We start from the raw sequence: 57087 nt of genomic DNA, 5'->3' as shown, positions 1-57087 counted from the left end.
CGCCGGTCACCTTGATGAAGCCCTCCCCCTGCGCCAGCGCCCAGTTGAGCACCTGCAGCGCCTCCTCGTGCGGGGGCAACCCGTAATAGAAACCGGTGTTGGGGGTGAGGCCGAAGGGAGCCTCCTGCAAACCGAAGTGGTTCAGGTACATGGACAATCCCCTGCCCTCTCTGCCAGGGAGCCCGTGATGGCCCCTGGCACGTGATCAAACCGGTCCAGGATCATGACTCAGCCCTTGGGCGGATACCATTTGTCGAGCAGCTCGGAGGAGCGCTGCAGTTCGTTCTGCCAGGTGTCCTTCTCCACCACGGTCGGTTTAAGCAGGATCACCAGCTCCACCTTCTTGGTGCTTTCGCGGCGGTTGGTGAAGGCCTCGCCGACCCAGGGAATGTCCCCCAGCAGCGGCACCTTGCTGACGATCTCCTGCTTGTCGGTCTTCATCAGGCCACCGATGACGATGATGTCGCCATTGTTGGCCTGCACCACGGTATCGGACTCGCGGATCGAGCTCTTGGCCAGCGGCAGTTCAAGCTTGCCGCCTGTGGTGCCCATGTCGATCACCTTGTTCTGCTCTTCGGTGTCGATGACGGAGGGGTGGATATGCAGCAGCACCTTGCCCTCTTCGTCGATCTGCGGCGTCACGTCCAGCGCGATGCCGGAGAAGAAGGGGGTCAGCTCCACGTTGGGGGTCTTGTCGGACACCCCGGATGAGTTGGTGGTGATGGTGGTGGAGGCGTTGGTGACGAAATACTCGTCAGTCCCCACCTTGATCACCGCCTTCTGGTTGTTGGTCGCCGTCACCCGCGGGCTGGAGAGGGTATTCACGTCACCCTGGGTCTTGAGCAGGTTGACCGCCACGTTGAAGTTGCCGTCGGAAATCTTGAAGCCGGCCCCGCCGCCCAGCGCGCTGAAGATCTGGTTCGGGGTGGTGGGCAGTTGGGAAGGTGCTGCCGAACCACCGCCGGTGATGCCCTTGTTGCCATCCCAGCTGGCGGAGAGACCGCTCCAGTCCACCCCCTGCTCGTAACCCTCGTTGAGGGCCACCTCCAGGATCCGCGCCTCCAGCACCACCTGACGCTTCAAGTGGCTCTCTGACTGATTGAGGAACTCGCGCACCGCCTTGAGCTCCTTCGGATAGGCCCGGATGGTCACCAGGCCCGCCTGCGGGCTGGTGATGACGGCGCGGCCGTCACCGCTGCCGATCAGGGTCTGCAGGGTATCGCGCAGATCGGTCCAGTAGTCGCTGTTGGTGTCGGTCTCGATGCGGGTGCCGTTGCTGTCGCTGTTCGAGCTGCCGTTGGAGGAGCGGTTGCTGGTGCTGTTGTTATTGGTGCTGTTGTTGGCATTGTCGAAGCTGTTGCTGTTGCCATTGTTGTCGTTGGCCGTCACCCCGCCGGTGCTGACCGAGGTGCGGGAGAGACCGCGCCGGGACATCATCAGGTAGTTGACCGGAATGGTCTCGGTGCGCAGCCCGGCCGGATAGACGTGGAACACGTTGCCCTTGCGCTGCACGTCGAAGCCGTACATGTCGCCCACCACCGCCAGCACTTCGGTCAGGGTCACGTCCTTGAGCTCGACCGAGATCTGGCCGGCCACCCCGGGGTGCACCGCCACACTGTAGCGGGAACCCTTGAACAGGGAGCCGAAAAACTCCACCGCATCCACGTCGTGGGCGGCAATGCGCAGCCGCGGTTCCGGCATGCTGATGGCCTGGGGCGGACGATTGAGCTGCAGCAGTTCGCTCTGTACCGACTTGGGTACGCTGGTCAGCGCCCCGCCCTTGTTCTGCTCGGTCATGGCATGCCTGAGTGCGTCCTTGGCCTGCACGGGTTCGGGGTGCCGGTAGCTGGTACAGCCTGCCGTCAACACGGCGGCGGAGATCAGGCAGAGATGATGTTTTTTCATGTAATAAGTGCACCCTGACTTGCAATTAAACTCGACAAACCTGGCTCCGCCCATCCCGGGTGGAGCGCGTTCAGATCCGGACCTTGCTGGCAAACAGGGTCAGCGACTGGCGCTTGCTCCCCTTCTCCAGCACCACGGCATCTGCACCTATGGCCACCACGCGATAACCGTCGACCAGCTGGCCGACCCGATAACTGCTGCCGTTGAGTACCGCCAGTGCCGGGCCGTTGCCCAGCATGATGCTCTGCAACCTGGGCAGACCGGCCTCGCGCTGGCCGGTTGCACTGGCGCCGCTGGTCGCGCCACTCAAAGGGGCGGTGGGATCCTGCAACAGCTCGGGCTGCGCCTGGGCCAGCAGACTGAACAGACACGCCCACAGGGGAAACCATCTAGCCACGAATAAACTCCTTGCTGGTACTGAGGGTGTAGATCTCCATCTCCACCACCGCCTTGGGATACTCCTGCACCTGGTAGTCAAACTGCTTCCAGTAGAAGTGGCGCGGCAGCCCCTCCAGCGCCTTGAGATACTGATACACATCGAAATAGCCGCCTTCCAGCTTGAGCCGGATGCCGTGCTTGAACAGGTTGATGCGCTGCTCGCCCGCCATCAGCGGCTCCGGCGTCAGCGACGTGAGTGCCACCATGTGCAGATTGGCGGAACGCGACAGCAGGGCCTCCAGCACGGCCGGCATCTCGTGGGCCTGGATCAGATCCACCGTCTGGGCCTTCAGTTCGGCGTCCAGCTTGCCCAGCTCGCCATCCAGCTGTGCCAGCTGGGTACGTACGTGCAGATCCGGATCCCGCGCCAGTTTGGCCTGCTTGCCCTGGTTCTCGAGATCCATGATCTCCAGATCCCGCTGGGCAGTGCTCAGCGCCAACCGCTCCTGCTCCAACCGCACCGCGGCCCCATCCAGCCAGCCATAGATGGCAACGGCGCCGACCACGACCACCCCGGTCAGCAGGATCAGGACTCGCTCGCGCTGGCTGAGGGCGGCGATCTTGTCGGCCCATGCCTGCCACTGCTCTTTCAGGCTCATCAGGGCTTCTCCCGCTCGATGCCGCTGAGCTGGAAGGCCAGCCGGCCCTCCTTGTCACGGCTTAACGTCAGCTCACCAAACTGCTTGCCCGTCAGCGACGGGGTCTGCTTGAAACGGTTGACCCAGGCCGGCACATCCTGGCTGCGCCCGGCGAAGCCGGACAGGTTGACGTAGCCGTCGGCGATCTCGATCCGCTGCAAGGAGAGCTGCGGATCGCGGATGCGGGACAAATCGGCCATCAGCCCGGCATAGCCCTGGGATTTTTGCAGCGCCAGGCTGCCCAGCTGCCGCATCAGGCCCTGCTTGGCGGTCAGCTCCTCCTGCTTGGTGACAAGCTGCTGTTGCAGCAGGCCATCGGCCTGGTGACGGGCCAGCTCGGCATCCAGCCGCTGCGCCTCGCCACGCTTGATCTCCAGCGCCGCCCGCACCTGCACCAGCTCGCGCTCGACAGCGTGCTGCTGCCAGGCGATGACGCCGGAGGCACACAGCAGCAACAGCACGCTGCCGCCCCATACCAGCGCCATCTGGTTGAGGCTGGCCCACTGCCGTCTGGGCCGAAACTCGGCGCCGTAGAGGTTGATCTGGCGTTTCATCAGGCATCCTCCCCCAGGACAGTTTCATAGGCCGAGAGATATTCGATGCCAGACAGTAATTCGGACTTGCTGGCCTTGGCAGTCGACATGGCAAGCGCGCTCATTGCTCACCTCCCAGGGCGGCGGCATAAGCCGAGAGATATTCCACGCCGGACAGGATCGCCTTGTTGGCCATGGCGGAGACGGCAAAGCCGAAGGTCTGCTCCATGTGGCGCACCAGGGTACCGATGAAGGGCGAGGCGATGGCGAGCTGCATCTGGCCGAGTTCCGGCAGCTTGAGCTGGCCCACCAGATAATCGAGGGAGCGCTGGATCTCCAGCGCCAGCGAATCGAGCAGCATGGCGTCAGGCTCATGCTCGCCGGTGAGGGCGCCGAAACCGCGCAACTGGCGGGAGAAGCAGAGCCCTCCCTGATGGAACACCAGCAGCTGCAGATCCTGCCCCTTCGGCTGCCACAGCAGCATGCGCACCGTCTGATCAGGCTCGTAGAGCGCGGTCATTGCCAGCTCGTCGCTGACGATGGCGTCCAGGCTGGCGATGCCGTTGACCGCATCCGCCAGCTGCTGCACCCGCGCCTTGGGCACGCAGATCACGTTGATGCGCGGCCGGCCCGCCGGCGGGGTGGGCAGATCCACATAATCCATGGCGAGCTGCAGCACGGATTCACTGACGTAATCCTTGATCGCCCAGGGCAGGGCTCCGGCCATTTCGGCATCGGGGACGGCGGGCTTGTCGATCTGGACCTGTTGATAAAGGCTGGCCGCGAGGGCGACTCGCACCTTAGACTTGGCGAGGCCGTGGCGGCTGAACAGCTCGGCCATGGCCTGGGGCCACTCTTGCGGGCCATTGATGGCGCGGGTGGCGAAGATGGGCGGGTTGCCGAGCGAAGCCAGCATGATCCGATCGCTGGCCAGCAGGAGTCCTACCTGACGACTGGGGGTCGAACGTCTGAAAAATTGTTTCATTGAAACCCGCACCTGGCTGCCCAAAACGGATTAAACCTTAGCATAAACAGAGCATTAGCCTCCAGATAAATGACCGATTACTCATTGTCACCCCAATCGTCCCTGATGGCGCAGCCGACCCTGCAGCCCGCACTGTTGCCCTCGCCGCTGCAAGCTGTCTCGCACCCGCTGTTGAGCGCCTATGGAGTCCAGCTCTGGTGCAAACGGGACGATCTGATCCACCCCGCCATCTCGGGCAACAAATGGCGCAAGCTCAAGTACCACCTGCTGCACGCCAGGGAGCAGGGCAAACGCCGTCTGCTCTCGTTTGGCGGCGCCTACTCCAATCACATCCATGCCCTGGCGGCGGCGGGGTGCCAATCTGGCCTGCGCACTACCGGCATCATACGCGGGGAGCCGGAAGCCGTCAGCAACTGCACTCTGAGCGCTGCAAAAGGCTGGGGCATGGATCTCGTTTTTGTCGACCGTCAAAGCTACCGGCGGCGGCAGGATCCCGCCTGGCTGGCCCAATTCGAAAATGAAGAGACCCTGATAGTGCCGGAAGGGGGCAGCAGCCCGCTGGCTATTCCCGGGGTGGCCGAGCTGGTCGATGAAGTGCCCTTCTCGCCGGATCTCTGGGTGCTGCCCTGCGCCAGCGGCGGCACCCTGGCCGGGCTCATCGCCGGCAAGCGGGCACCACAGCAGATCCTCGCCATCGCGGTGCTCAAGGGGGGCAGCTTCATTGCCGACGAGGTGCGCCGACTCCATCCTGCCGCCGCCGACACGCCCGGTTGGCGGATCGCGCTGGATCACCACGACGGCGGCTATGCCAAATTCAGTCCGGCGCTCTGGCAGTGGGTGCAGGCCTTCAGCGCCGAGACGGGTCTGCCGCTGGAGCCCATCTACAGCGGCAAGGCGATGTGGGGGCTGTTTCGCGAGCTGGCGGCAGGCCGCATCCCGCGCGACAGCAAGATCGTCTTCATCCACACCGGCGGCATGCAGGGGCTGGCGGGGCTGAGAGAGCAGGGGCGCCTGTGACGGCGGGCCGGGCGCAACGCAAGCCATGAGCCACCACGCTGAACCACAAAAAGAGAGGGTCGCCCAGGCGACCCTCTCTTGCATTCATCAGGCGCCGGCCGGTTCCAGCACCAGCCGCTCCGGCTCGGCGAACCAGGGGCCCTGCCCGGCGTGCACCCCGAGGTGGCGCAGCATCTTCCACTCGTCGCCGCTCTCCACCCCCACGGCGATGACCCGGGTGCGGGTGTTGGCACAGCCCCCCACCAGGCTGCGCACCGCCATCTGATTGACCTGGCGGGTATGGATCTCGCGCACCAGGCTGGGGTGCAGCTTGAGGAAGTTGATCTCGAACTCCTTGATGTACTGGGTGCTCACCACATCCTGGCCAGCGTGATCGATGGCCAGCTGGCAGCCCAGCATGCGCAGCGCCCGCAACGGCCGCTTGAGCGCCTCGTAGTGGCGGGTGACCTGAGCCTCGGAGAGTTGCAGGATCAAGCGCTCGTTGGTGCTACGCGGCAGCTGGAACAGATCGAAGAACAGCCAGCGCTGGAACTCCCGGTGCAGCAGGCTCTGGGCGCAGAGGGTCAGGCTGATGGGACAGCTCTGCTCGGAGCGCTGACGCAACAGGGCGAGGGTCTGCTGTGCCACCAGCCGATCCAGCGGCAGCAGCAGCCCCGCCTTCTCCGCCATCGGCATGAAGACACCGGCCTGCAGCTCCCGCCCCTGCTCGTCGTGGATCCGGATCAGCAGATCCTGCTGCAGCACCACCTGATCCCGCTCCTGCTGCACCGGCTGCACGTAGAAGTCGATGCCGTGCTCTTCGATGCGCCGGCCGATCAGGGTGCGCCAGCGCACCGTGCCCTTACTGCTCTGCTCCTCGTCCAGCTGCTTCTCGTAGAGGAACCAGCCGGTGTGACCCTGCAGCTGTGCGCTCTTGAGCGCCAGCTCCGCTTCCTCCTGCACCTTGAGCAGGGAATCCTGCGCCTGATAGCAGACCGCCCCCAGATAGACGGCGGTGTCGGCATTGACCGCCTCGGGCCAGTGCAGTCGCTGCAGGCTCTTGTGCAGCTGGCCGGCGGCATCCACCATCTCGCTCTCCGACATGTTGGGCAGCAGCACCGCAAACACCTGGCCGGCATAGCGGGCTTGCAGGGCACCGTTGTGCTTGCGCACGAAGGCGGCGATGGAGGCGCTCGCCTCCATCAGCAGATCCTGGCTCTGGCGGCCGTTCAGCTCGGGATCCAGCTCCTCCAGCCCGGCCAGCTCGATCAGCAGCACGCCGCCGCTCATCACGCTCGCCTCCATGATGGCGCTCTCCAGCCGGTTGTCGAAGAACAGCCGGTTGCCGATGCCGGTCAGCTTGTCGACGAAGGCGTTGCTGCGGATGAAGTTGTCGAAGCGGCTGCGCTCCTTGCGGGCATCCGCCAGCTCGGCCAGCAGATAATCGAGGGCCTGGCTGGCGGACTGCGGCCACTCGTCGACCGGATCGTGGGCCAGCTTGGTCAGCTTGCCGTCCAGGATCAGCTGGGCCCGCTCCGCCAGCAGCTCGGCCCCTCTCAGTTGCAAGCGCAGCCAGCGGATGGAGTACCAGAGGCCGAATACCACGATGAAGATGCCGAGGGAGATGCCGGACATGGCCTTGATGGAGTACTCGAACTCCTTGAACGGCCGCTCCAGCTTGAAGTCGGCCTGCATGTCGGGTTGATGGGGAATGGCCTGGTGATAGGGGATCAGCAGGCTCTCGTCGGTCGGCTGCTGCACGTCGCGAAACCAGTAGATCCGCTGCTTGTTCTGGCGGATCTCCAGCTCAACCACGTGGGCCGAGCGCAGTAGGGTCGGCAGCCAGCGGGTGAGATCCTGATGATCGTCGGCGATCTCCAGCTGCTTGTCGATGATCTCCACCAGGGAGTTGACCTTCTTCTGCTGCAGCTCCATGCCCAGCTCGCGAAAGCTGAACACCCCGCCAAGCAGCACCATGGCCATGGCCGCGATGACGCACAGGGTAATAAACGAGACAAGCTGGGTGGTCAGTTTCATGTACCTTTCCGTATGCCCGACAACTTCCATGTGGCTTCATCGTATCAGCCAACCTTGAAGCGCGCCTATGGACGAAGATCCCGCTTCTGGAATTAAGCGGGCGAGCATACCCAAACAGGTGCGAGAACACCAAGCCCCGGACAGGGTGGCGGCCAAAAAAGGAGGATCAAGGAAGAGAAAGGGAGGCAGGGCTCAGGGCCATGGCCGAATGACAGGCAGAAAAATGGTCCCGCAGAGGGGACCAAAAGAAACACTCATATCAAAACTAACACTCTGTGCTACTGACAAAAAAACAGATACAGGAGTATTGAACACACGGTGAGTCAAACCGCACGGCTACTCTAGCCACTTCAGATAAGCTGGACAATTGTCATTTATGACAGGTCAGCGATTGAATCTTCAGCATCCGATTTTATAAAACCATTATTTATCAGCAGATTATAAATCTACGACACAAGTGTGATCGCCTCCGCTCAAATCGATGCAGCTAATGCACTATGATGATGCCACTCATATGCATCCTATTCGCCCATCAGGCAGGTGCCCCTTGCGAACCATCTCCCCACTCTGGCTCACTCTGTTGCTGTTCTGCCTGCCGCTGCTGGCCAGTCTTCCCCTCAGCCAACTGCTCGGCGGCACCCTGGCCCACCAGCTGCTGCAGAAGAAAAAAGAGGAGATCAAGGCCGCCCTGGTGGAGCGACATCAGGTACTGGACGAGAGCATTCGCAACCAGCTGGTGCAGTTCCATTTTGACTGCGGCGAGCAGGACATGGCGTTGCTGCGAGCCCCCCGTTTTTACAACGAACACATCCGCATTCAGGGGCTGCTGCTCGCCTCCGGTGGCGGCTGTTCCAGCCTGGGGATGGATCTGCCCTTCACCCTGGCCGAGCTGCCCCCCTACCCCAATAAGGATGCTTTCGGGATCGCGGCCACCCAGGCCCGCTTCAACACCGAACAGGAGATAGTCGCCTACTACCGCAGCGGCGGCAACATAGTCTACTGGGTGCTGAGCAACAGCTGGAGCCACGCCCTGCTGCAATATCCCTGCGCCAACTGCTTCTACCTCGAATTCAGCCAGCTGCAACCGGGGGGCTCCAGCCCGACCTTCCCCCGCGGCGACAGCGCCATCAAGGAGGAGGCAGGCAGTCAAAGCCTCAGCCTCAGTTTTCTCGATCCCCACGAGCAGATCCGGCAGACCCTGTGGGCGGGCCGGGCACTCGAGCAGTACGCCCTGCAGCAGGCCCGCTACTACGGGCTCTGGTGCGGCGCCGCCATCGGGGCCCTGCTGGTCGCGGCCTACTGGGGGCTGCGCAACTACCGGCGCTCTCTCAAGGGATTGTTGCAGGCCGGACTGGCGCGGCGGGAGTTCGTCCCCTTCTACCAACCCGTGGTGGACAGCCGCAGCCAGCAGGTGGTGGGGTTCGAGGCACTGCTGCGCTGGCAGCGGGGCGGCGGCCTGATCCCGCCAGGAGCCTTCATCGACTATGCGGAAGAGCAGGAGCTGATCCTGCCCATGACCAGCCAGCTGCTGGAAAAAGTCATCGCCGACCTGCCCAAGCTCATCCCCGGCCAGTGGGTCAGCGTCAACATAGTGGCCTCCCACCTGGAGCAACCGCACCTGCGCAACCTGCTGCTGCGCCACGGCTGGCCCTCTCCCGCCCAGCTCACCTTCGAGCTGACCGAGCGCAAGCCCATCACCGACATCGAGACGGCGAGCGCCGAGATCGGCGCCCTGCAGCAGCGGGGCTACCACTTCAAGCTGGATGACTTCGGTACCGGTTACGGCGGCTTCGCCTACCTGCAGCGACTCGGCATCCGCCAGATCAAGATCGACAAGATGTTCGTCGACACCATAGGCACAGACGATCTCAAACGCAGCGTGCTGGATGCCACCATCGCCTTTGGCCGCGAGTCGGGCATGGAGATGATCGCCGAGGGGGTCGAACGCCAGGATCAGGTGGACTATCTGGACCAGCACGGCGTGCACCTGATCCAGGGTTATGTCTATGCCCCGCCCATGGCCCTGACCAAGCTGAAGATCTGGCTGCTGGCCTGGTACCAGAACCACGGGGGCGAGCGCTGAGCCAGCCTCTGCCCCCTCGACCGCACAGGCGAGCACCACTCTGTGCTAGCAGCGGGTGAGGATGCGGCTCCCCTCATATCTTGCAACAAAATGTTTTTTCCTTGCGCGGACAACAGCCTTTATCATTGGCAGGGCCGTCACTGCGGTAACGTGCCATCCTGCTCCATACCCGTCGGCTCACGCCGCCCCGAGATGAGAACCACTGCCTATGAAGTCATTTATCCGGCAAGAGATTGCCCTGCCCGTCGGCCTGCTCACCCTGCTCTTCTTCAAGACGCTAGGTAGCGACCTGCTGACAGAGACGACTCCGCTCGGGATCTATCTTCCGGTGTCGGCTGTGCTGCTTGCCATCGTCACCTGGGCCATCTTCTCGGTGGTGCGCCACTCCGATGCCCTCGCCATCAAGCTGGGCGAACCCTTCGGCACCCTGATCCTGACCCTGTCGGTCATCTCGCTGGAGGTGGTGATGATCTCCTCCGTCATGCTGACCGGCGAACCCAATCCGGTGATGGCCCGCGACACCATGTTTGCGGTGGTGATGCTGGTGACCAACGGCCTGGTGGGCTTCACCCTGCTGTTTGGCGGCTGGCGCTACCACACCCAGAGCTTCAATCTGGACGGGGTCAAATCCTATCTGGTGGCCATCATTCCGCTGGCGCTGCTCTGCCTGGTACTGCCCAATTTCACCGAGGGGGGCAACATCGGCAGCATGTCGAGCGCCATGTCTTGGATGCTGATCATCATCTCTGTGCTGCTCTACGGCGTCTTCCTGCTGATCCAGACCCGCAGCCACAGCCACTTCTTCATCGACAGCGATCACGAGGATTACGAAGAGCACCACGGCCCGCTGCAGAGCAACGTCTACCACACCCTGTTGCTGCTCGCCTATCTGGTGGTGGTGATCCTGCTGGCCAAGACCCTCGCCATTCCCATCAACCACGGGGTCAAGGTGCTGGCGGCGCCGCCGGCGCTGGGGGGCTTCATCGTCGCCTGTATCGTGCTGGCTCCCGAGGCGGTCGGCGCCATCAAGGCGGCCTTCAACAACCAGCTGCAGCGGGCCATGAACCTCTACTTCGGCTCTGTGCTGGCCACCATCGCCCTCACAGTGCCCGCCGTGCTGTTCATCGGCGCCATGCTGGGGCAGGAGGTGCGTCTGGGCCTCTCCGCCGCCGACATGGTGCTGCTCATCACCACCCTTATGGTGTGCAAGGTAACCTTCAGCAGCGGCCGCACCAATGCGCTGCACGGGGCTACCCACCTGGTGTTGTTCGTGGTCTACCTGTTCCTGATGTTCGAGCACGAATAACCGCTGAATCATCGACCACAGCAACGAAAAGACCGCCCGATGGGCGGTCTTTTGTCATGGGCTGGATGGCCGCTTACAGGCTCGGCAGCACGCCGGCCGGGATCAGGTCGTTGTAGCTGGCCCGGCCCAGCAGGGCGGCGGCCGCCTCGATGTCCGGCGCGAAATACCTGTCCTTGTCGTAGAAGCTGACTTCTTCGCGCAGGCGGCCCTTGGCCAGTTCCACCAGCTCGGTGGAACGCAGCGGCGCGCGGAAATCCAGGCCCTGGGCAGCCGCCAGCAGTTCCACCGCCAGGATGCCGCGGGTGTTCTCGGCCATGTCCGCCAGCCGGCGACCGGCGAAAGTGGCCATGGAGACATGATCCTCCTGGTTGGCGGAGGTGGGCAGGCTGTCCACCGAGGCCGGGTGGGCCAGGGTCTTGTTTTCGGAGGCGAGCGCCGCCGAGGTGACCTGGGCGATCATGAAGCCGGAGTTCACGCCGCCGTTGTTGACCAGAAAAGCCGGCAGCCCGGACATGCGCGAGTCGATCAGCAGTGCCATGCGACGCTCTGAGAGCGAGCCGATCTCGGCGATCGCCAGCGCCAGGTTGTCGGCGGCAAAGGCCACGGGTTCTGCGTGGAAGTTGCCGCCGGAGAGGATGTCTTCGTCCTCGGCAAACACCAGCGGGTTGTCGGAGACCGCGTTGGCCTCGCACACCAGCACCTCGGCCGCCTGACGGATCTGGGTCAGGCAGGCGCCCATCACCTGCGGTTGGCAGCGCAGGGAGTAAGGATCCTGCACCTTCTCGCAGTTGTGGTGGGACATGCCGATCTCGCTGCCATCCACCAGCAGGTGGCGGTAGCAGGCAGCCGCGTCGATCTGGCCGCGCTGGCCGCGCACCGCGTGGATGCGGGCATCGAACGGACGGCGGCTGCCGAGGGCCGCCTCCACGCTCATGGCGCCTATGGTGATGGCGCCGGCGTAGAGATCCTCGGCGTGGAACAGCCCTTCCAGCGCGAAGGCGGTGCTCGCCTGGGTGCCGTTGAGCAGTGCCAGCCCCTCTTTCGGTGCCAGTGCGATGGACTCCAGGCCTGCAATCTTGAGGGCCGTGGTGGCGTCGATCAGCTCGCCCTTGTAGCGCGCCTTGCCTTCACCGATGAGCAGGCAGCTCATATGGGCCAGCGGCGCCAGATCGCCGGAGGCGCCGACGGAGCCCTTCTTCGGCACCACCGGATACACCTCGGCGTTGATGAGGCGCATCAGGGCCTCCAGCACCACCAACCGGATGCCGGAGAAGCCGCGGGCCAGGGAGTTGAGTTTGAGCACCATCATCAGCCGCACGGTGGCGTCATCCATGTACTCGCCGATACCGGCGGCATGGGAGAGCACGATAGAGCGCTGCAGCTCGTCCAGCTGCTCCACCGGAATGCGGGTGTTGGCCAGCAGGCCGAAGCCGGTGTTGATGCCATACACCACGCGATTCTGTTCGATCACCTTGGTGACCACGGCGGCGGAGGCGTGGATCCCCGCCAGAGCGGCGGGATCCAGCGAAACGTGTACCGGCTCGCGGCTGACGCGGCGCAGGGTGGCGAGATCCAGCTCGCCCGGGGTAATAGTCAATTCAAACATGGTGTTACACCTTTCCTTTGACACCGTTGGCGCCATCAATCATCGGCAGATCCAGTTTCGCCTCGTGGGCACAGTTGATGGCAATCTCGTAGCCGGCATCGGCGTGACGCATCACCCCGGTGGCCGGGTCGTTGCGCAGCACGCGGCCGACCCGCTTGGCGGCGTCGTCGGTGCCGTCACAGACGATCACCACGCCGGAGTGCTGGGAGAAGCCCATGCCGACCCCGCCACCGTGGTGCAGGGAGACCCAGGTCGCACCGCCGGCTGTGTTGAGGAGGGCGTTGAGCAGCGGCCAGTCGGAGACGGCGTCGGAGCCGTCCATCATGGACTCGGTCTCGCGGTTCGGGCTCGCCACGGAGCCGGAATCCAGGTGGTCGCGACCGATGACGACCGGGGCCTTCAGCTCGCCGTTCTTCACCATCTCGTTGAAGGCCAGGCCCAGGCGTACCCGATCCTTGACGCCGACCCAGCAGATCCGCGCCGGCAGGCCCTGGAAGGCGATGCGCTCGCGGGCCATGTCGAGCCAGTTGTGCAGGTGGGGATCGTCCGGGATCAGCTCCTTCACCTTCTGATCGGTCTTGTAGATGTCTTCCGGATCGCCGGAGAGCGCGACCCAGCGGAACGGACCTATCCCCTGGCAGAACAGCGGACGGATGTAGGCCGGGACGAAGCCGGGGAAGTCGAAGGCATTCTTGACGCCCTCTTCCAGCGCCATCTGGCGGATGTTGTTGCCGTAATCGAGCGTGGCAGCGCCGCGGGATTGCAGGGTCAGCATGGCTTCGACCTGGCGAGCCATGGAGCGGCGAGCCGCCACGTTGACCTCTTGCGGCGCGCTCTTCTGCAGGTCACGCCACTGGGTCACGCTCCAGCCCTGGGGCAGGTAGCCGTGGATGGGATCGTGGGCAGAGGTCTGGTCGGTCACCACGTCCGGCGTGATGCCGCGGGCCACCAGTTCGGCGAAGACGTCGGCGGCGTTGCCGAGCAGGCCGACGGAGACGGCGGTGCCGCTCTGCCTGGCTTCCTCGACCATGGCCAGCGCCTCATCCAGGCTGTAGGCCTTCTTGTCGACGTAGCGGGTCTTGAGGCGAAAATCGATGCGGGTCTCGTCACACTCCACGGCGATCATGGAGAAGCCGGCCATGGTGGCGGCCAGCGGCTGGGCGCCGCCCATGCCACCGAGCCCGCCGGTCAGGATCCAGCGCCCCTTGGGTTCGCCGTTGAAGTGCTGGTTCGCCACCGCGAAGAAGGTTTCGTAGGTGCCCTGCACGATCCCCTGAGTACCTATGTAGATCCAGGAGCCGGCGGTCATCTGGCCGTACATCATCAGGCCCTTCTTGTCGAGCTCGTTGAAGTGCTCCCAGTTGGCCCAGTGCGGCACCAGGTTGGAGTTGGCGATCAACACCCGCGGTGCGTCCTTGTGGGTCTGGAACACCCCGACCGGCTTGCCGGATTGCACCAGCAGGGTCTCGTTCTCCTCGAGGCGGGTCAGCACCTCGACGATCTTGTCGTAGCAGGCCCAGTTGCGGGCGGCGCGACCGATGCCGCCGTACACCACCAGGGATTGGGGATGCTCGGCCACTTCCGGATCCAGGTTGTTCATCAGCATCCGCAGGGGCGCCTCGGTGAGCCAGCTCTTGGCAGTCAGCTGGGTGCCGTGGGGAGCACGGATGATCCGGCTCGGATCGTGGCGGGGATCCTGGTGTTGTACAGACATAGACACTCCTTGTTTAGCGATACGGTCAGGCGGCGCGGTGCGCCGCTACTTGGTCAACTGGTGAACCAGGCGCGCGGCCACGCGGGCGCTGCGGTTGTCCTGATCCAGGTTCGGGTTGTACTCGGCCAGATCGGCGAGCCTGAGCTTGCCGCTGGCCCGGATATGGGCGATCAGCGGTTCGATGACCGCCAGCTCCACGCCGCGGGCGGCAGGGGCACTTACCCCCGGCATCACGGCGGCGGGCAGCACGTCCAGATCGATGGTCAGATAGAGGTGGTCACAGCGGGCGATAAAGGCATCCAGCCCGTTGAGCAAGACTGGCAGCTCGGTCGGCGTCATCGCCTCGTCCAGCACGTGCCACACCCCCAGCGCCTCGGCACGGGCAAACAGGGCCGCGGTGTTGGCGGTCTCGGCCACCCCGAGGCAGGCGTAGGTAAAAGGCGAGCCCTGGGCGACGCACTGCTCGGCAATCTGGAAGAAGGGGGTGCCGGAACTCGCCTGCTCCTGCTTCATGCGCAGGTCGAAGTGAGCGTCGAAGTTGATGATGCCCACCCTGCCACGGCCGCCCAGATGACGGTTGAGGCCGCTCCAGCTGCCGAAGGCCACCTCGTGGCCGCCCCCCAGCACCAGCGGGAACTGGCCCTGCTCGAGGGCAGCGGCCACCCGCTCGGCCAGCCGCTCGTGGGCGGCATCGAGATCGCCATCCTCACAGTGCACGTCGCCGCCATCATAGACCGGCTGGCCCAGATGCCAGGCCGTGTTGGCGAGCAGCTTGCGCACCGCCAGCGGCGCACCGGCCGCACCGACGCGCCCCTTGTTGCGGCGTACCCCTTCATCGCAGGCAAAGCCGAGCAGTACCACGCCGGGTTCACCGCGCCCCTGCCAGGGCCGCACCCTGTCATGCCAGCGCAGGGCCAGTTCACCGTCTTCCGGATCCTGACGCCCCTGCCAGACCGACATGTCGATCCCGTTGATCTTATCCATGCAGGGTCTCCTCCCCGTTGACCACTCGGCTCACCAGCTGATCGACGCCGATGAGGTAGCTGAGTTCGGCCGGATGGCCGCAGTTCCAGACCAGGAAATCCGCCAGCATGCCGACCCTGAGCTGTCCCAGCTGCTCCTGCTCGCCAAGTGCCCGGGCGGCGTGGCGGGTCACCCCGGCCATGGCCTCCACCGGGGTCAGGCCGAACAGGGTGCAGGCCATATTCATGGCCATCCGCAGGGAGACGATGGGGGCCGTGCCGGGGTTGATGTCGGAGGAGACCGCCATCGGCACCCCCGCCTTGCGCAGGGCGGCGACCGGCGGCAGCTTGGTCTCCTTGAGGAAATAGAAGGCGGTGGGCAGCAGGGTCGCGACCACACCGCGGTGAGCCAGCGCCTGGACCCCTTCCGGATCCAGATACTCCAGATGATCCACCGAGAGGGCACCGAAGTTGGCAGCCAACGTGCTGCCGCCCAGGTTGGAGAGCTGATCCATGTGCCCCTTCACCGCCAGGCCATATTGATCCGCCGCCAGATAGACCTGCTCGGTCTGGGCCAGCGAGAAGCCGATGTGTTCACAGAAGACGTCCACCGCATCGGCCAGACCCGCTTCGGCGGCGGCCGGGATGATCTCCTGACAGATGGTCTCGACCCAGGAGTCGGGATCGTCACGATACTCCGGCGGCACCGCATGGGCTGCCAGCAGGGTGGTCTTGACCCGGATCGGCAGCGCCTCTCCCAGTCGGCGGGCCACCCGCAGCATCTTGAGCTCGTCTGCCAGGGTGAGGCCGTAGCCGGACTTGATCTCCACCGTGGTGACCCCTTCCCGGATCAGCGACTTGATCCGTGGCAGCGCCAGCTCAAACAGCTGATCTTCGCTGGCGGCACGGGTGGCACGCACCGTGCTGATGATGCCGCCGCCTTTGCGGGCGATCTCGGCATAGGGCACCCCCTTCTGGCGCAGTTCGAACTCTTCGGCGCGGCTGCCGGCGAAGATGAGGTGGGTGTGGCAATCGATGAGGCCGGGGGTAACCAGCTTACCCTTCATGTCCTGCCAATGGGCGGGATAGGGGCCCTTGAGATCCTGCATGGGCACCAGGGCGTGGATCCTCCCCTCATGAACGCCGAGGGCATGGGGCTCCAGCAGACCGTAGTCAGCCAGATCGGAGCGCAGGGTGGCGGGTGTCACGTTGAGCCAGACCCGCTCGCAGTTCAACAGTTCCTTGTTCATACCGACCTCTAAATGTATATACATTAACTTATATCCGATCTATGACGGGAAAGAAAGGATCAAGTTCACATCTTGATAACAGCGTGTTCATTAGAGCTTAAACACAAAAAAGCCCGCCAGAGGCGGGCTTTGTCAAAAATGATATGTATATACAATTAGCTAAGGCTGGTCTTGGAGCTCAACTTGTAGCGGGAGCCCGGCGAGAGCAGACGGGCATAGGAGACCAGATAACCGTCGGACCAGGTACGCCGATGCAGCAGCAGGCAGGGGGTGTCGACCCGTACCTGCAGCAAGCCGGCCTCGCCGGCGCTCGGCAGCACCGCCTCCACCACGTGCTCCATCTCGGAGAGGGGGCAGACCTCCATCAGATAACGATTGGGGGTCTGGCTGGCAAAATCCTGCTCGCCATACTCCGGCAGCCGCTCCGCATCGACGAAGCGCTCCTCCAGCTGCAGCGGCTCACCGTCGGCCTGATGGACGATGAGGCTGTGAAAGATGGGCGCCCCGACCCGCAGCCCCAGTTGCACCGCCACCTTCTCGTCGGCGGCCTGGCGTTGCAGCCGGATCACCCGGCCGCTGTACTCGCTGCCCCGCTCGGCGATCTCGTCGGCGATGTTGCGAATGGCCAGCAGCGGCGACTCGGTGCGCCGGTCCGCCACGAAGCTGCCGGAGCCGGCGGTGCGCACCAGCCAGCCCTCGGCCACCAGTTCGCGCAGCGCCTTGTTGACCGTCATCCGGCTCACGGTGAACTGCTCGCACAGGGCGGCCTCGGTCGGGATCCGGTCGCCCGCCTGATAGTGGCGTTCGCGGATCCCGTCCAGGATGTGCTGCTTGATCTGCAGATAGAGAGCCGGTGCCAACGGAATGCTCCTCAGCGACGGCGATGGGGCGGACGCATGTCCGGCCAGGCGCGATAGACGTCCGGGATCTGCTCGGGCCCGCTGATGCAGAGATCGAGATCGTGCAGCAGACCGTCCTTGATGCCGTAGATCCAGCCGTGCACCGCCAGCTCCTGCCCCTTGCGCCAGGCGTTCTGGATGATGGTGGTGTGGCAGACGTTGGCCACCTGCTCGGCCACGTTCAGCTCGCACAGGTAGTCGAAGCGCTCGTGCTCATCCTCGATGGCATCCAGCTGCTCGCGATACTTGAAGTAGACATCCTTGATGTTGCGCAGCCAGTTGTCGATGAGCCCCAGCTCCTGGTTCTGCATCGCCGCCTTGACGCCGCCGCAGCCGTAATGGCCGCAGACGATGATGTGCTTCACCTTGAGCACCTCGACCGCGTATTGCAGCACCGAGAGGCAGTTGAAGTCGGTGTGTACCACCAGGTTGGCGACGTTGCGGTGGACGAACACGTCCCCCGGCAGCAGCCCCATCAGCTGGTTGGCGGGTACCCGGCTGTCGGAGCAGCCAATCCAGAGGTATTCGGGGGCCTGCTGGGCGGAGAGGGTAGCAAAGAATTCGGGATCCTCGGCCTTGATCCGTTCCGCCCACTCGCGGTTGTTGGTAAACAAGTCGTTCAAGAGTTTCACTATCTGCTCTCCCTACTGTGGCAGTGGCGGCAACATACCATACACAAGGGTAACCAAGGCAAGGCCGACCAGATCCCCGCCAAACAAAAACAGGGCCATCAGGCCCTGTTTTCATCAAGAGGCTCAGGCCTCCCTCGTATCTTTCAGCTGCTTGGGTGCGTGCTGCTCAAGCTGACGAACCCGCCCGGCGCACAGGATTACGCTTCCATCGCATCCTTCAGCTTCTTGAGGGCATTCTTCTCAAGCTGACGCACCCGCTCGGCGGAGACGCCGTAGGTATCGGCCAGCTCCTGCAGGGTGGTCTTGCTGTCGTCGTCCAGCCAGCGGGCACGGATGATGTGCTGGCTGCGCTCATCCAGGGTGGCCAGGGCCGAGCTCAGACGACGGGTCGCATGATCGTCCCAGTTGTCGTTCTCGATGGTGGCGGCCAGATCGGAGGATTTGTCCTCCAGATAGTGGACCGGCGCAAAACCGCCCTCTTCGTCCTCATCACCGACCAGATCGAACGCCTGATCGTAGTTGCTCATGCGCGCTTCCATCTCGGTGACGTCGGCGGCGGAGACGCCGAGGTCGGCAGCCACGGCCTGCACCTCTTCGTGGTTCAGCCAGCCGAGACGTTTCTTGGACTTGCGCAGGTTGAAGAAGAGCTTGCGCTGGGCCTTGGTGGTTGCCACCTTGACCATGCGCCAGTTGCGCAGCACGTATTCGTGGATTTCAGCCTTGATCCAGTGCACCGCGAAGGAGACCAGACGCACGCCGACGCTCGGGTCAAAGCGCTTGACCGCCTTCATCAGGCCGATGTTGCCTTCCTGCACCAGATCGGCCTGGGGCAGACCGTAACCGGCATAACTCTTGGCGACGTGAACGACAAAACGCAGGTGCGACATAACCAGCTGACGGGCAGCCTCGAGATCGCCTTCCTGCTGCAAACGCTCAGCCAGCTCACGCTCTTCCTCTGCGCTCAGCACCGGAATCGAGTTTACTGCCTGGATATAGCCTTCCAGACTACCTTGCGGAATCAGAGCCATAGTGCGCTGCAATGAAGTTCCCATGTTCTACCTCTTACTTTTCAATCGAATCAGTCTAACACCCTGAGAGGGCCTGTCTACTGACCGGACGCCATTCTGCGGCCTGCATCAAACATGACGGGCATGTCTGAACCGGAATCATCTTAGGCCGGCAGGATGAATCATGAATGAACAGTCAAAAAAAGGGGGTCACAATGAAGGACCCCCGAAAAGTAGCATGCTAAGTCCATTGTTGCGGAGCTCGCAACCTTCACATGCTTGCCAAGTCAGACGAGCAAGGCATAGGGGCCACACCCGTATAAATTCTTCGCAATTGTAGACTGCTTATAAATCAGAAGGTTCACAGGATCCAGAGAAGATCCTGAAGACTGGTGCTATCCAGATTACTCCCAGAACGGTGGCCGTGCCAGAAACGGCCACTCTTTTACTTGATCCAGGTCGCAAAATCCAGCGCTTTGAAACGCTGATAAATTAATCAGGACGGTTCGATGTCGCGAATGTGGCGATGGACCGAAAACCAGGAGGCGATCAGCCCCAGCAGGGCCCCAAGCAGGATCAGGTTGATCCCGTCCACCGCTCCCATGCCCACCAGCCGGAAGTTGCTGTTGTAGAGGCCCGCCAGCTCCTTCACCACCCCTTCGCTCCAGATCACCATCACCTCGGTCAGCCACCAGGCCAGCATGCCGCCGATGACCCCGAACCAGATGCCGGTATAAAGGAAGGGACGATGGATAAACGCATCGGTCGCCCCCACCAGCTTGAGCACTTCGATCTCGGAACGCTGGTTGAGGATATTCAGGCGCAGGGTGTTGCCGACGATCAGCAGTACCGCGGAGAGCAGCAGCACGGCGATGCCGGTGATGGTGTGGCGCAGCAGGTTCATGATCCCCTGCAACCGGGTCAGCCACTGCAGATCCAGCTTGCCCTGCTCGACCCCGTCTTCGTTGCTCAGTTTGTTGAGCAGCTCGGCCGCCCCTTCCGGGTTCTGCCAGCGCGGATCCGGGATCACGCTCAGCACCGGCGGCAGCGGGTTGCTGTCGAGGTAGTCGAGCGCATCGCCAAAGCCGGAGATCTCGCGAAACTCCTTGAGCGCCTCATCCCGGCTCATGTAGGTGACCGACTCCACCTCCGGGTAGAGCAGGATCCGCTGCTTCATGTCGAGGATGTTCTGCTCGGGCAGATCCTTGCGCAGGTAGAGGGAGATCTGGGAACTGGTCTGCCAGCTCCCCTCCACCACCTCGGCGTTTTTCAGCAGCACGTGGAAGCAGGAGGGCAGCGCCAGGCTGACCCCCAGCACCGCCAGCGTCATCAGCGAGGCGAGCGGATTGCGCCACAGCTCCCCCAGACTGGCAAAGGCCTGGCGGGCGTGGTCAACCCAGTACATCATGAAACGCCGCAGCGGCGGCTGTTTATGACGCGCACGAATGGCCATCAGAGCTCCTCCCCGGACGAATACATGCGACCCGCCTTGAGGGTCAGGGTGCGATAGCGCATGCGGGCGATCAGCCCCAGATCGTGGGTGGCAATCAGCACGGAGACGCCGAAGCGGTTGAACTCCTCGAACAGCCGCATGATATCCATGGAGAGCTGGGGATCCAGGTTGCCGGTCGGCTCATCCGCCAGCAGCAGCGGCGGCTTGTTGACGATGGCACGGGCGATGCCGACCCGCTGCTGTTCACCGCCGGAGAGCATGCGCGGCTGGTAGCGCTCCTTGCCGAGCAGCCCCACCTTGTCGAGCGCAGCGGCCACCCGCTTGTTGATGTCCCCATGGCTGTAGCCGTCGATCACCAGCGGCAACGCCACGTTGTCGAACACGGTTCTGTCCATCAGCAGGCGGTGATCCTGAAAGATCATGCCGATCTGGCGGCGCACATAGGGGATCTCCCCCCGCTTGATGTGGCTGACGTCGTCGCCATGAAAGAAGACACGGCCGTCGGTCGGCCGTTCCATTACGCTGATGAGTTTGAGGAGGGTACTCTTGCCTGCGCCCGAGTGCCCGGTCAGAAAGGCCATCTCCCCTTTGCGCAGATGAAAACTGACCTTCTGCAGCGCCTGATGGCCGCCGCTGTAAACCTTGCTGACCTTGTCAAAACGGATCATAACGGTTCCCTGACAGTGACAAGCCCCGGCCTGGGTCGGGGCAGGGGGCGCTCAACTCACAGCGCCCGAGCTTGCTCATCGCGAAGACACTCACTCCTCGCGACTGAAAAGCGCCTCGATGAAGTCGTTGGCGACGAACGGACGCAGATCGTCGATCCCCTCGCCCACCCCGATGTAGCGGATCGGGATCTGGAACTTGTCGGCCACCGCGAAGATGACGCCGCCCTTGGCGGTGCCATCCAGCTTGGTGAGGGTGATGCCGGTCAGCCCCACCGCCTCGCTGAACAGCTTGGCCTGGCTCAGGGCGTTCTGGCCGGTGCCTGCGTCCAGGGTCAGCATGATTTCGTGGGGCGCCGCATCGTCCAGCTTCTTCATCACCCGCACCACCTTCTTGAGCTCTTCCATCAGGTTGCTCTTGTTCTGCAGGCGGCCGGCGGTATCGGCGATCAGCACGTCGGCCCCGCGCGAGCGGGCAGCCTCGATGGCATCATAGATGACGGAGGCGGAGTCGGCGCCGGTGTGCTGGGCAATCACCGGAATGTTGTTGCGCTGACCCCACACCTGCAACTGCTCGACGGCGGCAGCGCGGAAGGTATCGCCAGCGGCCAGCATCACACTCTTGCCCTCGGCCTGGAACTGCTTGGCCAGCTTGCCGATGGTGGTGGTCTTGCCGACCCCGTTCACGCCCACCATCAGGATGACGTAAGGCTTCTTGTCGGTGTCGATCACCAGCGGCTGCTCGACCTTGGCCAGCATCTCGCCCATGTCCTGCTTGAGCAGGCCGTAGAGCGCCTCGGCATCCTTGAGCTGCTTGCGATCCGCGTGCTGCACCAGCCCCTCGATGATACGGGTGGTGGTGTCGACGCCGAGATCCGCAGTCAGCAGCTGGGTCTCCAGCTCCTCGAACAGCTCGTCGTCGATCTTCTTGCCTCGGAACAGGCTGAAGAAGCCGGAACCGATATTCTCCTTGGTGCGCACCAGACTACGCTTGAGGCGAGCGAAGAAGCCCTCCCGCTGCGGCTTGTCCTGGGTGTCGTCGTCCACCTTGGCTGCCAGTGGCAGTGCGGCCAGTGCGGCAGCCTCAGCCTCCATCTCGGCCACCAGGCGCAGATCTTCCGCCCGCTGGGCCTCTTTGGCGATCCGGGCTTCCTCGGCAGCCTGCGCTTCGGCGGCAATACGAGCCTCTTCTGCGGCACGGGCTTCGGCAGCAAGGCGAGCCTCTTCTGCGGCGCGGGCTTCGGCGGCGATACGGGCCTCTTCCACGGCACGGGCTTCGGCGGCAATGCGAGCCTCTTCTGCCGCACGGGCTTCGGCGGCAACGCGAGCCTCTTCTGCGGCGCGGGCTTCGGCGGCAATGCGAGCCTCTTCTGCGGCGCGGGCTTCGGCAGCAATGCGAGCCTCTTCGGCAGCGCGGGCTTCGGCAGCAATGCGAGCCTCTTCTGCGGCGCGGGCTTCGGCGGCAATACGGGCCTCTTGCGCGGCGCGGGCTTCGGCGGCAATACGGGCCTCTTGCGCGGCGCGGGCTTCGGCGGCAATGCGAGCCTCTTCTGCGGCGCGGACTTCGGCGGCAATACGAGCCTCTTCGGCAACCTGAGCGGCTGCGGCAAGGCGAGCTTCTTCCGCTGCCTTGAGATCGGCCGCAACCCGGGCAGCTTCGGCAGCTTGCGCCTCGGCAGCCGCGCGCTCCTCTTCGGCGATCAGGGCTTCATTGACGATCACCGGCTCCAGATCGGAGGCGCACTCCTCCACCACTAGCGGACCATGGTCGTCCAGCTCGGCAGGCGGGCAGCAATCATCGTGCAAAACGGAATTCTGTGCGCTGGCGGGCACTTCAGCAGCGACGGCCGGCGTACTATCGGAAACAGTCGTCTCGGAAACGGGAGCCGGGTGAGCCGTGATTTCGGGCTCAACGGTAGTCGGGGTGGCTTGCGGTGTCTGTGGTTGGACAGCCTCAGCCTCTTCTTTCTTGCGGCCGAAACCCAGCCAGGAAAACAAACCTTTTGCCATCTAAAAATACTCACATCAAAGGCTGACTGCTAAGATAGCCGTCCCTCGGCGGGTCGGCATAAAAATGAACCGCCTTATACTATCACTTTATTTTCTGACGACGAAACGCGATGCCCAGAGTGAAATCCAGCCGTAACGGCCCGAGCAAGAGCCCAACCCCGCAGGGGAAATCGGGTTTTGTAAGAATCATCAGCGGCCAGTGGCGAGGCCGCAAACTGCCGGTCAGGGATGTGGAAGGACTCAGACCCACCACGGATCGCGTCAAGGAGACCATCTTCAACTGGCTGGCTCCCCATGTGCGCGGCACCCGCTGCCTGGATCTGTTCGCCGGCAGCGGTGGCCTGGGGCTGGAGGCGCTGTCGCGTTACGCCGAGCAGGTCACCCTGATCGAGATGGACAGGGGCGCCGCCGAGCAGATCAAGAAGAACCTGACCACCCTCGGCAGCAGCCAGGGTCAGGTGATCCAGGCCGATGCCGTCAGCTGGCTGCAAGGGCCGGCCACGCCGTTCGACCTGGTGTTTCTCGATCCCCCCTTTCGCCGCGAGCTGCTGCCCCAAGTGTGCGAGCTGCTGGAGCAGCGCGGCTGGCTGGCGCCTGACGCCCTAATCTATCTGGAGCGGGAGAAGGAGATGGCCGATCTGCCGCTGCCGGCCAGCTGGCAACTGCTCAAGGACAAGCAAGCGGGTCAGGTCTGCTACCAGCTCTATCTGCGGGAGCTCAAGAATGACACCGCGGTTTAACAGCCGGGTGGCTGGGGAAGATGGGCACTAACCCCCGTCAATCTGGACAAAGGCTCAAAGACAAGCAGGTCGATCAAACCAGGTCTGCTACCAGCTCTATCTGCGGGAGATCCAGAATGACGCCGCGGTTTAACAACCGGATGGCAGGGGAAGATGGGCACGACCCCCTCCCCGTCAATCTGGACAACGACTCAAGGACAAACAGGCCGATCGAATCAGGTCTGCTATCAATGCTATGTGCGGGAGGTAAACGATGAAGCGGGTGTTTAATCTGTTGGCGATGGGTCTGATCCTGTTCTTCTGGTTCGGCGTGCTGGTCAGCCTGATCGCCCCGCTGCCGGGCAAGCTCAACGGCTTCCTGCCGGTGTGCGGCGTGATCGTGATCCTGATGCACTGGGTGCAGGCCAGCATGGTCAAGGCCGCCTGCAAGCCCTACTTCGCGGTGAGCCGGCTCGAGTTCACCCAGGTGCTGGTGTTCGGGGTGTTCGGCATGGTTGAGATCCGCGCCAGGCTGCAGGCCATCGTCGATGCCAAGCGGCGCGGCGAAGACAACAAAGCCGGGTGATCCCGGCTCTGTCATGGTGGTGATGGAAGGAGTGCTGGTCACTCCTTCTCTTTTTTCCCCACGCTGATACCGAGCTTGATGGAGAGCACAGCCAGCAGCAACAACATCATGATCAGCGAGAAGAAGTTGCTGCCAAGCTCTGGGTACTGCACCTTGACCAGCGCCGAATGGCCGAACACGCCGATGAAGAAGCTGAGCAGCATGCAGACCGGGGTGTTGCCCTCCAGCGAGACATGACGGTAGTGCTGGTAGAGCTGATAGGCGGCCAGCACGAAGGCGATCATCGGGAAGAAGGAGAAGGGCACCGCAGACTCTGACAAGACCGTCAGGGAGGCATCGCCACAGATGCCGATGAGCAGGGCCAGCAGCAGGGGTTTCTTCGGAATCGTGTTCTGGTCATGCATGGAGCTGTCCATCCTTTGACTTAAGAGAGAGGTTCACGGCGCTTCTGGTTCTGGACCTCGGCGCCCATGGCGATCATGCGCAGCTGACGGATGGTGCGATCGGACAGGGCCCGGCACTCCTCGCTGGTCATGTCGAGGGCGTCGGCACCGGCACTGAAGACGATGGTCACCATGGCCTCGGCCTGGATGTAGGCCTCTTCCCGCGGCGCCCCCGTGGTGGCTTCGAGGTAGTCGGTCAGCTCGGCGATGAAATGCTGGATCTCCCGCGCCACCGCCTGGCGAAATGCAGCAGAGGTGCCGGAGCGCTCGCGCAGCAGCAGCCGGAAGATGTTCGGGTTGTTCTCGACGAACTCCATGAACGTCTGTACCGAGGTGCTGATGACGCTGCCGCCACCCGCAATGCGCTGACGAGCCTGGCGCATCAACTGGCGCAAGGTCAGGCCGCCTTCATCCACCAGGGTCAGCCCCAGCTCCTCCATGTCGCGAAAATGACGATAGAAGGAGGTGGGCGCAATGCCGGCCTCCCGCGCCACTTCCCGCAGACTGAGGTTGGAAAAGCTGCGATTGGCGCACAGTTGGCTGAACGCCGCCTCGATCAGAGTACGCCGGGTTTTTTCTTTTTGTTGCGCGCGAATACCCACGAAAACAGTCACCTTCAGGTTATCGAGGCCAAATGATAACCCGAAGGCTGCGCCAGGATCAGGTTTGTCTCCTACTTTTTTACCATTGACCCCAATTCCGGCTGCATGGAAAATAGCGCACAGCTGTTCGCTGAAAGGAACCGAGTGAGATGGAACGCCCCCCGATCATCATGACCAACACCCTGCTGTTCGCCCTCTCCGGGCTGACCGCCCTGATCGCCGTGCCCTGGTACGGCATGACCCATGGCTATGACCTCTGGCAGTGGGGCAGCTTCCTGCTGCTGTTCTGCTATTGCGGCATCTCCATCACCGCCGGCTACCACCGGCTCTGGTCGCACAAGGCCTACAAGGCGCACCCGCTCCTGCAGTGGATCTTCGCCATCGGCGGGGCCCTCGCCCTGCAAAACTCGGCGCTGCACTGGTCTTCCGATCATCGTCGCCACCACCGCCATGTGGATGACAACCAGAAGGATCCTTACAGTGCGGGCCGCGGTTTCTGGTTCTCCCACATCGGCTGGATGCTGCGGGAATATCAGCGCGACATCTACCACGACTACAGCAACGTGCGGGATCTGCAGAACAACCCAGTGGTCGCCTTCCAGCACAAGCACTATCTGGCGCTGACCCTGGCCACCAACATAGGCATCCCGCTGCTGCTGGGGCTCGTCCACGGCGATCTGCTCGGCATGCTGCTGCTGGCCGGAGTGCTGCGCATGGTGATGACCCATCACACCACCTTCTTCATCAACTCGCTGGCCCACATCTGGGGCAGCCAGCCCTTCACCGACCGCAACAGCGCGCGGGACAACGGCATCCTGGCCTTCTTCACCTTCGGCGAGGGCTACCACAACTTCCACCACCTGTTCGAGAACGACTATCGCAACGGCATCCGCTGGTGGCAGTTCGATCCCACCAAGTGGCTGATCCGCAGTGCCGCCTGGTGCGGGCTGGCACGGGATCTGCGCGCCTGCCCGGAAGAGCGGATCGAGCAGGCCAGGCTGGAGATGCAGCTGAAACGGGCCCAGGCCAGGCTGCACAGACAAGACGACAGGGAACTGTGGCAGGCGCTGCTGCAGGAGGAGTACGACAAGCTGAGCCAGCAGCTGCAGCACTACTACGCCAGCCGCAAACGCCTGCTGGAGCAGCGCAAGCGCAAGGCGCTGGCCCGTTACGACCAGCTGAAACTGCAGCTGGAGTATCGCAGCCTGCACGATGCCTTCACCGTGGCCAAGCGTAACTGGAGCCGCCTGTTGGCAGGCATCGCCTGACCATAGACCGTCAGACTACACAAACAAAAAGACCGCCAATCGGCGGTCTTTTTGTTCAGCCCAGCCAGCAGGCCATAAAAAATGGGGTGACACTCGCATGTCACCCCCTCGCAAATAGCATGTTCCATATTGGAATCCGGTCCCGTCGGGTTCCTCTCCTGCTTCCTGAGTTTCCGCTACCCATCTGAAGCAGGCTCCGGCTGGAGCGATCCAGTCGGCCGATTCCCTTCACGACCCTCTTCCGCACGACGGCAAGCCGCCGTGTTGTCCTTGCAGTTGAAATATTACGCAGATAAATAAAATAAAAAACCGATATATTCGGCCATCTATGCAAGCATCTGCCGCTCATCCAACTTCAACTAGAAAACAATCTGATTAAAAACAATACGATAAATCACTCCATCGCCATTGGATGGCAAACGTTATCCTCGAAGGCGCACAAGGCTTTGCGAGATCTCGCACAAGCCGTGATCCACTCACAACCAGCGCTGCAACGGCAACCAGTCACTGACCCTGGCCAGCAGGCGGCGCAGGGTCGAGGGCGGGGCAGCCACCGAGTGGGATGAACGCTGCTGCCAGGTCGTCAGCCACTGCTGCAGCTCGGCGCACAGCACGGGGCAGGCCAGATGCAGTACCAGCTCGGTGTTGAGCAGCAGGGAGCGCGGATCCAGATTGAAGCTGCCGAGCAGCGCCTCCTCCTCCCCCACCAGGATCAGCTTGGCGTGCAGGCTGAGAGATGCCCCCTCCAGCTCCGACAGCGCTATGCCTTGGCGTATCAGCCAGGGGCGGTGACGGCGGTAGGCGCCGTACACCAGCGGCACATCCGTGCTGGCCAGGGAGTTGGTCAGGATGTCGATGGTCACCCCCGCCTGGCGCTGCTGCCTGAGTCGGCGGCGCAGCCCCCGGGTCAGGATGAGATAGGGGGTGACCAGGCGCAATGTGCCCTGATTGTCTGCCAGTTTGCGCCAGAGCAGGCGCGCCGTGGTGGGCCGGGATACCAGCCCCTTGCCGGGGCGGTCAAACCACACCTCGGCCCGCCCGGCATGCCAGCACAGAGGGATGGGCTCGGGATCGAACAGGCTGGCCGGCAGGTCATAGACGGCCGCGATCTGCGGCTCGTTCAGGGTCAGCAGGAAGTCGTTCACCACCTGCACCTCGGCCCGTTGCAGCGGGCGGCGCAACAGACGGCGGATCGGGTGGCTCCAGCGGCTGCGCCAGAATTGATCGAACCCCTGCTCGACCCGCTGGCAGAGCGGGCCGCGGCAGGCAAGATCCAGATCGACGAACTGGGGGGCACCGCCGAGTCCGAAGTAACGATCCCCGATGTTGCGACCACCGATCACCGCCTGGCTGCCATCCACCAGCAGCAGCTTGTTGTGCATGCGGTGATTGATGCGGCGAAAGCTGAGCAGCCCTTCCAGCAGCAGGGTCAGTGGCCGCCAGCCGCGCAACCAGAAGGGATTGAACAGACGCACCTCGATGCCCGGCTGATGGGCCACCATCTCCAGGAAGCGGTTGTCGCCGGCATAGAGGTCATCGATGAGCAGCTGCACCCGCACCCCGCGTTTGGCGGCATGCAGCAGCTCCGACAGCAGCAGCTTGCCGCTGCTGTCCTCCTCCCAGCTGTAGTACTGGGCCTGGATCCGGCTTCTGGCGCCGCGGATCAGCTGACAGCGCAGCTTGAGCGCCAGCTCGGGCTGGTCTATCAGGGCGAATTCAGCGGGGATCATGGCGTCATCCGCCTGTCATGAGGAAATGGCATAACGCTGGCTAAGGGCCTCGTAGCAACAGGATGAAGGAATTTACCATGGAACTCACGGATCGCACCGCCATCAGTCACAGACCGCAGGCCAGTGAGCCGGATCCCTCGCCGAGCGGCCAGCTGACCCCCTGGTATCTGCAACACAGGGATCAGGCCTGGCAGCCCTTCACCTCGCCCGCACCATCGCACTAGCCGGACGTCAGGGCTGGGCCACCGCCTCGATGGCGGCCGCCTTGCCCTCCAGCTGGGGCAGACTGAAGCGGTAGGCCACATAGTACTTATAGATGGTGCTGACATAGTTGATGGGCCCCTGGCCTACCTCGTTGGCCACCAGCTGCTCCACGTTGCCGAACCAGACGTCGGGATCCAGCCCGGCGGCCTCGGCCTTGGCCCTGAGCGCCTGCACCCGGTTCGGGCCGGCATTGTAGGCCGCCAGCGCAAACAGGTGGCGGTTGAGCACGTCCAGCTTGGGATCGTTGAAATAGGTGTCGAGGATCAACCGCATGTAGCGGCAGGCCGCCTCCACGTTACCCTCCAGGCTGGCGAGGCGAGCGCCGCGAATGCCCACTTCGCTGCCGGTACTCGGCAACAGCTGCATGATCCCCACCGCCCCCCGTTCGGAACGGATATTGGCATTGAGGCCAGACTCCTTGTAGGCCAGCGCCGCCAACATCAGCCAGTCCAGCCGGTACTTGTCGGCCTGCTGCTCCAGCACCTTGCGGATGGTCGACAACCGGCCCAGCGGATCCGGCGCCAGTATGTTGCTCATCTGGTCGTTGCGAGCCAGCAGGCGGCGCAGGGCCATGTCGCTGTAAAGAGTGCGCTTGCCGGCATCGGCCAGATAATCGTTGACCGCCTTGAGCAGCTCTGGGCTGTTGTTGCGCAGGGCCCAGGCGCTGCGGCCGTTGTCCCGCAGCGGGATCAACTTGTGGGCTCGCAGCCCGCTGATCATGCCGAGCCAGATCCGCCCCTTGAAGCTGTCGGTCACGGTGAGCGGTATGATGCCGGCCGCCACCATCTCCAGCAGATCTCCGTCCTGCAGGTATTCAGGCACGGTTTCGATATAGACAGGGGGCAGCCCCAGCTCGCGAAACAGCCAGTTGAGCTGGCGCAGGCTCTCGTAATAGCTGGAGCTGGCCCGCACCCAGACCCGCCGGCCTGAGAGCTGGGTAATGCGGTTGAAGGTCGGCAGGCTGTGCTGGCTCACCACCCACTCTTCGATGGGGGCGATCACCGGGTTGGAGAAGGTCACCTGTTCGCGCCGGGTCGGCGTCACCGTCATGTTGGCGGCCACCAGGTCCCCACGCCCTTCGGCGAGGTAGTCCAGCAGCTTGTCCTGGCGCACCGGGATGTAGATGATCTTGAGCTTGATCTTCTCCTTGGCCAGATAGGTCTGGTTCAGCCAGCGCTCGAATCCCTGCAGCTGGTTGACCAGGATGCCGTGCTGGGTCCCCTTGTCGAGGAAGAAAAAGCCCCGCTCATAGACCACCAGGGCCCTCAGCTCTTTCTTTTGCAATATGCTGGCGAGATCCCCTGGCTGGGGCAGCCGCTGAGGCTTGAGATCCGCCGCCAGCAGCGGCAGCGCCCACAGAATGAGCAGGCTCCAGAGCCAGCGCCGCCTCATGGCGTCACCGCCAGTGGCTGTCCGGGCTGGTCAAACAGATGATGAGCGACGTGGAGAGGTGTGGCGAAGAGCCTGCGCTGAACCATGATGAGATCGCCTTCTGTTGGCCGACTCCCGTCGGGCAAAACCGTCTGTGGGATAACTAACTATAGAACGCAGACCCACAGCAGAAGGGTCAGCACGGCAGGCAAGCCTGCCGTGTCTTCAGGGGGCTCAGATAGAGCGGGCACGCATCTCGAAAATGAGTTTTTCAGCGGTGCAGGTGAATTGCAGACGGGCTTTCAGGATCACGCCGTTGGCGCCCTGGCTCAGTTCGCTGCTGCTCTTGGCTTCGGCGGTGACCTGCTTGGCCAGCTCCTCGTAGGCGGCCAGCTTGGCGCGGGCATCGGCCTCTTCGGCGGCCTCGATCACCAGCTCCATCACATCGTCACCCTCGCCGATGATGGTGCCAATTTCGGCGAAGCAGCCGCAGCTGTCACAGGTCTCGTTCAATTCCACTTTCTCTTCTACGGACATCATTCAACTCCCACTTATTTCGGCTGTGATTCATCGTCACGCAAGGCTTTACGAAAATCCCTGATGGCGGTGCCCAGATCTTCCCCGGCGCCGGCCAGGCGTTTGCTGCCAAACACCACGACCACGACGACGAGCAGGATCAACAAATGCCAGATATGAATTCCACCGAGTCCCATAGGGATACTCCTGACTGATAGATACCGATCGTTTGTATCAAAAGAAGGCGCAAAGATTGTTGGGCAAAATCAAGACAGGCGCAAGTTTGCAAATAAATCACCAAAAAATACGGCGACCCGAAGGCCGCCGTATTGCTTGATGCTACTTGTCCCCTCAACCACTACATCCTGTACCAGCCGCCATTGAAGGCGAGAGACGTTTCGAGCATAAGTTCGCCTAGATATGAAAACAAATGGTATAAATTCATCTAAGAATTGAAGAGGATTCATATCATGTTGCTGGAACAGCTGGGGCGTATCGACCTCAATCTATTGATAATACTGCAAGTTTTGCTGGAGGAACGAAACGGCAGCCGGGCGGCCCGCCGCCTGCATCTGAGCCAGTCTGCCGTCAGCAAGGCGCTCGGCCGGCTGCGGGAAACCTTCGACGATCCCCTGTTCGTACGCTCGGCCTACGGGCTGGAACCCACCGCACGCGCCCTCAGCCTGCAGCAGCAACTGCAGCCGATCCTGCTGTCGCTGGACAACCTGATCCAGCCGCCGGATTTTGACCCGACCACCACCGAGCGGGAGTTCGTCATCGCCAGCATGGACAGCGCCTTTACTCTGTTCGCGCCGCTCTACCTGAGCGAGCTGAAACGGCAGGCACCCGGCATCCGGCTGCGCTACGAGGAGTGGACCGAGAACAGCCTGACCGAGATGAGCCAGGGCCAGGTGGACATCGCCTTCACGGTGCGGGAAAACTGCATCAATTCTGACTTTCGGCTCGATACCCTGCCCAACGCCATCTGTCAGCGACTGCTCGCCATCGACGATCTGACCTGCCTGGTGCAGCATGACCACCCTGCCCTGCACGAACCCGAATGGGATCTCACCCGCTACCTGGCCTATCCCCACGTGCAGACCTATTGCGAGGGGCGCGACCGCTGGATGCTGGATCACAAGCTGGCGGAGCAGGATCTCTACCGCCGCATCGAGGCGACCGTCCCCTCCTTCGAGGCGGCGCTGCGGATGGGCATGCACTCGGACATGATAGTGACCCTCTCCCGGCTCTACGCCCGCCATGCCACTCAGGTCTACCCGCTGGTACCGCTGCCGCTGCCCATCGCCCTCGACAGCATCTCCCACCTGTTGATCTGGCATCAGCGCCACGAGGAGGATCCTGGCCACCGCTGGCTGCGGGAAACCCTGCTGGCGCTGATCATGAGCAAACTGGAGCCCACTGCTGCCGAACCGTCCTGATACAGGCGCTGGCCGCGAGCACCTGACAGGTTGAGCAAGCCGGCCCCTTCGGCAGCCGCAGGCACCTGATAGCCACCACGCCGGATCACAGGCAAAAAAACGGGGCTCGTCGAGCCCCACGTCTTTCCTGTTAGCCAGTCAGTTCTGACCGGTCACCGCCAGGTAGTGGTGCACCCCATCGAGCAGCATCTGCACCGAGATCATCACCAGCAGCATACCCATCAGCCGCTCCACTGCGGTGAGTCCTCGCTCACCCAGCAGCTTGTTGAAGACCTCGTAGAACATCAGGATCACGGCGCTGGCGCCCCAGGCCATCAGCAGGGCCAGCGACCAGTCCGCCATCCGGGTCGGCTCCTGGTTGGCCAACAGCAGCAGGGAGGCCAGGATCGAGGGGCCGGCAATCATGGGGATCGCCATGGGCACCAAGAAGGGCTCCTCCCCCGCGGCCAGCCCGGTCACCCCCCCTTCACTCGGGAAGATCATCTTGATGGCGATGAGGAACAGGATTATGCCGCCGGCGATGCTGACCGCCTCCTGGCGCAGGTTGAGGAAATTGAGGATCTGCTGCCCGACAAACAGGAAGGCCATCATGATCACCAGCGAGAACAGCAGCTCCCGCATCATCACCTTGCGACGTCGCTTGGGATCGATATGACGGAGGATCGACAAAAAGACCGGCAGGTTGCCCAGCGGATCCATGATCAGAAACAACATGACGGCAGCGGAGAAAGTATCCATACAACGCCCAGGCCAAGCCTTCAACAGAGGAGGGGAAAGAGGGCGAATATAACAAAGGCGGCGGGATTCGGCGAGCGCGGCAGGCGCTCGCCGGCGGGGATCAACCGTGGTTGCAGATCTTGTCGGCGCGGGTCTGGAAACCCTGCTCCGATTCGATGAACTTGCCGCGTTTGGCCAGGAAGTCGATCAGCGCCTCGGCATCCATCTCGCTGGCGCTGCAGGTGTGGAAACGGGCATCCGCCCCGAAGCGTGCGTCGATGGCCTGCTTGAGGCTGGCCCGGGTGAACTGGCCGCCCTGCGCCAGCATCATCTCCATCACTTCGTGGCCGTGTACCGATTGAGTCATTGCAAACCTCTTGAATAGACATATTTGATGCCTATTAAATCCTGCCCCACTGCCGACGACCTTGATATAGGCCAACAAATTGCCGATTTCCCTGCGTCCGTACTGGTGATGGCCGCGGCTTTGTCGATAATGTGGCAACCTAAGCAGGGGATGGCTACACTAACGCCCCTTTTTGCTACCGCAGACCGAATATAAGGACATTGGCGTCATGCTGTTCCATGGACTGGCTTTCAAGCCCTGGCGGATCTGGACCCGCCGTCCGCTCTGGTTGAAGACCCTGCTCGGCATGCTGACGGGGATCGGGCTCGGCGCCGCTTTCAGCGAACAGGCATTGCTGCTCAAACCCATCGGCGTGCTGTTCGTCAACACCATCCAGATGCTGATGGTGCCTCTCATCTTCTGTTCGGTCATCGCCGGCCTCACCTCGCTGCTCAAAGGCAAGGCCCTAGACCGCATCGCCGGCAAAGCCATCGGCCTCTACCTCTGTTCCACCGCCGTCGCCATCTGCATCGGCCTGGTGATGGGCTGGCTGCTGGAACCCGGCATGGGCGCCAATATGGGACCCTATGAACGGGTCGGCATGGCGGAGTCCCCCACCCTGGCCAGCGTGCTGAGCCACCTGGTGCCGCACAACCCGGTGCAGGCCATGGTGGATGGCAAGATCCTGCAGGTGATCGTGTTCGCGGTGGCCCTCGCCCTCGCCCTCAACGCAACCGGTCGGCGCGGCCGCCCCGCCATCCTGTTCTTCACCTCGCTGGCGGAGGGGATGTTCAAGCTGACCCAGATGGTAATGGCGCTGGCCCCTTACGGTGTCTGCGCCCTGATGGCCTGGATGACCGGCAAGTACGGCATGAGCCTGCTGCTGCCGCTGCTCAAGGTGATCGGCGCCGTCTACCTCGGCTGCCTGCTGCACGTGCTCGGCGTCTACAGCAGCCTGCTGATCCTGCTGGCCCGCCTCAATCCGCTGCACTACTTCAAGAGCATCGTCGATGCCCAGGCGGTGGCCTTCACCAGCAGCTCCAGCAACAGCACCCTGCCCATCAGCCTGGCCTGCGCCGAGCGCCGGCTCGGGGTCTCCCCCGCCATCACCGCCAAGGTGCTGCCCATCGGCGCCACCATCAACATGGACGGTACCGCCCTCTATCAGGGGGTCACCGCCCTGTTCGTGGCTCAGGCCTTCGGGGTGGATCTGCACCTGGTGGATTACCTGACCATCATCAGCATCGCCACCCTGGCCAGCATCGGCACGGCGGGCACGCCGGGCACCGGCCTGATGCTGCTGACGCTGACCCTGACCGCAGTGGGACTGCCGCTGGAGGGGGTGGCACTGATCGCCGGGATCGACCGGATCCTCGACATGGCGCGCACCACGGTCAACGTCTCCGGCGATATTCTGGTTTCCGTATTGATTGCCCGCAGCGAGCGGGAGCTGGATCTGGCGACCTATCACGACGCCAGCGCGGGGGAGGATATCGACTTCACCCTGCGCTGAGGCAGGGCGAGCGATTAATTTTCGTGGGGATCGTGGTGGCAGCGCCAGCAGACATCGAAGTTGGCGCCGTTCTCCTCCCCGCACTGACCGCACAGCCAGCCGTTGCCCTGGCGCTGCTGATAGCGTTCGATGACCCGTCCCGCCTTGCTGCGATCCTGCTCGCGCACCATCAGGGTCACCTGCAGCATGTCCACCGGCAGTTCGCCCAGGGCGCCCGACAGCGCCTCGCCATTGAGCCGCACCGGCACTCCTTCCACTTCCAGCGCCCCTTTCAGGGCGTGGGCCTCCAGCGAATGGGAAGCCCGATACAGATTGATCCAGTGATCCATGTCTTCCCCCTCAGATCCCCCGCGATGCCGTTACCACGGCACCGACTCTGGCCGGCTACAGCAGGGTGTCTATGCCGTAGTCGGCCCCCTTGGCCACGATGAAATCGATGAACACCCGCAATTTTCGCGGCATCAGCCGCCGCTCCGGAAACAGCAGGTAAATGGGTACCCTGGGCTGCTGCCACTCGGGCAGCACGGACACCAAGGTCCCGCTCGCCAGCTCCTCGTGGCAGAGCATGGCGGGCAGAGAGGCGAGCCCCAGCCCGGCCTTCGCCGCCTCTCTGGCACAGGTTATATTATTAACCCGAAAGCGGGAGGGAGGGTCAACCAGCACCTCCTTGTCATCCCGCTCGAAGCACCAGTGCGAGGCCAGAAAGCCGCTGGTCACCGCCACCCGCTCATGTTGTACCAGATCCTCGGGATGAGTGATGGCGGGGCTGCGCGCCAGGTACGCCGGGCTGGCACAGATCAGGCGGGCGTTGCTCCACAACCGCCGCGCCGCCAGGTTCGAGTCGCTCATGTCGCCGATCCGCACGATCGCATCCAGCCCCTCGTTGATGGGATCCACGATGCGATTGGTCAGCTCCAGTTCCACCTGCAGACCGGGATAGGCCTGCAGAAACTCCGCCACCAACCTGCCTACTACCAGCTGCCCTGCCTCGATGGGCACCGCCAGCTTGAGGGTGCCGGTCACCTCCTGCTGGCTGGCGCTCACCATCAGCTCGGCCTGGGCCAGCTCGTCCACCGCCTTGCTGCAACGCAGATAGTACTGCTCACCGGCCTCGGTCAGGGTGAGCTGGCGGGTCGAGCGGTAGAGCAGCCGCACGCCAAGGCGCTGCTCCAGCTCGGCGATGCGCCGGCTCACCGTCGCCTTGGTCATGCCCAGCTCCTGGGCGGCCGCCGTGAAGGACCCCTTGTCGACGATCCGCACTAGAATCAATGCAGCGTTCAGATCCATTGTTGCACCAGTGAAACTGTATATCTCATAAATGGATACTAATCGAAACAGTTGGCCAGTGTTAGCCTGCCTCTCTTAAGTTCAGGAATCCCCCACATGAGTCAACACAAGAAGATCCCCCTGCTGGCCGCCATGATACTGGCCCTGCTCGGCCTGCTGTTTGCCGGTTACTGGTATCTGCACGGCCGCTACTTCGAGAGTACCGACAACGCCTACCTGCAGAGCGAGGTGACCGGCATCGGCTCCAAGCTCTCCGGCTACATCAGCGAAGTGCTGGTGACCGACAACCAGCCGGTGAAGGCCGGCCAGCTCATCGCCCGTCTCGACGACCGGGAGTACAAGACCAAGGTGGCCGAGGCCGAAGCCGACCTGCGCCTCAATCAGGCGACGGCGGAAAATCTCGCCGCCACCCGCACCCAGCAGCTGAGCCTCATTCGCCAGGCCGAGGCCAAGGTCAGCTCGGCCAATGCCGAACAGGTTCGGGCCCAGCAGCAGGTGCGCCGCGTCAGCCAGCTCAACCAGCGCCACTACAGCTCCCAGGACAGCCTGGACGAGGTGCGTGCCGGCTTGCAGGTCAATCAGGCCCTGGAGCAGGAGGCCAAAGCGGCCCTGCAGGCCGCCCGCGAGCGGCTGCTGGTGCTGGATGCCGAGGCCAAGCAAAACCAGGCCAGGCTGGCATTGAGCGCCGCCCAGCTGGAGCAGGCCAAGCTGGAGCTGGCCTATACCGAGCTGCGGGCCCCGGCCGACGGCATCATCGGCAAGCGCAGTCTGCGGGCCGGGCTCTACGTCCAGTCCGGCATGCAGGTGGCCAGCCTGGTGCCGCTGCAGCAGGTGTGGGTCGAGGCCAACTTCAAGGAGACCCAGCTGCTCCACATGCAGCCCGGCCAGAAGGTGGAGGTGATCCTGGATGCCTATCCGGATCAGCCGGTCGAGGGGATCATCGACAGCCTGGCGCCGGCCACCGGTGCCAAGTTCGCCCTGCTGCCGCCGGAGAACGCCACCGGCAACTTCACCAAGATCGTGCAGCGAGTACCGGTCAAGATCCGCATTCCGGAGCCGGGGCCGCTGGCGGGCAAGCTGTTGCCTGGCCTCTCCACCGAGGTGATCGTCGACACCCGCAGCCCTGATCCCGTGGTCGCCGCCAACTGATGGACGCCATACCACGCCGCAACTGGATCGCGGTCATGGGGGGCCTCATCGGCGCCTTCATGGCCATCCTCGACATCCAGATCACCAACGCCTCCCTGAAGGACATTCAGGGGGCCCTGTCGGCCACCCTGAGCGAGAGCTCCTGGATCTCCACCTCCTATCTGGTGGCGGAGATGATCGCCATCCCGTTGAGCGGCTGGTTGAGCCGGGGGCTGAGCGTGCGGCGCTACCTGCTGTGGACCACAGGCGCCTTCATCATCGCCTCCGTGCTCTGCTCGTTCAGCTGGAACCTCACCAGCATGATCGTCTTTCGGGCGCTGCAGGGCTTCACCGGCGGGGCGCTGATCCCCATGGCTTTCTCCCTCATTGTCAGCCTGCTGCCGCTGCACAAGCGAGCCACCGGCATGGCGCTGTTCGGCCTGTGCGCCACCTTCGCCCCCGCCATCGGCCCAACCCTGGGCGGCTGGCTGACCGAACAGATGTCCTGGCACTACATCTTCTACCTGAACGTGCCGCCGGGACTGCTGGTGATGGCCATGCTGGCCCACGGGCTGGACAAGAAGCCGGTGGACTGGGAGGTGATCAAGCGGGTGGATCTCATCGGCATCCTTACCATGGCGGTGGGGCTGGGCCTGTTGGAAGTGGTGCTGGAAGAGGGCAACCGGGAGGACTGGTTCGGTTCCAGCTTCATCGTGCGGCTCACCGTCATCTCGGTGGTGGCGCTGGTGTTCTTCGTCATCAGCCAGCTGCTGCGCCGCCACCCGCTGGTCAACCTGCGGCTGCTGCACAACCCGCGCTTCGCGCTGGCCTGCTTCGCCTACCTGGTGCTCGGCATGGCGCTGATGGGCTCCATCTATGTGCTGCCGCTCTACATGACCCAGATCCACAACTACAACGCGCTGGAAATCGGCGAGGTGCTGATGTGGATGGGACTGCCCCAGTTGCTGGTGCTGCCACTGGTACCCAAGCTGACCCACAAGATAGACCCGCGCTATCTGGTGAGCTTCGGTTTTCTGGTGTTCGCCGTCAGCTGCTTCATGAACATGAACATGAGCGCGGACTACGCCGGGCCCCAGCTGATCCAGTCGCTCATCGTGCGGGCGCTGGGCCAGCCCTTCATCATGGTGCCGCTCTCCCTGGTAGCGACCGCCAGCCTGACGCCGGACGAGATCCCCTCCTCCTCCACCCTGCTCAACGTGCTGCGCAACCTGGGCGGTGCCTTCGGCATCGCCATCATAGCCACCCTGATCGACAACGACACCCGCACCCATGTCAGCCAGATCGGCAGTACCCTGGCCGCCACCAGCATAGAGGGACAGGCCTATCTGCTGCAGCTGGCCCAGAGCATGATGGCCCAGGGCTCCGACCCCGAACTGGCCCGTCTGCAGGCTCAGGCCATGCTGTCGAACACCATCAGCCGCGAGGCGGCCATCATGGCCTACAACCAGGTGTTCTTCGTGATGGGTATCTTCCTGCTGATCGCCAGCGCCCTGATGCTGCTGCTCAAGCAGCCGGCCCCGAGGGCGCCGGATGCCGAACCGGTCGAAGCGTGAAAGAGTGGGAAGGGAATAGTAAAACGGGCCGGCAGGCCCGTTTTTTATTGCGGCCCGCCGGTCAACCCGCCAGCGAGGCGGCGATCAGGAACTGGGCGGCGAAGTAGCTGCTCATCACCCAGGCGGTGGCATGGGGAAAGGGGCGACGGAAGCGGTCCAGCGCCAGCATGCTGTCGGAGAACAGGAACATCAGTGCCCCCACCAGGGCGGCGGCGCTGCCGGCGGTGAGGGAGGCGTGCCAGGCACCGGCGGCCACCCAGGCCATGCCGATGATCACCAGCATGTAGCAGAAGACGGGGATCTTCATCTCCCCGAGCTTGCCCCACAACAGGCCGAACACCATGCCGGCCACCAGCAGCAACAGCAGGCCGTCCACCAGGTTCAGTACCAGCGGCCCCTGGGCGAAGCCGACGATGTAGCAGAGGTGCGCGACAAGAAATGCCGCCAGCCCCTGGATGAAGCGGTCGCTCGGCAGCATCAGCAGCACGTCGCCGGCCAGCGACAGGCAGAGACCGAGCAGGATCCAGGCGTGGGAGCCGTCGTGGTCATAGCCCTGATAGCCGAACGCCAGCGCTATGATGAGCAGCATGGTCAGCGGCTTGCTGATGTAGAACTGACGGGAGTCTGAGCCGTAGGCCGCACGAATGTGCCACCAGCCCGATGCGATGATCAAGAAACTCAATAACATGCCCTGCTCCTCACGTGTCGCTCGCAGTCATACGGCAACATCTTCTTGCTGACAGGGAGAGTAACAAATTCCCCCGGCCAGTGGCAGAGGCGCTCAGCAAACGAGCACTCTACGCCTAAAGTCTAATTGTCCCGTCCACCCGGTTCGGGCATAAGGAACGGGTTCGGAGGATCACCATGGAAGAAGCAATGAGAAACTATCTGCCCGCCATCGACATCATGATGTGCCACTTGGGAATCAGCTTTGAGCAAGCCTGCGAGCAGCTGGGATTGAGCCAGGTGGAGCAACAGACCCTGAGCCTGCTGCAAGAGCAGGATCCGCAAGAATAAGCCCTCCCGGTATCAGACATCATGATGTGTCACTTGGGAATCAGCTTTGAGCAAGCCTGCGAGCAGCTGGGATTGAGCCAGGTGGAGCAACAGACCCTGAGCCTGCTGCAGGAGCAGGATCCGCAAGAATAAGCCCTCCCGTGGCCCGTATAGATATCATGATGTGCCGCGTTGAATAGGTATGAGAGCAGCCGGAACTGAGCTAGGTGAAGCAACAGCCTTTCAACCTGCCGCATAAAGCAAGCTCCGCAGGAATAACCCCACACGGGGTAAATAAAAACGGCGCCATCGTGGCGCCGTTTTTATTGAGTGCGGGATCAGCGTGCCTGACGGCGCCGCTGCAGCCAGATCACGGCACCAAACAGCAGGAAGCCCGGCAGCCACATCAGCTCCTTGGGCCAGCGCTCGGTGGGCGCCTTGACGCTCAGGATCTGCTGATCCATCTCCAGCCCCAGCTCGGCGGCCTGGCTGCCGAAGGTGACGCTGTCGATCAGGATCTTGCCGTCCTGCTCATAGGTCTGGATCCCCAGCTTGGTCAGACGATCCTCACCGCTCGCGCCATCCGGCACCGGCAGCAGCACGGTGAAGCGGCGCAGCTTGCCCACCGCATCTTCCCCTTCCATCCGCAGGCGCAGGGTGCTCTCGGCCTCCACCTGGCCCATGGTCTGGGCCAGCTCGGCCGGCGCGGCGTCGCGATACGGGTCGTGCAGCATGTCCATCCAGAAACCGGGACGGAACAGGGTGAAGGCCACCAGCAGCAGCAGCACGCTCTCGTACCAGCGGCTCTTCACCAGGAAGTAACCCTGGGTGGCGGCGGCGAAGATCAGCATGGCGATGGTGGCCACGATGAAGATCAGCACGCCGTGGGCGAAGTCCACGTTGATGAGCAGCAGGTCGGTGTTGAAAATGAACAGGAACGGCAGTGCCGCGGTGCGCAGGCTGTAGTAGAACGCCGTGATCCCGGTCTTGATGGGATCCCCTTTGGAGACGGCGGCCGCGGCGAACGAGGCCAGCCCCACCGGCGGGGTCACGTCGGCCATGATGCCGAAGTAGAAGACGAACAGATGTACGGCGATGAGCGGCACGATGAGGCCGTTCTGCTGCCCCAGGGTGACGATCACCGGCGCCAGCAGACTCGACACCACTATGTAGTTGGCGGTGGTGGGCAACCCCATGCCGAGGATCAGGCTCAGCAGGGCGGTCAGCAGCAGCATCAGCAGCAGGTTGCCCATGGAGAGGAACTCCACCAGATCCGCCAGCACCAGGCCGACCCCGGTCTGGGAGACGGCCCCGACTATGATGCCGGCGGTGGCGGTGGCGATGCCGATGCCGATCATGTTGCGGGCACCGGCGATCAGCCCCTCGCGCAGATCCACCACGCCGTCGGTGAAGCTGCCGTAGTCATGCTTGCCGTCGGTGCGCAGCCAGTTCAGCAGCGGGCGCTGGGTCAGCAGTATGATGATCAGCATCACCGAGCCCCAGAAGGCCGACAGGCCCGGGGAGAGTCGCTCCACCATCAGACACCACACCAGTACCACCACCGGCAGCAGGAAGTGCAGGCCGGAGAGCAGCACGGCGCGGGTTTCCGGCAGCTCGTCCAGCGGCTTGTCCGGATCTTCCGACGGCAACGGCTCGTTGCTGGCGGCGATCTTCAGCAGCCCCAGATAGGCGGCGGCCAGCAGCACGCTGATCCCCGGCAGGGCGTAGTCGCCCAGCGCCGGCTTGAGCCAGCCCAGGCCGTAGTAGACCGCCATGGAGAGACCGCTGATAAGCGCGGCACCGAAGGCGAAGCCGGTCAGGCGGCGCAGCCAGGGGCGCGGCTGACGGTTGCCGATGGGCTGCATGCCGAGCTTGAGCGCCTCGAGGTGCACTATGTAGAGCAGGGCGATGTAGGAGATGGCCGCCGGCAGGAAGGCGTGCTTGATGATCTCGACGTAGGGAATGCCCACGTACTCCACCATCAGGAAGGCGGCGGCGCCCATGACCGGGGGCATGATCTGGCCGTTGACCGAGGAGGCCACTTCCACCGCGCCGGCCTTCTCCTTGGAGAAGCCGACCCGTTTCATCATGGGGATGGTGAAGGTGCCCGTGGTCACCACGTTGGCGATGGAGGAGCCGGAGATGACGCCGGTCAAGGCCGAGGCCACCACGGCCGCCTTGGCCGGGCCGCCGCGCAGGTGGCCGAGCAGGCTGAAGGCGAGCTGGATGAAGTAGTGGCCCGCACCGGCGCGCTCGAGCAGGGCGCCAAACAGCACGAACAGGAAGACGAAGCTGGTGGAGACCCCGAGGGCGATACCGAACACCCCTTCGGTGGTGATCCACTGGTGGTTGGCCAGCGCGTGCAGGCTCACCCCACGGTGGGCCAGCAGGGAGGGCATCCAGGGGCCGGCCAGGCTGTAGGCCAGGAAGACGATGGCGATCACCGCCAGGGCCGGGCCGAGGGCACGGCGGGCGGCTTCCAGCAGCAGCGGAATGCCGATACAGGCGACCACGAAGTCCATGGTGGTCAGGTTGCCGGGGCGCTGGGCCAGCTGCTCATACATGATGAACAGGTAGCTGGCGACGGCGGCGCCGATGAGGCCAAGGGCGATGTCACCGAGCGGCACGCGGTCGCGCGGCGAGCTGCGCATGGCCGGGAACACCAGATAGGCGAGCAGGATGGCGAAAGCCAGGTGAATCGAGCGTGTTTCAGTGTCGTTGAGAACACCGATGCCGAGAGAGAACGGCAGCGGCGAAGCGATCCAGAGCTGGAACAGGGACCAGATCAGCGCAAGACCCGCGATGATCCAGCTCATGGTGCCCACCGGCAGGCGGGCTCCCACATCCTGGGCGATCAGCTCCTCGGCCGAGAGCGCCTCTTGTTGTTGTGTTTGCTGCATAGTGTGGCTCTGTTGGTACTGCAATAAATGAGACTCGCCCCCCCGAGGGAGGAGCGAGTCTGGGGCACATCCGAAACCGCAACCGGATTACATCCAGCCACGTTCCTTGTAGTAGCGCACCGCGCCTTCATGCAGCGGGGCGGAGAGACCCACCTTGATCATGTCGGCTTCCTTCAGGTCGGCGAAAGCCGGGTGCAGGCGCTTGAAGCGATCCAGGTTGTCGAACACGGACTTGACCAGCTGGTAGACCACTTCCGGATCAGCCTTGGCGCTGGTGGAGAGTACGGCCTTGCCACCGATGGACGGGGTCTGGTTCGGGCTGCCCTTGTACAGACCACCCGGGATCTCGGCCTTGCTGTAGTAGCTCTTCTCGGCCAGCAGCTTGTCGATCTCGGGGCCGGTCACCGGCACCAGCACGGTATCGGTGGTGGTGGAGGCTTCCTGGATGGCACCGTTCGGGTGACCGACGAAGTAGCTCATGGCGTCGATGTTGTTGTCACCCAGGGCAGAGGCCTGCTCGGCGGGTTTGAGCTCGGAGACCAGGCTGAACACGGACTTGTCCCAGCCCTTGACGGTCATGATCTCTTCGAAGGTGTCGCGCTGGCCGGAGCCCGGGTTGCCGATGTTGACGCGCTTGCCCTTCAGATCGTCGAAGCCGGCAATCTTGGCGTCCTTGCGGGCCAGGATGGTGAACACTTCGCTCTGCAGGGAGAAGACGGCGCGGATGTCATCCATCGGCCCCTCGGCTTTGAACGGCTCGACGCCCTTCATCGCCTTGTACTGGTGGTCGGACTGCATGATGCCGAAGTTGAACTCGCCGGAGCGGATGCCGTTGACGTTGGCAACACCGCCGCCACTGGCCGGGGCGTTGCACTTGATCTGGTGATCGGCGGCGCCGCGGTTGAGGAAGCGGCAGATGGACTGGCCCGCCACGTAGTAGACACCGGTCTGACCGCCGGTACCTATGGTCACGAAGCGCTCCTGCGCCTGTACCGGACCACCAAACGAGACACCGACCAGAGCTGCCGACAAGGCACACGCCAGGGATAATCCTTTCATGTTGTTCATCCTTTTTGATTGATTCAGCTCGCCCGTTCCACGGGCGAATGCAAGACAAACCGCCGTGCTGCGTCGGCGGTCGTCCGTGACCTCGCGATGAGGAAATGGGTGAACGACCAGCGTTCCCCAAAAAGCCACCAGCATCCTGTGGTGAGACAGTCGGCTTCATGCCAACCAGAGATAATTGGCACCGAGGGGGCCAATTAAAGAGTTATAACGGCATCGATTAAGCACACGGCGCCAACATAAATCAAACAAAAACACAAAATGAAGGATATCGGTCGCCAGAAATTTGAAGCCGATCATTAATTTGCCGATCGAAGATTAATTGGTTGTGCTACCGGACGGCAGGCGGGAAGAGGGAAAGGAGATTCTTTTGCAGCCCTTGTCTGGCAAGGGCTGCAACCTTGGTAACTTATGCTTTTGGCTTGGCCAGATCCAGGATAAACGCAAACTCCAGCGCGATATCCTCGTAGGCCTTGAAGCGGCCCGACTTGCCGCCGTGGCCGGCGTCCATGTCGGTACTCAGCAACAACTTGTTATCATCCGTCTTCAGCTCCCGCAGCTTGGCCACCCACTTGGCCGGCTCCCAATACTGCACCTGGGAATCGTGCAGACCCGTGGTGACCAGCAGATTCGGGTAAGCCTGCGCCTTGACCTGATCGTAGGGGCTGTAGGCCTTCATGTAGTCGTAGTAGCGCTTCTGATTCGGGTTGCCCCACTCGTCGTACTCGCCGGTAGTGAGGGGGATGGACTCGTCCAGCATGGTGGTGACCACGTCGACGAAGGGCACCTGGGCAACCACGCCGCGATAGAGCTGGGGCGCCTGGTTGATGACGGCCCCCATCAGCAGGCCGCCGGCGCTGCCGCCCATGGCGTAGACCTGATCCCTGGCACCATAGCCCTGCGCCACCAGCGCCTCGGTCACGTCGATGAAGTCGTTGAAGGTGTTCTGCTTCTTCAGCAGCTTGCCATCCTCATACCAGTGGCGGCCCAGCTCCTCGCCACCACGAATGTGGGCGATGGCGTAGACGAAGCCGCGATCCAGCAGGCTCAGCCGGGCGCTGCTGAAGTCCGGATCCATGCTGGCGCCATAGGAGCCGTAGCCGTAGACCAGCAACGGATTGGTGCCTGCGCCGGTCCCTTCCTTCTTGAACTTGTCCTTGCGATAGACCAGCGACACCGGCACGGCCACGCCGTCACGGGCAGTGATCCAGAGCCGCTCGCTGGCATATTGGTCGGCCTTGAAGCCCGCCACCGGCTGCTGCTTGAGCAGGGTGCGCTTGCCGCTGTTCAGGTCGAGCTCGTAGGTGGAAGACGGCGTGGTCATGGAGGAGTAGCCATAGCGCAGGGCGCTGGTGTCCGGCTCCGGGTTGTAGGCAAGCCAGGTGACATAGGCGGGATCGTCGAAGGCGATCTCTTTCTGCTCGCCGCTCTGCCAGTTGACTTGGCGCAGCCGGGTCAGCCCCTGACTGCGCTCCTCCAGCACCAGCCACTCCTTGAACAGGGCATAGCTCTCCAGCAGCACATCCGGATTGGGGGCGATCACCGCCTTCCAGCGCTCCACCGGGCTCTCTTTGGTCTCGTAGAGGCCGAAGTTCTTGCCGTCCTTGTTGGAGCGCACATAGAAGCGGCCGCGGTAGTGATCCAGGCTGTACTCGTGATCCACCTGGCGCGGCAGGAACACCCGCGGCGCCTGGGTCGGCACGTTGGCATCGATGAGGCGCGCCTCGCCGGTGGTGGTGCTGGAGAGGGCGATGACGATGAAATCTTCCGAGGTGGTGGCATAGAGGCTCACATAGAAGGTGTCGTCCTTCTCCTCGTAGACCAGGGTATCCTTGGCGGGATCCGTACCCAGCTCGTGGCGATAGACCTGGTAGGGCAACAGGGTCTTGGGGTGCTTGCGCACGTAGAACACCGTCTTGCTGTCGTTGGCCCAGACCAGATTGCCGGAGGTGTTCGGAAGCGTGTCGGCGGCCCACTTGCCGCTCTCCAGATCGAAGAACTGGATCTGGTACTGGCGGCGGGAGAGGAAATCTTCCGCCACCGCCAGCCAGCGGTTGTTGCGGCTCACCTCGAGCGCCCCCAGGGCGTAGAACTCGTGGCCCTCGGCACGCTGGTTGCCGTCCAGCAGCAAGCTTGTAGCCTCTTCACCAATTTTTCTGCGTGAATAGATGGCGTACTCCTTGCCCGGCTCGTAGCGGGTCTGGTAGCGATAGCCGTTCTTCACATAAGGCACCGACTCGTCCTGCTGGGGAATGCGGGCCACCATCTCCTGATAGAGCTGGTCGCGCAGCGGCTTGACCGGTTTGAGCATGGCGTCGGTGTAGGCGTTTTCGGCCTCCAGGTAGGCCAGCACCTCGGGTTTCTGGCGCTCGTCATCGCGCAGCCAGTAGTAGTTGTCGACCCGGGTATCCCCGTGTTTTTTCAGGGCATGGGGGTGTTTGGCGGCCACGGGAGGCTGGATCTGGGTGTCGCGTGTGGGCATGGCGGACTCATCATTGGCATATGAACAGGGAACGGCGGCCAGGCAAGCCAGCAGCAGAAGCCCTCGGGAAAAGGTGAACATGTCGCATCCTTTGCGCTTTAAAAGGGTTGGCGGACCTGAGCCTTGGCTCCTTGGACAGGGGACCAATCTGCCCCTTGTCGCCTTCAGTTGCAAGTTCTCCCGCGCCGGGATGTAAAAGGGCCGCCATCTCGCGATGGCGGCCCCCATACCTGACCGTGAGCGACACGGGCTCGCTCAGGTGTGCCTCACATGATGGAAGTGTGTCCGCTCACGGCCAGTCTTCATCAGCCGGGGTAGCTCGACCAGACCCTGGTCGCGCCCTCATTGCTGATGCTCAGCACCTGATAGGGCTGACCCGGAATATCCATGCCCGGCGCACTCTGGGGCATGCCCGGAATGGTCAGGCCGCGGATCGCCGGTTTTTCCTTGAGCAGTTTCTGCACATCGGCGGCGGGCACGTGTCCCTCGATCACATAGCCGTTGACCACGCCGGTGTGGCAGGAGGCCAGCTGCGGGGTGATGCCGTACTGCTGCTTGACCGGTGCAAGCTGTTCGGTTTCGATGACCTCGAGCTCGAAGCCATTCTCTTCCATGTGCTTGTTCCAGGCCTGGCAGCAGCCGCAATACTTGGATTTGTAGACGGTCATCTTCTCGGCCGCAAGAGCAGAAAAGCTGACGGTACCGGCCAGCACGGCCAGTAGCAGGGATTTGTACATAACTCACCTCAGATTGAATAAAACATGCCCGGGAACGGGGGTCAGATTCAAGCCAGGGTGCGGGGAGGACGCTCCAGCCGGTCGGTCGGGACATCCGGCATGAACTGGGAAGGGGAGATGAAATCCGGGGCATCGGGCTCCAGCATGGCAACCGTCAGGCTGTCACTGCTGAGCACCGTCATGGCGAGCGCCGAGGTGAAGCTGCCGCAGGGCATGGCTTTTTCTAGGGTGCGTTCGCTCTGGCTGCAATGAGGCGTCAGGGTACAGAGATCGGTCGCCGCCCTGCTGCCAAACGACATCAGCACCATCAGCAGACTCCACAGGGGGAGCCAGCGGCGGGCGCGAGCGAGTTGGCGACGGGTCAGAACCATGAGACGACTCATTGACGAAAGGTGGCCTATGGTAACCCCTGGCCCAGGGGGAGGGTCAAGCCCTCCCCCCTCTTCCAGTCAGCCTCCATCAAGGTTGCTGACGGGTGGCCGCCAACACGATCTCGCGCACGCAGACATTGGCCGGCTGGTGCCATGCATAGAGCACTGCCTCGGCGATCACCTCGGGCGCAATGACGCCGCCCATCTGATCCTTCCAGTCGTGGTAGCCGGCCTTGATGCTCTCGTCCGTGGTGTGGCTGAGCAGCTCGGTCTCCACCGCGCCTGGGGCTATGGTCACCATCCGCACGCCGACATCGGCCACCTCTTCCCGGATGTTTTCGGTCAGGGCGTGTACCGCGAACTTGGTGGCGCAGTAGGCGGCATGGTTCGGGAAGGTCTTGCGACCGGCGATGGAGCTGATGTTGATGATGGTGCCGCTGCGGCGCGCCTTCATCCCGGCCAGCACGCCGTGAACGCCGTTCAATACCCCCATCACGTTGATGTTGAGCATCTGCTGCCACTCGGCCGGATCCTGCACGTCGGCCTGGCCCAGCAGCATGACGCCGGCATTGTTGACCAGGCAGCCGACCGGACCGAATTGCGCCTCGGCCTGCTGGATGGCGGCTTTCATGGCGGTGGTGTCGGTCACGTCGACCCCGATGCAGAGGGTATCGGGCAGGCCCAGCGCCTGCATGGGCTCGACCCGGCGGGCCAGCAACAGCAGCGGATGGCCGGCAGCGGAGAAGGCGCGGGCGATGGCGGCACCGATCCCGGCGGAGGCACCGGTGATCACGACGAGAGGCTTGGACATGATGTTTTCCTTCTGATTCAAGAGTCGGTTTGAGCAAACAAGCGGCTGGCCAGCACGGAACGGGATCACTATAGTCACTGCATCCATCAGTGATAAATATTGTTTTCCGCTGGTTATCATCTGAAAAAACTATGGTTGGGCTTATGCTGGATCTGAGACTGCTGCGCTTCTTCATCGCCATCTATGAAGAGAAGAACATCACGGCGGCGGCCGAACGCTGCCACGTCAGCCAGCCCTCCCTCTCGGCGGGGCTGCGCCAGCTGGAAGAGACCCTGGGTGACAGCCTGTTCATCCGGGGCAAGAAGGGGGTGGAGGCGAAGGATCCGGCCCACTACCTCTATCCCCACGCGGTCAAGCTGGTGGAGGAGGCTCGTCGGCTGCCCGAGCTGTTTCGCCAGAAGGCGACGCGTGCTCGGCTCAATCTTGCCATCATGCCGGACCTGAGCCGGCGGCGGGTGGCGGGATTGCTGCAGCAGGTGCAGGCGGTGCTGCCCGAGCTGGATCTCACCCTCTCCGATTACGGGACGCCTGCCGACTGTCGGCTGACCCTGGATGCCCTGCGCCGGGAGGACGAGATCTTTCTGCCGCTGTGGGAGGAGGATTATGTCTTGTGCGTGCGCCGCGACCATCCCCTCGCCGGCCGCCGGCAACTCGAACTGGCCGAGCTGCAACATTATGATTTTATTGAGTGCCCACCCTGCGAGGCCCATCAGCAGACCATAGGCCTGCTGGCCTGTGATCGGCTCACCCTCAATCTGGTGGCCAAGGCCGAGAGCAAGGGGTTGGTGATGGCGCTGGTTCTGGCCGGGATCGGCATCAGCTTCCTGCCGGACGGGCTGGTGGAGGACGAGGCGGGGCTGTGCACCGTGCCCGTGAGCGGGCCCCGGATGTTCCGGCGCATCGGCCTCTGCTATCCCGCCCACCAGACCCTCAATCCGGCGCTGCGCGAGCTGATCCCGGAGCTGGCGGGCCACGGCGCTTCTTGCTAACGTCGCTGCGCAATGCATCTTTTGCCGGCATCCACTCCTCTTCAGGTCAGGACCCCATGAAACGCATTCTGGTCATCTTCTCACACCCGGCGCTGCAGAGCTCCCGGGCCAACAAGCAGCTGCTGCAGGCCATCGACGGGCTGGAGGGCATCACCCTGCACGACCTCTATCTGCACTACCCGGACATGTTCATCAACGTGAAGCGGGAGCAGGCCCTGCTCTCTGAACACGACATCATCGTCTTCCAGCACCCCTTCTACTGGTACTCCTGCCCCGCCATCATGAAGGAGTGGATGGATCTGGTGCTGGAGTACGGCTACGCCTATGGCCCGGAAGCCCACGCCCTCAACGGCAAGCAGTGGCTGTCGGCCATCACCACCGGTGGTGCCCCCGAATCCTACTGCAGCGCCGGCTACAACCAGCGCCCGCTGCTCGACTTCCTGCTCCCCTTTCAGCAGACGGCCCAGCTGTGTGGCATGAGCTGGCTGCCCCCGTTCGTGCTGCACTCCTTTCACAAGATCCGGGACCCGGAGGCGCTGCGCCGCTGCGGCCAGGACTATCGCCAGTTGCTGTGCGCCCTGCGCGACGAGCAGCTGACCCCGGAACAACTCGGCGGCAGCCCCTATCTGCGCGATCTGCTGGAGGTACTCCCATGACCCGAACCTGCTCCGGGCGCCAGCCCGGCCTGCCTTCATCGGCCTCCACCACGGCGCGGAGGATCCGCTGATGGGACACGGTTTGCTGTTCGATGCCTTCATCTACCTCTCCGCCGCGGTGATCGCGGTGCCGCTGGCCAAGCGCTGGGGGCTGGGATCCGTGCTCGGCTACCTGCTGGCGGGGATCATCATAGGCCCCTTCCTGCTGGGGCTGGTGGGTGAGCAAAAAGACGTGATGCACTTCGCCGAGTTTGGGGTGGTGCTGATGCTGTTTCTGGTCGGGCTGGAGCTCAGGCCGGCGCTGCTGTGGCAGCTGAAGGGGCCCATTCTCGGCACCGGCGGACTGCAAGTGCTGCTCACCACGGCAGCCCTGACCGGCGTGGCCCACCTCATCGGCCTGCCCTGGCAACAGGGGCTGGCCATCGGCCTCATTCTGGCGCTCTCCTCCACCGCCATCGTGCTGCAGAGCCTGCAGGAGCGCAAACTGATGCAGAGCGAGAGCGGCCGCTCAGCCTTCGCGGTGCTGCTGTTCCAAGACATCGCCGTCATCCCCATCCTGGCGATCCTGCCACTGCTGGCCATTGCGCCGGTGGCCAGCAGCGGCAGCTCGGAGCTGGCCGGCTGGCAACACGGCCTGCTGGTGGTGGCCGCCATCTCCGGCATAGTGCTGGGGGGTCATTACCTGATGCGCCCGGTGTTTCGCTCCATCGCCCAGTCCCACATGCGGGAGATCTTCGTCGCCGCCGCCCTGCTGCTGGTGATCGCCATCGCCGTGCTGATGGAGTCGGTCGGCCTCTCCCCCGCTCTCGGCTCCTTCCTCGCCGGCGTGGTGTTGGCGGACAGCGAATACCGCCACGAACTGGAGGCGGACATAGAGCCGTTCAAGGGGCTGCTGCTCGGCCTCTTCTTCATGTCGGTGGGCGCCGGTATCAACTTCGGGCTGTTTGCCGAACATCCGCTGCTGATCCCGGCCCTGGTGGTCGGCCTGATGCTACTCAAGTGGCTGGTGTTGATGGCGCTCGGCTTCATCATCCGCATCTCGCCGAGCCAGCGCTGGACCTTCGGGCTGGCGCTGGCCCAGGGGGGGGAGTTCGCCTTCGTGCTGTTCTCGTTCGCCGCCCAGAACAGGGTGTTACCGGGGGATACCATAGCCCTGCTGACCCTGGTGGTGGCGCTCTCCATGGCGCTGACGCCGCTGCTGCTGATCCTCAACGATAGGGTGATCCAGCCCTGGTTCGACTACCGCAACCAGAGCGAGGTCCCACAGCACGAGCAGCCGGAGCTGGTGGAGCACCCGGTGATCATCGCCGGCTTCGGCCGCTTCGGCCAGATAGTGGGACGCTTGCTGCACGGCCACGGCATAGGTACCACCATCCTAGAGCAGGATGCCAGCCAGATAGAGATGCTGCGCAAGTATGGCTATCAGGTGTTCTACGGGGATGCCAGCCGGCTCGACCTGCTGCACGCCGCCGGTGCCCACAAGGCCAAATTGCTGGTGCTCTCCATCAACGACCCTGCAACGTCACTCGAAGTGATTGAAATGGTGAAGAAACACTTCCCGCACCTTAAGATACTGGCGCGAGCCCAGGATCGTCCCCACGCTCACGAGATCCTGCGTCAGGGCGTGGGCAGCGTGTATCGGGAAACCCTGGGTTCGGCCGTGGATCTGGGGGTGGAAGCCCTGACCCAGCTCGGTTTTCGGGCCAACCAGGCCTGGCGGGCCGGGCAGACCTTCAAGCAGCACGACAACTGGCTGCTGCGGGAGCAGGTCAACTACCTGGACGACGAACACACCTATATCAACAAGAGCCTGCAATACCGGGACATCCTCTCCGATCTGCTGCAAGACGATCAGGAAGGACAGGAGCGCATTCACGCCCACAACTGGAACAGCGGTCTGCCCGACAACGACAAGGAAGCAATATGATTGCCTATTACCCCCTGCTCAAACACCTGCACATGACGCTGGCGCTGGTCAGCGTGCTGCTGTTCCTCTATCGCTGGCTGCTGGCCCTGGGGGGCAGTGCCCGCCTGCAGCAGAAGTGGCTGAAGATCCTGCCCCATGTCAACGACACCTTACTGTTGCTGTTCGGGGTAGTGCTGGCGGTGACCCTGCAGATGAGCCCGGGTCAGCAGCCCTGGCTGATGGCCAAGCTGATCGCGCTGGTGGTTTACATCGGCTTCGGCGTCATGGCGCTCAAGCGCCCTGCGCGCAGCCAGAAGCTGGTGGCCGGCCTCGCGGCCCTGGCGGTATTCGGCTACATGGTGGGCGCCGCCATCACCAAGTCTGCCTGGTCCTGGCTGGCCTGATCCGACAGCCAAAAATCCCCGCCCGGTGGAGGAGAGTCATCTCCTCCACATCATATTCTGCGCTTACCCATCATTTCTGTTTTTTCTTCTACGCCAAATCCGTAAGGCAGCACTTTCATTTGGCGAATTTTCATCATTTTTTAGCCTCAATTGCTGCCAGAAAAGAGAGCGTTCTCTTTTATGATCATGTAGTTAGCTTGGTTTGTATGAAAATGGCGACAGTTGTCGCAGCAAAACTTGCGACATAGACTGTCGCAAGGCATGGCTAGGATACACTCAACGCTAAACCAGTGAAGGCATGCACCATGAGTAAGAAGCTGTTACGACAACTGACCTTGGCGCGTTGCATCCCGCACCGCCCTTACAAGCTGACCGCCAGCCAACTCCAGGTAAAACTGGAAGAAGAAGGCATTCATGTCAGTCTGCGTACCGTGCAACGGGACCTGGAAGAGATGTCCGGCATGGGGTTGTTCGATCTCACCTCGGATGAACGCAGCAAACCACACGGCTGGTGCTTCGAGCGCCATGGCCTCAACGATTTTGCCAACATCATGCCGCTGTCGCTGGCAGTGGCGCTGAAAACCTGGAGCGACCAGGCCAGCCAGCTGCTGCCCGCCAGTGTCCTGACCGAATTGAACCCGCTGGTCGACAAGGCCAGCCAGGTGATCCGTGACAGCCAGAGCGAACTGGCGGAACGCTGGCTCGAGAGCGTGCACCAGTCACCGCGTCCGTTTGCCGGCAACCCGGAGATCCGCCGCAGCACCCTGATCCGCGATGCTCTGTGGCGTGGCCGCAAGTTCAGCGCCGAGATCCAGCGTGTCATCAAGGAGCGCACCGTGTGGCTCTGCTATGACCGCATCAATCCGCTCGGCATTCTGAACCAGGCGGAGGGGCCGACCCTGCTCTGCACCCTGTCCGAGCTGGATCCCAAGGTCTACGGCATCCCGTTCGACCACATCAAGAACGTGGAGCTGACCAACTTCAGCGCGACCCAGCCGAAGGATTTCAATATCCAGAAACTGATCCGCGATCAGGGGTACCAGGATGTCAGCGGGCCGATCCGCTTCGTCGGCCGCATCGATGCCAACTGTCCGACCCTGGTCGACGGCCAGATCCCCGGCCACAACCCGCGCATGACCCGCTACGACAAGCGCAGCGTGGTGGTGGAAACCGAGGTGCAGGACACTCCGGAGTTCCGTACCTGGCTCAACAACATGAGCGGGAACCTGGAAGTGCTGGCGCCAGAATCCTTGCGCAAGGCATATCCGACACCGGGTAGCCGCGTCAGCTGACACCTTCTCAAAAAGCCGGGCCAAGCCCGGCTTTTTGTATTCTTTTTGAGCATATTTATTCAACTAATTTTTAAGCCTTACCCTCGGAATTGAGCCTGTTTTTACCATCGTTTTCGCCCTGTTTTTGCGTGTGAGAGATCAGCCATCGCCGCTGTAAGAGGCCACTGTGTCGAACCGTACGCGAAGCCATCTTTGAATCCTTATGCTTTCCCGTGAAACAAACTAAAAGCATGATTAATATGAATTTATTATCACAACTATGATCGTTTAAGCGTTCCCATCACGCCGACAACGCCAACTCCTCCCTTGTTCCGCCCTCTGGTTCCCTTAATATGGGTCTCACAAGGACGAAGCTGGTTCGGCAGGATGCAGAAGCAGCGCATAAGCAGGGAATAAACCACAGGACGTGGGCAGGGAACACCTCAGGATGAGGCCGATAGCCAGGATGGTTATCAAAGGGAATACAGGACACCGCGGGACGTGGTTGAGGACACCTCGGGATGAGGCAGAGCAGCAGGATGGTTGCTCTTCAGGACGAACAGGAACCTCGCCGGAGGCGAGCAGGAACAGCTTCAGGATGAAGCGAGATAACCCGGATGGTTATCTGTCAGGATGACGCAAGGAACACCACTGGATGTGGTAACGGACACCTCCAGGATGGAGAGAGTGCAGCAATCAGGATCGATTGCCTGGCTAGGATGGCCACAGGACACCTCAACGGATTGGGAAGGGGATATTCCGAAGGATCAGGATAAAGTCAGGGATTGCAGGGAGCGTTGCAGTTCAGGGACTGGACGAAATGACTCGAGGGGACGGCAGCAGCCGTCCCCTTTTCTTTTTGCGCTTTTTATTAGAAACAACCCAATCACATCACTCACGCTGCAGATGTTGTGCATGCCACGTCCCTGCGCCTGTTCCTGCTGCTCGTCACTCTCGCCCATACCTTGACTGTGTCTTTCGACAAGACCTCTCTAAAGGCCTGAAAGAAGCGCCAAGACATTAAAGCTGCACTTCATATGTGTGACGAAGCATAGAGGCGCTATTCAGTCTTCCACGACACTCAAGCAACAAGTCTGCGTAGATGGGTTGCCATTCCCCCTCATGCCATTGTTGGCGGCATACTGCACCAAAGATCCGAAGAGAGTCTCAGCTTCAGTAGTTCCCATGGATCACATCAGTATCCTCGCCTCGCCCGCCGGAAGATCGGGCTCGAGTGGCACCACCCCCCACATGACCACCGTCTGGCTCTGCGTGTTTTACTGAGTCGCGTGAGGAAAAAGAGGCAATTCGGGGGAAATGAGGACGGTGTCGGAAACGAAAAAAAAGCCCAGTCTTTCGACTGGGCTTCTTGTTAGTGGCGGAGCGGACGGGACTCGAACCCGCGACCCCCGGCGTGACAGGCCGGTATTCTAACCGACTGAACTACCGCTCCGCATTCGGTTAGCTTTCGCTAAATCATTTGCCGCTTCTTTATGAGGTGTCATCCTCGCAGCCGGTCATGTGCTTTCACATCACCGTTTAATTGGGTGCCTGGCAGTGTCCTACTCTCGCATGGCGAATGCCACACTACCATCGGCGCTACAGCGTTTCACTTCTGAGTTCGGCATGGGGTCAGGTGGTTCCACTGCGCTATTGCCGCCAGGCAAAATCTTCAATCTGAAAAAGCTGATTTAGTTATTCGTTCTCGGTATCTGCTACAAGTCTTCGAACACTTCTTGGGTGTTGTATGGTTAAGCCTCACGGGTAATTAGTATGGGTTAGCTCAACACGTCGCCGCGCTTACACACCCCACCTATCAACGTTGTGGTCTCCAACGGCCCTTTAGGACCCTCAAGGGGTCAGGGATGACTCATCTCAGGGCTCGCTTCCCGCTTAGATGCTTTCAGCGGTTATCGATTCCGAACTTAGCTACCGGGCAGTGCCACTGGCGTGACAACCCGAACACCAGAGGTTCGTTCACTCCGGTCCTCTCGTACTAGGAGCAACTCCCTTCAATCATCCAACGCCCACGGCAGATAGGGACCGAACTGTCTCACGACGTTCTGAACCCAGCTCGCGTACCACTTTAAATGGCGAACAGCCATACCCTTGGGACCGACTTCAGCCCCAGGATGTGATGAGCCGACATCGAGGTGCCAAACACCGCCGTCGATATGAACTCTTGGGCGGTATCAGCCTGTTATCCCCGGAGTACCTTTTATCCGTTGAGCGATGGCCCTTCCATTCAGAACCACCGGATCACTATGACCTACTTTCGTACCTGCTCGACCTGTCCGTCTCGCAGTTAAGCTGGCTTATGCCATTGCACTAACCTCCTGATGTCCGACCAGGATTAGCCAACCTTCGTGCTCCTCCGTTACTCTTTGGGAGGAGACCGCCCCAGTCAAACTACCCACCAGGCACTGTCCGCGAGCCCGATTCAGGGCCCTGCGTTAGAACATCAAACATACAAGGGTGGTATTTCAAGGACGGCTCCAGCGCAACTGGCGTCACGCCTTCAAAGCCTCCCACCTATCCTACACATGTAGGTTCAATGTTCAGTGCCAAGCTGTAGTAAAGGTTCACGGGGTCTTTCCGTCTAGCCGCGGGTACACCGCATCTTCACGGCGAATTCGATTTCACTGAGTCTCGGGTGGAGACAGCATGGCCATGGTTACACCATTCGTGCAGGTCGGAACTTACCCGACAAGGAATTTCGCTACCTTAGGACCGTTATAGTTACGGCCGCCGTTTACCGGGGCTTCGATCAAGAGCTTCGCTTGCGCTAACCCCATCAATTAACCTTCCGGCACCGGGCAGGTGTCACACCCTATACGTCCACTTTCGTGTTTGCAGAGTGCTGTGTTTTTGATAAACAGTCCCAGCCATCTGGTCACTGCGACTCCCGTCAGCTCCATCCGCAAGGGACTTCACCAACAAGAGCGTACCTTCTCCCGAAGTTACGGTACTATTTTGCCTAGTTCCTTCACCCGAGTTCTCTCAAGCGCCTTGGTATTCTCTACCCGACCACCTGTGTCGGTTTGGGGTACGATGACTTGTAATCTGAAGCTTAGAGGCTTTTCCTGGAAGCAGGGCATCAATGGCTTCCGCACCGTGGTGCGTTCGTCTCGTGTCTCAGTGTTGTGTCTCCGGATTTGCCTAGAAACACCACCTACGCACTTTCACCAGGACAACCGTCGCCTGGCCCACCTAGCCTTCTCCGTCCCCCATCGCAATTACAAGTCGTGCAGGAATATTAACCTGCTTCCCATCGACTACGCCTTTCGGCCTCGCCTTAGGGGTCGACTCACCCTGCCCCGATTAACGTTGGACAGGAACCCTTGGTCTTCCGGCGAGGAGGCTTTTCACCCCCTTTATCGTTACTTACGTCAGCATTCGCACTTCTGATATCTCCAGCATACCTCTCGATACACCTTCGCAGACTTACAGAACGCTCCCCTACCACTCACACTTAGTGTGAATCCGCGGCTTCGGTGCCTGGTTTGAGCCCCGTTACATCTTCCGCGCAGGCCGACTCGACTAGTGAGCTATTACGCTTTCTTTAAATGATGGCTGCTTCTAAGCCAACATCCTAGCTGTCTGAGCCTTCCCACATCGTTTCCCACTTAACCAGAACTTTGGGACCTTAGCCGGCGGTCTGGGTTGTTTCCCTCTTCACGACGGACGTTAGCACCCGCCGTGTGTCTCCCGGATATTACTTACTGGTATTCGGAGTTTGCATGGGGTTGGTAAGTCGGGATGACCCCCTAGCCCAAACAGTGCTCTACCCCCAGTAGTATTCGTCCGAGGCGCTACCTAAATAGCTTTCGGGGAGAACCAGCTATCTCCGAGTTTGATTGGCCTTTCACCCCCAGCC

The 57087-nt window shown here is 62.4% G+C and carries 51 protein-coding genes, 1 tRNA gene and 2 rRNA genes (2 of these 54 only partly in view); 17 read left to right on the top strand and 37 right to left on the bottom strand.

Annotated elements, in window-relative coordinates; all coding sequences use genetic code 11:
* The 6 genes from mshM to mshI all read right to left on the bottom strand — a co-directional run.
* Positions 1 to 151 carry the 5' portion of an MSHA fimbrial biogenesis protein MshM gene (mshM, locus tag CK627_RS05755; RefSeq protein WP_041216125.1) on the bottom strand. The gene continues 740 nt to the left of window position 1, outside the view, so 151 of the gene's 891 nt are visible here — the first part of the coding sequence; the start codon lies at positions 149 to 151; its stop codon lies off the left edge, out of view.
* Positions 152 to 228: 77 nt separating this feature from the next.
* The gene (mshL, locus tag CK627_RS05750) at positions 229 to 1905 is read right to left on the bottom strand and encodes a pilus (MSHA type) biogenesis protein MshL (RefSeq protein ID WP_095591857.1); all 1677 of its coding nucleotides are present in this window, start codon (positions 1903 to 1905) and stop codon (positions 229 to 231) included.
* 70 nt (positions 1906 to 1975) lie between these two features.
* Entirely contained in the window at positions 1976 to 2302 is a 327-nt protein-coding gene (gene mshK, locus CK627_RS05745; protein WP_095591856.1) for an MSHA fimbrial biogenesis protein MshK, read from the bottom strand.
* A complete protein-coding gene (gene mshJ / locus CK627_RS05740) occupies positions 2295 to 2942 on the bottom strand; it encodes an MSHA fimbrial biogenesis protein MshJ (protein ID WP_011704364.1) in 648 nt (215 codons plus the stop codon). Before mshJ ends, mshK begins: the two co-directional genes overlap by 8 nt.
* The gene (gene mshI1 / locus CK627_RS05735) at positions 2942 to 3535 is read right to left on the bottom strand and encodes an MSHA fimbrial biogenesis protein MshI1 (protein ID WP_095591855.1); all 594 of its coding nucleotides are present in this window, start codon (positions 3533 to 3535) and stop codon (positions 2942 to 2944) included. The genes mshJ and mshI1 overlap by 1 nt, the downstream gene beginning before the upstream one ends.
* Before the next feature lie 100 nt (positions 3536 to 3635).
* Positions 3636 to 4499, bottom strand: coding sequence for an MSHA fimbrial biogenesis protein MshI (gene mshI, locus CK627_RS05725; RefSeq protein ID WP_095591854.1), 864 nt, complete (start codon positions 4497 to 4499; stop codon positions 3636 to 3638).
* A 69-nt stretch (positions 4500 to 4568) separates the two neighbouring features.
* On the opposite strand from mshI, the gene CK627_RS05720 reads away from it, so the two are divergent.
* A complete protein-coding gene (locus CK627_RS05720; protein ID WP_095591853.1) occupies positions 4569 to 5516 on the top strand; it encodes a 1-aminocyclopropane-1-carboxylate deaminase/D-cysteine desulfhydrase in 948 nt (315 codons plus the stop codon).
* A gap of 87 nt (positions 5517 to 5603) precedes the next feature.
* On the opposite strand, the gene CK627_RS05715 is transcribed toward CK627_RS05720, so the two are convergent.
* The gene (locus tag CK627_RS05715) at positions 5604 to 7532 is read right to left on the bottom strand and encodes an RNase E specificity factor CsrD (protein WP_167385278.1); all 1929 of its coding nucleotides are present in this window, start codon (positions 7530 to 7532) and stop codon (positions 5604 to 5606) included.
* A 547-nt stretch (positions 7533 to 8079) separates the two neighbouring features.
* Here CK627_RS05715 and CK627_RS05710 point away from each other — a divergent pair.
* Positions 8080 to 9615 (top strand): EAL domain-containing protein, encoded by a 1536-nt coding sequence (locus CK627_RS05710; protein ID WP_167385277.1) that lies wholly within the window; start codon positions 8080 to 8082, stop codon positions 9613 to 9615.
* Positions 9616 to 9823: 208 nt separating this feature from the next.
* The gene (locus CK627_RS05705; protein WP_005308064.1) at positions 9824 to 10921 is read left to right on the top strand and encodes a calcium:cation antiporter; all 1098 of its coding nucleotides are present in this window, start codon (positions 9824 to 9826) and stop codon (positions 10919 to 10921) included.
* A 73-nt stretch (positions 10922 to 10994) separates the two neighbouring features.
* On the opposite strand, the gene hutH is transcribed toward CK627_RS05705, so the two are convergent.
* From hutH to ftsY, 10 genes are all read right to left on the bottom strand, one after another.
* Positions 10995 to 12527 carry a histidine ammonia-lyase gene (gene hutH / locus CK627_RS05700; protein WP_095591851.1) on the bottom strand — a complete coding sequence of 511 codons (1533 nt, stop codon included), beginning with the start codon at positions 12525 to 12527 and terminating at the stop codon, positions 10995 to 10997.
* A 4-nt stretch (positions 12528 to 12531) separates the two neighbouring features.
* On the bottom strand, positions 12532 to 14241 hold the full coding sequence (hutU, locus tag CK627_RS05695; RefSeq protein ID WP_095591850.1) for a urocanate hydratase: 1710 nt from the start codon (positions 14239 to 14241) through the stop codon (positions 12532 to 12534).
* A gap of 45 nt (positions 14242 to 14286) precedes the next feature.
* Positions 14287 to 15225, bottom strand: coding sequence for a formimidoylglutamase (gene hutG, locus CK627_RS05690; RefSeq protein ID WP_095591849.1), 939 nt, complete (start codon positions 15223 to 15225; stop codon positions 14287 to 14289).
* Positions 15218 to 16453, bottom strand: coding sequence for an imidazolonepropionase (gene hutI / locus CK627_RS05685; RefSeq protein ID WP_005308059.1), 1236 nt, complete (start codon positions 16451 to 16453; stop codon positions 15218 to 15220). The genes hutG and hutI overlap by 8 nt, the downstream gene beginning before the upstream one ends.
* Before the next feature lie 155 nt (positions 16454 to 16608).
* Positions 16609 to 17313, bottom strand: coding sequence for a histidine utilization transcriptional repressor HutC (gene hutC, locus CK627_RS05680; protein WP_005308057.1), 705 nt, complete (start codon positions 17311 to 17313; stop codon positions 16609 to 16611).
* A gap of 11 nt (positions 17314 to 17324) precedes the next feature.
* Positions 17325 to 17984, bottom strand: a complete 660-nt coding sequence (gene can, locus CK627_RS05675; protein ID WP_005308055.1) for a carbonate dehydratase — start codon at positions 17982 to 17984, stop codon at positions 17325 to 17327.
* 197 nt (positions 17985 to 18181) lie between these two features.
* Positions 18182 to 19036 carry an RNA polymerase sigma factor RpoH gene (gene rpoH / locus CK627_RS05670; protein WP_005308053.1) on the bottom strand — a complete coding sequence of 285 codons (855 nt, stop codon included), beginning with the start codon at positions 19034 to 19036 and terminating at the stop codon, positions 18182 to 18184.
* A gap of 451 nt (positions 19037 to 19487) precedes the next feature.
* The gene (gene ftsX / locus CK627_RS05665; protein ID WP_005308051.1) at positions 19488 to 20444 is read right to left on the bottom strand and encodes a permease-like cell division protein FtsX; all 957 of its coding nucleotides are present in this window, start codon (positions 20442 to 20444) and stop codon (positions 19488 to 19490) included.
* Positions 20444 to 21112, bottom strand: coding sequence for a cell division ATP-binding protein FtsE (gene ftsE, locus CK627_RS05660; protein ID WP_005308049.1), 669 nt, complete (start codon positions 21110 to 21112; stop codon positions 20444 to 20446). The genes ftsX and ftsE overlap by 1 nt, the downstream gene beginning before the upstream one ends.
* Before the next feature lie 90 nt (positions 21113 to 21202).
* A complete protein-coding gene (gene ftsY / locus CK627_RS05655) occupies positions 21203 to 23119 on the bottom strand; it encodes a signal recognition particle-docking protein FtsY (RefSeq protein ID WP_095591848.1) in 1917 nt (638 codons plus the stop codon).
* A 110-nt stretch (positions 23120 to 23229) separates the two neighbouring features.
* Here ftsY and rsmD point away from each other — a divergent pair, with 110 nt between their 5' ends.
* Positions 23230 to 23859 carry a 16S rRNA (guanine(966)-N(2))-methyltransferase RsmD gene (gene rsmD / locus CK627_RS05650; protein ID WP_095591847.1) on the top strand — a complete coding sequence of 210 codons (630 nt, stop codon included), beginning with the start codon at positions 23230 to 23232 and terminating at the stop codon, positions 23857 to 23859.
* A gap of 253 nt (positions 23860 to 24112) precedes the next feature.
* Positions 24113 to 24424, top strand: coding sequence for a DUF1145 domain-containing protein (locus CK627_RS05645; RefSeq protein ID WP_005308045.1), 312 nt, complete (start codon positions 24113 to 24115; stop codon positions 24422 to 24424).
* 38 nt (positions 24425 to 24462) lie between these two features.
* Here the strand turns inward: CK627_RS05645 and CK627_RS05640 are convergent, their stop codons facing one another.
* Both CK627_RS05640 and fabR read right to left on the bottom strand, forming a co-directional pair.
* Positions 24463 to 24828: a YijD family membrane protein gene (locus CK627_RS05640; protein ID WP_005308044.1), complete on the bottom strand. Its 366-nt coding sequence runs from the start codon at positions 24826 to 24828 to the stop codon at positions 24463 to 24465.
* 20 nt (positions 24829 to 24848) lie between these two features.
* Entirely contained in the window at positions 24849 to 25469 is a 621-nt protein-coding gene (gene fabR, locus CK627_RS05635; protein ID WP_005308043.1) for an HTH-type transcriptional repressor FabR, read from the bottom strand.
* 149 nt (positions 25470 to 25618) lie between these two features.
* Here fabR and CK627_RS05630 point away from each other — a divergent pair, with 149 nt between their 5' ends.
* A complete protein-coding gene (locus tag CK627_RS05630; protein WP_095591846.1) occupies positions 25619 to 26737 on the top strand; it encodes a fatty acid desaturase in 1119 nt (372 codons plus the stop codon).
* Between the two features lie 476 nt (positions 26738 to 27213).
* Here CK627_RS05630 and CK627_RS05625 read toward each other — a convergent pair whose 3' ends face one another.
* A complete protein-coding gene (locus tag CK627_RS05625) occupies positions 27214 to 28467 on the bottom strand; it encodes a phospholipase D family protein (RefSeq protein WP_095591845.1) in 1254 nt (417 codons plus the stop codon).
* Positions 28468 to 28544: 77 nt separating this feature from the next.
* Between CK627_RS05625 and CK627_RS22810 the strand changes: the two genes are divergently transcribed.
* Positions 28545 to 28691, top strand: a complete 147-nt coding sequence (locus CK627_RS22810) for a hypothetical protein (protein ID WP_167385276.1) — start codon at positions 28545 to 28547, stop codon at positions 28689 to 28691.
* A 7-nt stretch (positions 28692 to 28698) separates the two neighbouring features.
* Here the strand turns inward: CK627_RS22810 and CK627_RS05620 are convergent, their stop codons facing one another.
* From CK627_RS05620 to tatA, 3 genes are all read right to left on the bottom strand, one after another.
* Positions 28699 to 30123 (bottom strand): MltF family protein, encoded by a 1425-nt coding sequence (locus tag CK627_RS05620; protein WP_010635397.1) that lies wholly within the window; start codon positions 30121 to 30123, stop codon positions 28699 to 28701.
* A 213-nt stretch (positions 30124 to 30336) separates the two neighbouring features.
* The gene (locus CK627_RS05615; RefSeq protein ID WP_095593460.1) at positions 30337 to 30639 is read right to left on the bottom strand and encodes a YfcZ/YiiS family protein; all 303 of its coding nucleotides are present in this window, start codon (positions 30637 to 30639) and stop codon (positions 30337 to 30339) included.
* Between the two features lie 14 nt (positions 30640 to 30653).
* Positions 30654 to 30815 (bottom strand): twin-arginine translocase TatA/TatE family subunit, encoded by a 162-nt coding sequence (tatA, locus tag CK627_RS05610; RefSeq protein ID WP_005308036.1) that lies wholly within the window; start codon positions 30813 to 30815, stop codon positions 30654 to 30656.
* A gap of 273 nt (positions 30816 to 31088) precedes the next feature.
* Between tatA and CK627_RS05605 the strand changes: the two genes are divergently transcribed.
* Positions 31089 to 32057: a LysR substrate-binding domain-containing protein gene (locus tag CK627_RS05605; protein ID WP_017778473.1), complete on the top strand. Its 969-nt coding sequence runs from the start codon at positions 31089 to 31091 to the stop codon at positions 32055 to 32057.
* Positions 32058 to 32195: 138 nt separating this feature from the next.
* Here the strand turns inward: CK627_RS05605 and CK627_RS05600 are convergent, their stop codons facing one another.
* Both CK627_RS05600 and CK627_RS22490 read right to left on the bottom strand, forming a co-directional pair.
* Positions 32196 to 32795, bottom strand: a complete 600-nt coding sequence (locus tag CK627_RS05600; RefSeq protein ID WP_010635400.1) for a YhgN family NAAT transporter — start codon at positions 32793 to 32795, stop codon at positions 32196 to 32198.
* A 100-nt stretch (positions 32796 to 32895) separates the two neighbouring features.
* Positions 32896 to 33141 (bottom strand): YecH family metal-binding protein, encoded by a 246-nt coding sequence (locus tag CK627_RS22490; RefSeq protein ID WP_017764705.1) that lies wholly within the window; start codon positions 33139 to 33141, stop codon positions 32896 to 32898.
* Positions 33142 to 33349: 208 nt separating this feature from the next.
* On the opposite strand from CK627_RS22490, the gene CK627_RS05590 reads away from it, so the two are divergent.
* Entirely contained in the window at positions 33350 to 34633 is a 1284-nt protein-coding gene (locus CK627_RS05590; RefSeq protein WP_167385275.1) for a dicarboxylate/amino acid:cation symporter, read from the top strand.
* 14 nt (positions 34634 to 34647) lie between these two features.
* Here the strand turns inward: CK627_RS05590 and CK627_RS05585 are convergent, their stop codons facing one another.
* Together CK627_RS05585 and CK627_RS05580 are read right to left on the bottom strand one after the other, a co-directional pair.
* Positions 34648 to 34962, bottom strand: coding sequence for a putative signal transducing protein (locus tag CK627_RS05585; RefSeq protein ID WP_005308027.1), 315 nt, complete (start codon positions 34960 to 34962; stop codon positions 34648 to 34650).
* A 55-nt stretch (positions 34963 to 35017) separates the two neighbouring features.
* A complete protein-coding gene (locus CK627_RS05580) occupies positions 35018 to 35920 on the bottom strand; it encodes a LysR family transcriptional regulator (RefSeq protein WP_005308024.1) in 903 nt (300 codons plus the stop codon).
* A 96-nt stretch (positions 35921 to 36016) separates the two neighbouring features.
* On the opposite strand from CK627_RS05580, the gene CK627_RS05575 reads away from it, so the two are divergent.
* Complete coding sequence (locus tag CK627_RS05575) at positions 36017 to 37069, top strand: HlyD family secretion protein (protein WP_095591842.1); 1053 nt, start codon at positions 36017 to 36019, stop codon at positions 37067 to 37069.
* Complete coding sequence (locus CK627_RS05570) at positions 37069 to 38622, top strand: DHA2 family efflux MFS transporter permease subunit (protein WP_095591841.1); 1554 nt, start codon at positions 37069 to 37071, stop codon at positions 38620 to 38622. Before CK627_RS05575 ends, CK627_RS05570 begins: the two co-directional genes overlap by 1 nt.
* 61 nt (positions 38623 to 38683) lie before the next feature.
* Here CK627_RS05570 and CK627_RS05565 read toward each other — a convergent pair whose 3' ends face one another.
* The gene (locus tag CK627_RS05565; protein ID WP_005308018.1) at positions 38684 to 39310 is read right to left on the bottom strand and encodes a lysoplasmalogenase; all 627 of its coding nucleotides are present in this window, start codon (positions 39308 to 39310) and stop codon (positions 38684 to 38686) included.
* A 188-nt stretch (positions 39311 to 39498) separates the two neighbouring features.
* Here CK627_RS05565 and CK627_RS05560 point away from each other — a divergent pair, with 188 nt between their 5' ends.
* A complete protein-coding gene (locus CK627_RS05560) occupies positions 39499 to 39639 on the top strand; it encodes a hypothetical protein (protein ID WP_010635406.1) in 141 nt (46 codons plus the stop codon).
* Positions 39640 to 39956: 317 nt separating this feature from the next.
* Here the strand turns inward: CK627_RS05560 and CK627_RS05550 are convergent, their stop codons facing one another.
* The 6 genes from CK627_RS05550 to CK627_RS05525 form a co-directional block, all read right to left on the bottom strand.
* Positions 39957 to 42518, bottom strand: coding sequence for a TRAP transporter permease (locus CK627_RS05550; RefSeq protein WP_010635408.1), 2562 nt, complete (start codon positions 42516 to 42518; stop codon positions 39957 to 39959).
* 87 nt (positions 42519 to 42605) lie between these two features.
* Positions 42606 to 43577, bottom strand: coding sequence for a TAXI family TRAP transporter solute-binding subunit (locus CK627_RS05545; protein ID WP_167385274.1), 972 nt, complete (start codon positions 43575 to 43577; stop codon positions 42606 to 42608).
* Positions 43578 to 43992: 415 nt separating this feature from the next.
* Entirely contained in the window at positions 43993 to 46146 is a 2154-nt protein-coding gene (locus tag CK627_RS05540) for a S9 family peptidase (protein WP_167385273.1), read from the bottom strand.
* 224 nt (positions 46147 to 46370) lie between these two features.
* Positions 46371 to 46802 carry a DUF411 domain-containing protein gene (locus CK627_RS05535; protein WP_005308011.1) on the bottom strand — a complete coding sequence of 144 codons (432 nt, stop codon included), beginning with the start codon at positions 46800 to 46802 and terminating at the stop codon, positions 46371 to 46373.
* A 47-nt stretch (positions 46803 to 46849) separates the two neighbouring features.
* Entirely contained in the window at positions 46850 to 47173 is a 324-nt protein-coding gene (locus CK627_RS05530; protein ID WP_005308010.1) for a hypothetical protein, read from the bottom strand.
* Between the two features lie 88 nt (positions 47174 to 47261).
* On the bottom strand, positions 47262 to 47984 hold the full coding sequence (locus tag CK627_RS05525; RefSeq protein WP_167385272.1) for an SDR family oxidoreductase: 723 nt from the start codon (positions 47982 to 47984) through the stop codon (positions 47262 to 47264).
* Positions 47985 to 48127: 143 nt separating this feature from the next.
* Between CK627_RS05525 and CK627_RS05520 the strand changes: the two genes are divergently transcribed.
* The 5 genes from CK627_RS05520 to CK627_RS05500 all read left to right on the top strand — a co-directional run bounded on the left by CK627_RS05520 (position 48128) and on the right by CK627_RS05500 (position 53231).
* Positions 48128 to 48973, top strand: coding sequence for a LysR family transcriptional regulator (locus CK627_RS05520; RefSeq protein ID WP_167385271.1), 846 nt, complete (start codon positions 48128 to 48130; stop codon positions 48971 to 48973).
* Positions 48974 to 49029: 56 nt separating this feature from the next.
* Entirely contained in the window at positions 49030 to 49629 is a 600-nt protein-coding gene (locus CK627_RS05515) for an NAD(P)H-dependent oxidoreductase (RefSeq protein ID WP_005308007.1), read from the top strand.
* Positions 49630 to 49699: 70 nt separating this feature from the next.
* Positions 49700 to 51556 (top strand): monovalent cation:proton antiporter-2 (CPA2) family protein, encoded by a 1857-nt coding sequence (locus CK627_RS05510; RefSeq protein ID WP_095591836.1) that lies wholly within the window; start codon positions 49700 to 49702, stop codon positions 51554 to 51556.
* Entirely contained in the window at positions 51553 to 51939 is a 387-nt protein-coding gene (locus tag CK627_RS05505) for a SirB2 family protein (RefSeq protein WP_095591835.1), read from the top strand. The genes CK627_RS05510 and CK627_RS05505 overlap by 4 nt, the downstream gene beginning before the upstream one ends.
* Positions 51940 to 52244: 305 nt before the next feature.
* Positions 52245 to 53231, top strand: coding sequence for a helix-turn-helix transcriptional regulator (locus tag CK627_RS05500; protein ID WP_005308002.1), 987 nt, complete (start codon positions 52245 to 52247; stop codon positions 53229 to 53231).
* Positions 53232 to 54586: 1355 nt separating this feature from the next.
* On the opposite strand, the gene CK627_RS05495 is transcribed toward CK627_RS05500, so the two are convergent.
* The 3 genes from CK627_RS05495 to CK627_RS05485 all read right to left on the bottom strand — a co-directional run.
* Positions 54587 to 54663 (bottom strand) — tRNA-Asp (locus CK627_RS05495).
* 96 nt (positions 54664 to 54759) lie between these two features.
* Positions 54760 to 54874 (bottom strand): 5S ribosomal RNA (rrf, locus tag CK627_RS05490).
* A gap of 83 nt (positions 54875 to 54957) precedes the next feature.
* Positions 54958 to 57087: ribosomal RNA gene (locus CK627_RS05485) — 23S ribosomal RNA — on the bottom strand; it runs 758 nt beyond the window's last position.

Origin of the sequence: Aeromonas dhakensis, assembly GCF_002285935.1 — a bacterium.
GTDB classification, from domain to species: domain Bacteria; phylum Pseudomonadota; class Gammaproteobacteria; order Enterobacterales; family Aeromonadaceae; genus Aeromonas; species Aeromonas dhakensis.
The sequence above is the reverse complement of the archived record's forward strand: the minus strand, read 5'-3'. Positions and strand labels throughout refer to the sequence as shown.

Bases quoted from the DNA above. Each gene is read 5' to 3' on its own strand.
- CK627_RS05625 (WP_095591845.1), bottom strand. From the start codon at position 28,467: ATGATCCCCGCTGAATTCGCCCTGATAGACCAGCCCGAGCTGGCGCTC.
- hutH (WP_095591851.1), bottom strand. From the start codon at position 12,527: ATGTTTGAATTGACTATTACCCCGGGCGAGCTGGATCTCGCCACCCTG.
- CK627_RS05605 (WP_017778473.1), top strand. From the start codon at position 31,089: ATGTTGCTGGAACAGCTGGGGCGTATCGACCTCAATCTATTGATAATA.
- CK627_RS05530 (WP_005308010.1), bottom strand. From the start codon at position 47,173: ATGGTTCTGACCCGTCGCCAACTCGCTCGCGCCCGCCGCTGGCTCCCC.
- ftsE (WP_005308049.1), bottom strand. From the start codon at position 21,112: ATGATCCGTTTTGACAAGGTCAGCAAGGTTTACAGCGGCGGCCATCAG.
- CK627_RS05570 (WP_095591841.1), top strand. From the start codon at position 37,069: ATGGACGCCATACCACGCCGCAACTGGATCGCGGTCATGGGGGGCCTC.
- CK627_RS05515 (WP_005308007.1), top strand. From the start codon at position 49,030: ATGAAACGCATTCTGGTCATCTTCTCACACCCGGCGCTGCAGAGCTCC.
- ftsY (WP_095591848.1), bottom strand. From the start codon at position 23,119: ATGGCAAAAGGTTTGTTTTCCTGGCTGGGTTTCGGCCGCAAGAAAGAA.
- hutG (WP_095591849.1), bottom strand. From the start codon at position 15,225: ATGGATAAGATCAACGGGATCGACATGTCGGTCTGGCAGGGGCGTCAG.
- CK627_RS05620 (WP_010635397.1), bottom strand. From the start codon at position 30,123: ATGAGGCGGCGCTGGCTCTGGAGCCTGCTCATTCTGTGGGCGCTGCCG.
- rsmD (WP_095591847.1), top strand. From the start codon at position 23,230: ATGCCCAGAGTGAAATCCAGCCGTAACGGCCCGAGCAAGAGCCCAACC.
- CK627_RS05575 (WP_095591842.1), top strand. From the start codon at position 36,017: ATGAGTCAACACAAGAAGATCCCCCTGCTGGCCGCCATGATACTGGCC.
- CK627_RS05540 (WP_167385273.1), bottom strand. From the start codon at position 46,146: ATGTTCACCTTTTCCCGAGGGCTTCTGCTGCTGGCTTGCCTGGCCGCC.
- CK627_RS05715 (WP_167385278.1), bottom strand. From the start codon at position 7,532: ATGAAACTGACCACCCAGCTTGTCTCGTTTATTACCCTGTGCGTCATC.
- hutI (WP_005308059.1), bottom strand. From the start codon at position 16,453: ATGAACAAGGAACTGTTGAACTGCGAGCGGGTCTGGCTCAACGTGACA.
- CK627_RS05500 (WP_005308002.1), top strand. From the start codon at position 52,245: ATGAGTAAGAAGCTGTTACGACAACTGACCTTGGCGCGTTGCATCCCG.
- CK627_RS05585 (WP_005308027.1), bottom strand. From the start codon at position 34,962: ATGGATCACTGGATCAATCTGTATCGGGCTTCCCATTCGCTGGAGGCC.
- mshL (WP_095591857.1), bottom strand. From the start codon at position 1,905: ATGAAAAAACATCATCTCTGCCTGATCTCCGCCGCCGTGTTGACGGCA.
- hutU (WP_095591850.1), bottom strand. From the start codon at position 14,241: ATGTCTGTACAACACCAGGATCCCCGCCACGATCCGAGCCGGATCATC.
- CK627_RS05580 (WP_005308024.1), bottom strand. From the start codon at position 35,920: ATGGATCTGAACGCTGCATTGATTCTAGTGCGGATCGTCGACAAGGGG.
- CK627_RS05565 (WP_005308018.1), bottom strand. From the start codon at position 39,310: ATGTTATTGAGTTTCTTGATCATCGCATCGGGCTGGTGGCACATTCGT.
- CK627_RS05550 (WP_010635408.1), bottom strand. From the start codon at position 42,518: ATGCAGCAAACACAACAACAAGAGGCGCTCTCGGCCGAGGAGCTGATC.
- CK627_RS22490 (WP_017764705.1), bottom strand. From the start codon at position 33,141: ATGACTCAATCGGTACACGGCCACGAAGTGATGGAGATGATGCTGGCG.
- CK627_RS22810 (WP_167385276.1), top strand. From the start codon at position 28,545: ATGGAACTCACGGATCGCACCGCCATCAGTCACAGACCGCAGGCCAGT.
- CK627_RS05535 (WP_005308011.1), bottom strand. From the start codon at position 46,802: ATGTACAAATCCCTGCTACTGGCCGTGCTGGCCGGTACCGTCAGCTTT.
- CK627_RS05600 (WP_010635400.1), bottom strand. From the start codon at position 32,795: ATGGATACTTTCTCCGCTGCCGTCATGTTGTTTCTGATCATGGATCCG.
- CK627_RS05615 (WP_095593460.1), bottom strand. From the start codon at position 30,639: ATGTCCGTAGAAGAGAAAGTGGAATTGAACGAGACCTGTGACAGCTGC.
- CK627_RS05720 (WP_095591853.1), top strand. From the start codon at position 4,569: ATGACCGATTACTCATTGTCACCCCAATCGTCCCTGATGGCGCAGCCG.
- CK627_RS05645 (WP_005308045.1), top strand. From the start codon at position 24,113: ATGAAGCGGGTGTTTAATCTGTTGGCGATGGGTCTGATCCTGTTCTTC.
- mshJ (WP_011704364.1), bottom strand. From the start codon at position 2,942: ATGAGCCTGAAAGAGCAGTGGCAGGCATGGGCCGACAAGATCGCCGCC.
- CK627_RS05520 (WP_167385271.1), top strand. From the start codon at position 48,128: ATGCTGGATCTGAGACTGCTGCGCTTCTTCATCGCCATCTATGAAGAG.
- CK627_RS05525 (WP_167385272.1), bottom strand. From the start codon at position 47,984: ATGTCCAAGCCTCTCGTCGTGATCACCGGTGCCTCCGCCGGGATCGGT.
- tatA (WP_005308036.1), bottom strand. From the start codon at position 30,815: ATGGGACTCGGTGGAATTCATATCTGGCATTTGTTGATCCTGCTCGTC.
- CK627_RS05630 (WP_095591846.1), top strand. From the start codon at position 25,619: ATGGAACGCCCCCCGATCATCATGACCAACACCCTGCTGTTCGCCCTC.
- rpoH (WP_005308053.1), bottom strand. From the start codon at position 19,036: ATGGGAACTTCATTGCAGCGCACTATGGCTCTGATTCCGCAAGGTAGT.
- CK627_RS05705 (WP_005308064.1), top strand. From the start codon at position 9,824: ATGAAGTCATTTATCCGGCAAGAGATTGCCCTGCCCGTCGGCCTGCTC.
- mshI (WP_095591854.1), bottom strand. From the start codon at position 4,499: ATGAAACAATTTTTCAGACGTTCGACCCCCAGTCGTCAGGTAGGACTC.
- ftsX (WP_005308051.1), bottom strand. From the start codon at position 20,444: ATGGCCATTCGTGCGCGTCATAAACAGCCGCCGCTGCGGCGTTTCATG.
- mshI1 (WP_095591855.1), bottom strand. From the start codon at position 3,535: ATGAAACGCCAGATCAACCTCTACGGCGCCGAGTTTCGGCCCAGACGG.
- CK627_RS05590 (WP_167385275.1), top strand. From the start codon at position 33,350: ATGCTGTTCCATGGACTGGCTTTCAAGCCCTGGCGGATCTGGACCCGC.
- CK627_RS05545 (WP_167385274.1), bottom strand. From the start codon at position 43,577: ATGAAAGGATTATCCCTGGCGTGTGCCTTGTCGGCAGCTCTGGTCGGT.
- CK627_RS05640 (WP_005308044.1), bottom strand. From the start codon at position 24,828: ATGCATGACCAGAACACGATTCCGAAGAAACCCCTGCTGCTGGCCCTG.
- CK627_RS05510 (WP_095591836.1), top strand. From the start codon at position 49,700: ATGGGACACGGTTTGCTGTTCGATGCCTTCATCTACCTCTCCGCCGCG.
- CK627_RS05560 (WP_010635406.1), top strand. From the start codon at position 39,499: ATGAGAAACTATCTGCCCGCCATCGACATCATGATGTGCCACTTGGGA.
- CK627_RS05505 (WP_095591835.1), top strand. From the start codon at position 51,553: ATGATTGCCTATTACCCCCTGCTCAAACACCTGCACATGACGCTGGCG.